Raw genomic sequence first — 57671 nt, 5'->3', positions numbered from 1 at the left:
GAGCGGCACGCGCGGAGGCGGGAATTAGCAGTAGCAAACCGCGTCACGATTTCGCGCGATTGTCTGGGAGTTCATGGCCCGAACGGTCACGGACGCGGTGAACTCGACCAATGCTGTTGTACTTGCCACGAGTCGATTCACGCTCGCCGTTGGTCTGCGGATGCCACCCGCGCCTCGCGCTAAAGCCGATGAGGAACCGGCAGCCAGGCCGCCCGCGCCGGCCGCGGCAGATTGTGCAGCGAGCTCGAGCAGCCGCTGAAAATCTTCCTGGACTGCGGCAGTCCCGCAGTCCGGGAGTACCGACGAACCTGCGCCGGGCATCAAAACCTCGGCCCGTACCCCTTCCCGTGAGGCGCTGAAGTTCCACAGCCCAGTTGCAGTCCATTCGCGTTGCGAAATGGGGGTTTTGCTGTCCCTAGCGTCTGCGGATGCCACCCGCGCGTGCGCTAAGTCTCTCAATTACCGTTGTGGCGCGGGCGGCTAGAGGTTCAACTCCCGTTCCCCGCTCCAAATTTCAATTACTTACAAGCGTTCCACAGTCGTCCGCAGTCCATTCGCAGCGGGTATAGCCATCTTGACCGCCTTGCCGTGTGCCTCGCGGAGTGAATACACCACGCCGCAAGCCGCGCCACATCGGACAGTCTTGGTCTCCAATACAGCCTACTTAGAACGAGTCATCTTGGCTCTCCGTCCCTGCAATCATTCCGTCGAGCCTGGCACCCGACTCGCTGGCTGCAGTTTGGCTATGCGGGTTGCCACTTCTGGTAAACCTGGCGGATATGATCTATAGCAGCCTTCCGTCTTTGCCGAAACTGGGTTGTATATTCCGACCCCTTCTGATAATGCCGTTGCTGGCTCTTCGGGATGACGTCATCTACCGCCACCTCATCGTGATCCGGCAAGCACCGGTGATGCGCAAAGTCCTTGCTGTTCTGGAGTTCATCAGGGAGAGTTGTGAACCAGCGCCACCACTGCCCACTGATCAATTCACCCCGCCAACTCGCGGCTGCTTCTGCTGCGCCTTCCGAACACCCCGGTAGACCCTGGTAACCGCTGAAGTCGTATTCAGGAGACGCCTTCAGGTTCGGTCGGTCCGGATCGTACGGAATCAAGTTGCCAGCCGCGTCTGTGTTGGCGAAGTCGGCATAAAACGAGTGAGCGTAGAAGTCTCCGATGGAGTGGGCGGCCAGAGCGAAATCGCGCAGTTCTCCGGTCTTCAGACGGGATTTCACGAGGTCCCAGCCTTCCTTAATGTAGGCAAAATCGAAATGGTCGCGGGGGTCGTAGCTTAGGACATTGACGTCCACCATCAAGCTTGTTCGCTTGACCGTTCTCAGATCGGAAGCGGACATCCCTACCAGCGCCTCGTCGAAAATCCCTTCATGTACCTTGGCGGCAAACAGCGGTCTGAATTCCTTCCAGAACCTGCGCGTGCCCAGATACTGAGGAAGTTCAAGCCCGGCATGCTTATGTGGGCCCCGTACGCGCCAGAGGTGTTCGCGATTGAAAACGAAGTACGGCGTGTATTCGATCGCGCCCAGCTCCCGTTTAGTCTTTTCCCGCCGGCCTCTCCGGTGTGTCTTACTGCTAATGGCCAGCGGTTCCAGAATCTCCCATGCGCCCGCCTCGTTGAGATAGACGACCCAAGCATGATCAGACCGATTTACCCTGCCGCTGATGTCGTGGTGGGTGACCCGGCCCAAGGCAACTCGAATGCAGTAACTGCTGATGCCGGTGGCTTCCAGCAGAGCAGCAAGCAGGAAAGCCAGGTCCTCGCAATCGCCACCCTGTACTGCCAGGGTTTCATCCGGGAACAGCCACTGGTCAAAGCGCCGCCCTAAGGGCCGGTACTCCAGGCGGCTGGTGTATTCGACCACTGCATCGGCGCGGAAGTCGAACGAGCCGGGCGCCTCCGATAGGAACTTCGCCTGGTCGGACTTGTTGAGCTCGCCGACGATTTCGCGCACCGCTTTCCGTATGACTGCATTTCCCTGCGTTGTCAGGTACTCCCGGATGTCAATTGGATACCACCTCTTGCGTGTCCCGGGCACGGCCCGCGAGGCTGGGATGATGGTGTCGTACGCGATTTGATCGCCCGCCCAGTGCCACTTCTGGTAGGGCCGAACGTCATTTGGCTGCATGCACATAGGACTCTGTCCTCACCCGTTGAAAACAGCACTATGGGGTTACGCCCACTCCGCTTAACGGCACTTTGATTGCCTTGCCATTGCCCGTCGGAGTTACGACCAGTACTCCGTCACGTTTTCCGGCGGCGGTGGGCGTGAATGTGACTTGAATCCGGCATGTGCTGGTCGGGGGAACTGTCGCCCCGCAGTCGTTCGTCTGTGCGAAGTCGCCCTCGGTCGCAATCGCCACCGGCACCGCAGCAGGAGTGTTGTTGGTTAGCTGAACAACTTGAGCTGCACTGGCCGAGTTCAAGCGTTGATTAGCAAACGCAGGCGGCGCCGCCGGCGTGAATGACAGGGCAGCGATTCCGGTGCCAGTCAACACCACGGTCTGCGGGCTTCCCGAACCGGAACGTGCAATGGAAACGTTGCCCGTGCGTATTCCGGCAGCAGTGGGGGTGAACGTGACGCTGATGATACAGGTTGCTTGAGGGGCGACACTGGCCCCACACGTGTGCGAGGCAGCGAAGTCCCCGGTGGCCGCAATGCCCTCAATTGTCAGTGCCGTCGCGCCAGTATTGGCTGCGCTGATCGTCTTCGCTGCGCTAGTTGTGCCTAGTGCCTGTTCGGGGAAATTGAGGTTATTGGCGGACAACGACAAGGGTGACGCCTGGCTTACCTGGACTGAGACCCGATTGATATACGCAATCTGGTCGCCGACCACTACCAACTGGTTAAGAGCTGCTTCGACCTGGCCGATCTCGGCTTGGTCCAGACACTTTTCCCGGCTGCGCCGCAACCAGGCACCAAGGCCTGTTCTTCGCGGGATGGCTGAACAGGCTCCGGTAGCATTAACCGAGGGAGAGGTGATCAGCGAAGACAGCCTGTCCTTGGCGAAGAAAACCACGGTCCGTATCTGGACATTGTTCGGGATAATCATGCCATCGCGGAGCGTCTGGTCATCCAGGCGGTTGAGTTCTCTGATTGTGGTGTCCGGCAGGATCAGCTCCAGCCCCTTTTCGAAGGGATTGCTGAAGATGCCTACACCAGCTTCATAATTCGCTTTGTGCGTCGGCTCGCGAAAGAATGGACCAAAGGCAGTGGCCACGGTACCGGCCGTTTCCACAGTATGAAGGAAGAGTGCCCTTGGCCCGACTTCCTGTCCCTTTTCCAGCGTGCCTCGGGCTATATGGTAGCCGTTCGTCGGAAGCGTACGTCCGGGCAGGTTCTGCAGGTGAAACCCGACCGTCGCGATCTGTAGCGCGTAACCGGAGTTGTTCCCGATCACAACCTCAATGCAGTAGTACTTCGAGCTTATGAAATGCCCGAAGTTATCGCGCACCACTTTCGACGGCAGCACTCCCCACATCGCATCTACCTGGGGCTGCAGTCCGGGCGGCAGAGGACCAATTGTTGCTGCTGGTGCCTCCGGTTGTTGTGCGAATGCCGCGGGCACTAGTCGAGCATTACCGCCGACTAGCAAGACCAACGGCCAACTGAACAGCAGGAGCCGCGCCAGTACCAATCTGCTTGCCAAGAGCACACTCCACCCCCCAGATGAGGCGAGAAGATTTTCCCCAAATAACTGAAAGATTGGTTTCGTGTTTTGAAATCGTAACAACCATTCCGGTTTGAGTCTCTGTCTGCTGGTTCCTGCGCCTCCGCAAGACTCCTCGACTGCCAGCAAGCGCTCGCGATGAACGTTTGCACAGCCTAGCTTAGGACGAGGTGCTGTCTAACAGGCGCGAATAAAGGAATCTGTTACGAATTCAGAACAAGCGATCTGCGGGTCTTTGGGGACGCACCGCTGTTCACTTAAATCAGCCGGTCAAATCATACCTGTGATCCGGAAATGCGGGACGAGATGCTCCTGAATTGCGAAATGGCTTGACACAGGCAGCTCCGTCGTTGTATTTAGTTGAACGATCAATCAAATGCAACAAGCGATTCTAACTCGCGAGCGGCTCCGCACCCCGCCTCCTTCTTCCTCTACCCGCGAGCGGCTCCTCATGGCTGCCATGGAATTATTCACCACCCAGGGTTACGAAGCGACCACCGTGGCCGAGATCCTGAAGCGCGCCGGGGTCAACAGCGGCAGCCTCTACTACTTCTTCGATAACAAGCACGACCTGCTGGTGGAGGGCCTGGAGTTTTTCAAGACCCTGCTGTACCCGATCGTCATGCAGCCGGCCTTTGCGCGCGAGGAAGATCCCATCGAGCGCATTTTCGCCGTGCTGGAGGACTATCGCGGCCGCCTGGTCATGACGGGTCTCGATTACGAGTGTCCGGTAGGGAAGCTGGCGCTGGAGGTGGCGCGCCATTCCCCCCAGGCGCGGGAGAAGATCGCCGCCAACTTCGCCGCCTGGCGCGACCACATCCGCGACTGCCTCGATCAGGCCGGGGAGCGTCTGCCCGCCAGCGTGGACCGCAACAGCTTGGCGACCTTCGTCCTGACCACCATGGAAGGCGCCGTCATGCAGGCGCGGACGCATCGCGATATATCGTTCTACGATGCTTCGATTTCGAATTTGCGGGCCTATGTTGGCTACCTGCTTTCGGATCGACCTGCGTAGGGTCCTTCGGTTCTCGGTTTGCGGTTGTCGGTAAACCAAAAACCGGGAACTAGAAGTTGCCCGCCGGCATGAACAGCCTGGCCGTTCCGGTGGATGGCGTGCTGACGGAGCAGTTCACGCGCTTGAAGAATTACGTCGAAACGGGGAATCCGGACGCGGCGAGTGCGCCGAAGAAATAGTTATCGATTGTCGGTGATCGGTTTTCGGTGGTGGTCGCCTTCCGGTTGTCGGCTGCGCAATGGCCAGGAATCGAGCGCCGTGCCGGCGAACTGAGAAACCGACGACCGCAAACCGATAACCGAGAACCAGAGAGAGGATGTATGACAAAGACAACAACCTTGGTCTGGCTACTACTTGTGGCTGCCTGCGCATGCGCGCAAGAGCAGAAAATTTCCGAGCAGCCCAAGCTCGACGTTGCCAAGATGCACGATGCGCTCCCCGACAAGGACTTCACCGCCAAGACCGCCGACACTTCGTTCGTAGCGACCAATGGCGAGCGCGTGCAGCGGCTGGAAATCGTCATTCCAGGGGTCACGCCGAAGCAGGTTTGGGAGGCGGTGAGCACCTCCGAGGGCTTGCGCAGCTTTGTGGCGCCGGTCACGGAAGTGGAGATGAAGACCGGCGGGCATTACTACACCAACTACAATCCGGCGGCCCGGATCGGCGATCCCGGCACCATCTACAACACGGTGCTGGCGTACATCCCGCTGGAGATGGTCGCCATCCACGTCAAGCTCGGGACGCAGATCTTTCCCGCCTCCGTAGCCAATGCCGATCAGTTATCGGCGATCATGCAGATCAAGGACTTGGGCAACGGCAGTGTGCGCGTTTCCGAGATCATGACCGGCTGGCAGAGCGGCGAGGATTGGGACAAGGTCTACAAATTCTTCCAGACCGGCAACGCCTACGTCCTGGGACAGCTCTACAAGCGTTTTGCGGTGGGCCCGCGGCAGTGGGCGGGGAAGTGAGTAGGATTGCGGAATTGCAGAACTGCGGAATTGCCGGATTGATTGTGCCGAGCTGAACAGTCTTCTCAAATTGGCAATTTTCAATTCCGCAGGCCGGCAATTGCTAGCCGGCCCAGGCTGTCATTTATACTGATACGGTCATGGCCGTGTTCAGAAACATCGGAGCGATCGCCAAAGGGATGAGCGTCACCCTGCGCGAGCTGTTCCAGCCCACCATCGTGGAGAATTATCCCGACGGGCCGGGTCCGCTGCGCGGCGCGCAATTCCAGGAGCGCTATCGCGGCGTGCACGTGCTGCAGCGCGACGAGAACGGCCTGGAAAAATGCGTCGCGTGCTTTCTCTGCGCCGCCGCCTGTCCCTCGAACTGCATTTACATCGAGGCCGCCGAGAACACCGCCGAACACCGGGTCAGCGGCGCCGAGCGCTACGCCCGCGTCTACAACATCGATTACAACCGGTGCATCTTCTGCGGATACTGCGTGGAGGCGTGTCCGACGGATGCGATCACGCACGGGCACGGCTTCGAGATTGCCACGTTTAGCGCCAGCAACCTGGTGTACCGCAAGGAGCAACTGCTGTCGTCCATGCCGGCCCACCTCGGGGCCAACGCGGTGTTCAACCGCGCCGAGGTGGAGAAAAATCCGGAGCGTTACAAGCTGAGCGATACGCCGGCGGCGGGCAAGATATAGTTTCAGTTTCAGTTTCAGTTTCAGAACAAGCCCGGCACAAGTCGGGCGTTTTTATTAGCTATCAGCAATTTGCCATTAGCAATTAGCTACGGCAGGATGACAGCTTTAAACAGTCGTTAGTACACTGGAAATTTGCGAGATATGTCTGACTTTCTAAAAGCCGTGCGGGAGCGTGTGGTCATCTATGACGGCGCGATGGGGACGTCCATCCAGGCGCGGAACCCGTCCGTGGATGACTACTGGGGCAAGGAAGGGTGCAATGAACTGCTGGTGCTGAGCCGGCCGGACATCATCCGCGACATCCATGCCGGTTATTACCGGGCCGGGTGCGACGTGGTGGAGACCAACACGTTTGGGGCGACGCGCATCGTGCTGGGCGAATACCAGCTCGAGGACAAGGTCGGGGAGATCAACCGGGCGGCGGCGCAACTGGCGCGCGAGGTGGCGGCGGAATTTTCCAACGGCCGGAAGCGGTACGTGGCGGGGTCCATCGGCCCGACCACCAAGCTGCCGTCGCTGGGGCATATATCGTACGACGATATGACGGCCGTGTACCTGGAGCAGGTGCTGGCGTTGATCGAAGGCGGCGTGGACATTCTGCTGGTGGAAACCTGTCAGGACCTGCTGCAGGCGAAAGCGGCGCTGGCGGCGGTGTTCGACGGCATGAGGCAGGCCGGCAAGCGCTTGCCGGTGCAGGTGCAGGTGACGCTGGAAGCCACCGGAACCATGCTGCTGGGTACGGAAATCGGGGCGGCGCTGACGTCGCTGGAACCCTTCGATGTGGACGCTATCGGGCTGAACTGCGCCACCGGGCCGAAGGAGATGAACGATGCCGTGCGCTACCTCGGCATCAACTCGCCCAAAGAAATTTCGGTGCTGCCCAACGCCGGGCTGCCGCAGAACGTGGGCGGGCACGCCGTGTATGCGCTCAAGCCGGAGGAACTGGCCGAGTATCACAAGCTGTTCATCACCGAGTACGGGGTGCGGATTGTCGGCGGGTGCTGCGGCACCACGGCGGAGCATTTGAAGAAGGTCGTGGAGGTGTGCTCCCACCTGCAACCGGCGAAACGGGACGTAAAGCCGACGGCGGCGGCCGCGAGCGCCTACTCCATGGTCCCGCTGGATCTGGATCCCAAGCCGCTGATCGTGGCGGAAGAGATGAACGCGACCACGCGCGTGGCGACCTTCCGCAACCTGCTGCAGCAGGGCAAGTACGACGACATTCTCGCGGTGGCGAAAAAATTGGCGGCCGAAGGCTCGCACATGCTCGACCTGTGCTGCGCCATCGTCGGCGAGGACGAGAAGAAGTACATCAGCAGCGTGCTGGAGAAGGTGGCGACGCGCGTCCCGGCGCCCATCCTGGTGGATTCCACCGAAGCCGACGTGGTGGAAGAGGCGCTGAAGCGCATTCCGGGCAAAGCGATCATCAACTCCATCAACCTGGAGGATGGCGAGAAGCGCACCTCGAAAGTGCTGCCCATGGCCAAGCGCTACGGCGCGGCGGTGATCGCGCTGACCATTGACGAAGAGGGCATGGCGCTCACCGCCGACAAGAAGGTCGCGATTGCCAAGCGCATTTGCAAGCTGGCAACGGAAAAATACGGCATGCGGGCCGTGGATTTGATTTTCGACGCGCTCACGCTGCCCATCTCGACCGGGCAGGAGGAGTACCGCAGCGCGGGCATGGAAACGCTGAACGCGGTCAAGCGGATCAAGGAAGAGTTGCCCGAGGTGAAAACCATCCTCGGCGTCAGCAACATTTCCTTCGGCTTGGCGACCTACCCGCGGCGGGTGCTGAACTCGGTGTTCATGCACGAGGCGGTGAATTACGGCCTCGACATGGCGATCGTGAATTACTCGAAAATTTATCCGCTGTACAAGATTCCCGAGGCCGAGGTGGAGATCGCGCGCAAGCTGATCTACCAGGACCGCTCGCAGGGCGATCCGCTGCAGGCGTACATGGCGTTCTTCGCCGGGCGCGAGAAGACGGTGGAGGAAGTGGTCCACGTCGAGTCGCTGTCGGTGGAGGACAAGCTGAAGTTCAGCATCGTGCACGGCGAGAAGACGATCGGCGAGGGCGCGAGCAAGCAGTCGCTGGAACAAGTCCTGGAGGACGCGCTCAAGACGTACACGCCGCTGGACCTGATCAACAACGTGCTGCTGGACGGAATGCGCACGGTGGGCGACCTGTTCGGGGCGCGCAAGATGCAATTGCCGTCGGTGCTGGATTCGGCGTCGGTGATGAAGGCGGCGGTGGCGCATCTCGAGCCGAAGATGGAGAAGGTTGCCGGTCGTGAGAAGGGCATCATGGTGCTGGCCACGGTGAAGGGCGACGTGCACGACATCGGCAAGAACCTGGTGGACATCATCCTGAGCAACAACGGCTACAAGGTGGTGAACCTGGGGATCAAGCAGCCGGCGGACACGATTATCAAAGCGGCGCAGGAACATAAGGCCGACATCATCGGGCTGAGCGGCCTGCTGGTGAAGTCCACCCTGGAGATGAAGTACGTCATCCAGGACTTGCAGCAGCAGGGGCTGAAGTTCCCCGTGGTGTGCGGGGGCGCGGCGCTGACGCGGAAGTACGTCGAAGATGATTTGCGGCGGGAGTACGCGGACGCGGTGTTCTACGCCGGGGATGCGTTCGATGGCCTGCACGTCATGGACGATCTGACGCAGTCGGCGGAGAAGCGCGAGGCGCGTCTGGCGGAAGGCCGCGTCGCGAAGGAATTCACCAAGGCGGCAGCGGCCACGGCGGAAGCGGAAGTTTCCACCGCGCGCAGCACGGCGGTCGGGCCGGCGCCGAACCTTCCACGTCCGCCGTTCTGGGGCGCGCGGGTGAAAAAAGATTTCGATCTGCGCGAGGTGTTTCAGTACATCAACGAGACGGCGCTGTTCAAGAACCAGTGGCAGTTAAAGACGGCGTCGCAGGAAGAATATTTGCGCGTGGTGGAGGAGAAATACCGGCCGATCTTGAATGGTCTCGAGGAAGAGATTATTCGCGAGGGATGGTTTGAGCCCAAGGTGGTGTGGGGGTACTGGCCGGCGCAGAGTGAGGGGAATGATGTCATCGTCTACGAGGTCGATGGTCGATCGTCGATGGTCGATGGCGAAAAAGTCGACGGTCGACGGTCGACGGTCGACGGCGAAGAAGACGTGATTCGGACAGTTCCTGTTCTGGAGGGCGTTGATGTCCGTGGGAACGCGCGCGAACTGCTGCGTTTCACGTTCCCGCGCCAGCGCGAAGGGCGGCGGCTGTGCATTGCCGATTTCTTCGCGCCGAAATCATCCGGGGAGATGGACGTGATCGGGCTGTCGCTGGTGACCATCGGGCACAAGGCGAGCGAGCTGACGCAGAAACTGTTTCACGGCGGCGAGTACACGCGGTATCTCTACCTGCATGGCATCAGCGTGGAAACGGCGGAGGCGCTGGCCGAGCTGCAACACCGGCTGATGCGCCAGGAGTTGGGAATCGCGGGCGAGGACGCGCCGCGAATCAGCGACCTGTTCCACCAGAAGTATCGCGGGTCGCGATTCTCGTTCGGCTATCCGGCGTGTCCTCATATGGAAGACCAGACCAAGCTGTTCAAGCTGCTGCGGCCGGAGGAGGCGATCGGGGTGAAGCTGACGACAGGATTCATGCTCGATCCCGAGCAGAGCACATCGGCGATCGTGGTGCATCATCCGGGGGCGAAGTATTTTGTGGCGTGAGTGAGGTTTGCCACAGAGGACACAGAGGATGTGTTCGCGCCGTCCCTGCGGGACTCCAGGGGTCAACACTTTGCCATTCCCAGGACTGCCGTCCCTTCGGCTTCGCTCAGGGCAGGCCCTGCGCCACCCGGTTGAGCCGCGGATTGAAAACCCGGGATGGTGCTGCTATGCTGCCGCCGCTTTCAGAAGGAGGCAAAGATGCGACAGAGAATAGTGTCATGCTTAGTCGGTCTGATGGCAGTGATGGTGGCGAACATCGTGCTGGCGCAGGCGCCGCCGCCGATGCCGAAGGCAGGTCCGGAGCAGCAGCGCCTGCATTATTTCGTTGGCAATTGGAAGAGTGAGGGCGAGATGAAAGCCTCGCCTTTCGGGCCGGCCGGGAAGTTCAGCAGCATGGATGAGGCCCACATGCTGGGCGACTTCTTCCTGGTCACGAACTCGAAAGGCACCGGCCCGATGGGGGCGATGACCGAGGTGGCGACCATGGGCTACGACGTTAAGCAGAAGGCCTACACCTACGACGCGTTCAACAGCATGGGAGAGCACGAGCGGTCGACGGGCCACGTGTCGGGCAAGACCTGGACGTGGACGTCCGATGAGGACATGGGCGGCAAAGTCGTCAAGGCGAAATTCGTTCTGAACGAAGTATCTCCAACCTCGTACACCTTCAAGCTCGACACGTCCAGCGACAATGGCAAGACCTGGGCGAACATGTTTGAGGGGAAGTCGACCAAGGTGAAGTGAGTCGCGAGTCGCGAGTTGCAGGTTGCGAGTGGCCCGCGCGCGAGCGCGGGCCGTTGTTTTTTGGGTTGAAGATTGGTAAGAGGGCAGGCGGATGCTAGATGCCGATCTGGGTTCGTTCCAAGTAAGGAATGGGAACCAAATGTCCAACCTTGGTTACGTTGCCGGAGGAGGCGGGGGGGAGTAGAATCCGGGCGCTGCAAAACAGGCGGCTAGCTTCAGGCTTCAGGCGTTAGGCGTTGGGCTTTAGGCCGAAGGTGCACGGCGGACGCAACGCGGCTTTTCGCCGTCGCGAACCGGTGGAGTTTGATGGACCCAGCTAGAGCGGGCCGGGCTGAATCTTTTGGCAACAGGCAGCATCAAAACTTGAGTATCATGCACTCAAGGGAGTCATATGGCTAATGAAACGCGCAACTTAGAGCGCCACGGAACTCCCGGCGAAGGGGCGCCAGGCAACACGAATCTGCCCGTGCTGCCGGTAAGGGACACGGTGCTATTCCCGCACGCGGTCCTGCCGTTGACGGTCGGCCGGGAAAGCTCGGTGCAACTGATCAACTCGCTGGGCGAGGACAAGACGATCATCGTGGTCGCGCAGCGCGAGGCGAGGGTCGATTCGCCGCAACCGGTGGACCTGTACGCCATCGGCACACTGGCGGTGGTGCACAAGGTCGTCAAAATGCCCAACCAGAGCCTGTTTGTTTTTGCCGAGGGCCTGGATCGGGTGCATTTGAAAGAATACACGCAACTGGCGCCGTTCATGCGCGCCTCGGTGGAAACCATCCCGGAGATTCCGGCCAAGACCGGGTCGGAACTGGAAGCGATGCAGCGCAACGTGATGACGCTGTTCCAGCAGATCGTGGCCGGGTCGCCGACGCTTTCCGACGAATTGTCCACGGTGGCGATGAACATCGAGGAACCGGGGCGGCTGGTGGATTTCATAGCCAGCTCGCTGCCCACGCTGTCGACGCGCGACAAGCAGGAAATCCTGGAGACCGCCGACGTGCGCTCGCGGCTGGACAAGATCAACCAGCACCTGGCCAAGGAGCTGGAGGTCATGCAGCTGCGCAACAAGATCCAGAGCGAAGTGCAGGACCGGGTGCAGCAGACGCAGCGCGAGTTTTATTTGCGCGAGCAGATGAAGGCGATCCAGAAAGAACTGGGCGAGAGCGACGAAACCACGCGCGACTCGGAAGATCTGAAACAGAAAATCGAGCAGGCCGGCATGCCGGATGAGGTCAAGAAGGAAGCCCTGAAGGAATTGGGGCGGCTTTCGCGGATGTCGCCCATGGCGGCCGACTACAGCGTGACCCGCAACTACATCGAGTGGCTGGCGGTGCTGCCGTGGAACAAGTCTTCGGGCGGGGAAGTGGACATTCTGAAGGCAAAGGAAATCCTGGACACCGATCACTACGACCTGCAGAAGGTGAAAGACCGCATTCTGGATCACCTCTCGGTGCGGCGGCTGAAGCCGAGCATGAAGGGGCCGATCCTGTGCTTTGTCGGACCGCCGGGCGTGGGCAAGACCTCGCTGGGCAAGAGCATCGCGCGGGCGTTGGGACGCAAGTTCGTGCGCCTGTCGCTGGGCGGCGTGCACGACGAGGCGGAAATCCGCGGCCACCGGCGCACCTACATCGGCGCGCTGCCGGGGCAGATCATCCAGGGAATCCGCCGGGCAGAGACCAACGACCCGGTCTTCATGCTGGATGAGGTGGACAAGCTGGGACGCGACTTCCGCGGCGATCCGGCCTCGGCGCTGCTGGAGACGCTGGATCCCGAGCAGAACAACACCTTCCGCGATAACTTCCTGGACGTGCCCTTCGACTTGTCGAAGGTGCTGTTCATCACCACCGCGAACCAGCTCGATCCGGTGCCCGATCCGCTGCGCGACCGCATGGAGATCATCGAACTCCAGGGTTACACCGAAGACGAAAAGGTCCACATCGCGGTGCGCTATCTGATCCAGCGGCAGACGGATGAGAACGGCATCACGCCGGAGCAGATCGAATTTCCGGAAGAAACGATCCGGCACATCATCCGGCACTACACGCGCGAAGCCGGCGTGCGCAACCTGGAGCGGAACATCGGCACCATCTGCCGCAAGAAGGCGCGGCGCATCGCCGAAGGCAAGCACGACAAGCTGGTGGTGACGACGCCGGTGGTGCGCGAGTTCCTGGGCGGAGAAAAAATCCGCGTGGAAGGCGAAATCGCCGAGCGCACCAAGCGTCCCGGCGTGGCGGTGGGACTGGCATGGACGCCGACCGGCGGCGACATCCTGTTCGTCGAAGCCAACAAGATGAAGGGCAAAGCCGGATTCACCATGACCGGACAGCTCGGCCAGGTGATGCAGGAGTCGATGCAGGCGGCGCTGACCTGGGTACGGTCGAACGCCAGCAAGCTGGGCATCAGCGAAGACTGGTTCAAGGACCACGACATCCATATCCACGTGCCGGCGGGCGCGATTCCGAAGGACGGGCCGTCGGCGGGTGTCACCATGGCAACCGCGCTGGTCTCGCTGCTCACCGACCGCCCGGGGCGGCCGCTGACGGCCATGACCGGCGAGATCACGCTGAGCGGAAACGTGCTGCCGATTGGCGGCATCAAGGAGAAATTCCTGGCCGCCAAGCGCGCCGGCGTGCAAACCGTGATCATCCCGGCGGACAACAAGACCAACGTCGAGGAAGACCTGACGCCGGAGCAGTTGCAGAACGTGGACGTGAGGTACGTCAGCACGATTGACCAGGTGCTCGAGGTCGCCCTGCCGGCCAGCAAGGCGGAAGAGAAGCAGGACGCGGTCACGCGCGCCGAGGTGCTGAGCGGCGCCGCCGTGCCGGTGGCGTAAAGAGTGGCCAGTGGTCAGTGGCTAGTGGTCAGTGAGGGCTGCGTTGCGAGACGCGGCCCTTGTTATTTGTGATGGCGGTCAGCGACAGAACTGCTGAACGTCGAGTGGCGGTGGACTGGAGATGCGGTCAAACTCGCCATCCCATCCGGTGCAGCCGTGGGCGATGACGGTGCGGGAAGATTCCCGCTCGCGTTGGCGGGCTGTCGTCTTGGCCTCCTGGGCGCGCGCCCGGCCCAGTTCAGTCTCCAGCGACTGCAGATCGGGATACTGCGCGTAGTTCGCGTCGCCGGCCATCAACAGCAACACGTAAGCCTCGAACTTATCCTGCTTGATCGTTCCCGGGCCCTTGAGCAGCAGTTTGCCGAGTTCGTATTGCGCTTGCGGAAGGCCATACTGGGACGCTGTTCGGAACAACTCTGCCGCTTTCGCGTAATCGTTTTTCTCCAGCTTGATAAGGCCGAGCAGATGTTGCGCGAATGGATTATTGGCGTCCGCGGCGCGCTGCAGCCAGATGATGGCGTCGTTAACGTCGAGCGGAGGAACCGCTCCCAGATAGATGACGCGGCCCAGCAGCCACGGCGCCAGCGAATCTCCCTGCTGGGCGGCTTTCTTGTACCACTCCGCCGCCTGCCTCGGCTCCTTCGCGACCCTGAAGCCTGTGTCGTACATGTATCCCAGCGCAACCTGCGCCGGGGCATACCCCAGTTCTGCGGAGCGGCGGAAGAATTCGATGGTTTCCCGGTCGTTGCGATTGACCCCGCTGCCTCGAATCCCATTCATGCCTTGTTCGAACAGACCCGGGCCGTCGGCAGCGTTCGACGTATTTTGCGAATGAACTGGTATCGGGCCGAGTAGCGAAAACACAACCACGCAAGCAGCAAAGTGCGTGAACACGTCTGCCCCTCCATCCAACTGCAATTAGAGCGACTCCAATTGTAGCGCGCGGCCCGGAGGGTAATGCCGCAAGCTCCTCGCATTTGGTCGCCCCGCTTCCCGTTTCCGTCTTGTGACGATCGGGTAGGTACCCTAGGCTTTGACCTGTGCTAGTGTTTGGGCAAATGGTACCCACCAAGGCCCCTGATCAAGCTCAGGCCGAGGCAGTCCCGCGCAGCGCGAAGCCCCGCATCGCGTGGCAACGGATCGTGCTCGTCGCTTGCGAATTGCTGGTGTTGGGGTGGGTGGTGCGCGATCTCCTGACACATGCCGCGGCCATTCGGCGCCACGTCGGCCTGCCCTTCCAGGTGGACTACGAAGAGGGCAACATCCTCAACGCGCTGGCGCGGATCACGCACGGGCTGACGCCGTATCCCGATCCGCATGCCATGCCCAACATCCTCAATCCTTATGGCCCGGTAGCGTATTACCTGCTGGCCATACCGGGGAAGCTGTTCGGCGTGTCGTTCCTGTGGCCGCGGCTGGTGATTGTGGCGTGCGTGATGGCGATCTGCGTTTTTGTCGCGCTTACCATCACGCGCCTGACCGGTTCGGCGCTCACCGGCGTCGTCTTTGGCGCGATCTATGGGACACTGCCGGTGGTGGAATCGTGGAGCGCCGTGCTGCGCGTGGACTTTCTGGCGCTCGCGCTGAGCACGGCCGGAGTGTATGTCTTCTGTCGTGAAGTAACCAAAGAGGACTCAGAGGAGGACGGAGCCAAAGGATTGCCGATTGCCAGGCCTGGTTCTGACCAAATCGACAATCGAAAATCGGCAATCGAAAATTCCTATCGTGTTTCTTCCTCCGTGTCCTCTGTGGTTAATGTTTCGTTGTTTGCGCCGGCGCTGTTCGTGGCCGCACTGTTTGTGAAGTGCACATACATCGCGGCGCCCTTGGCTTGCGCGCTGTGGCTGATCACGCGCAAGCAAGGGCAGCAGGCGGTGCGCTTCGCCGCAACCATGGCGGCGATGTGCGTGGTTGCGCTCGCCATCGCGACCGGCGCCACCCGCGGCACGATCCTCACCCACCTCTTCCTGACCCATTCCGACCCGTTTTCCTGGAGCGTGTACCTGCTGCGGCTCACCGACGTCATCGCACGACACCGCGTGCTGGTAGCGCTGGCGGCGGTGTTGCTGATCCCCGGCCTCCTCCGCCGGCGGATTTCACTGCCCGCGCTCTGGCTTGTTGTGGCGACTCTGACGGCGGTGAGCGCAGGCAAGCTGGGATCGAACTGGAACCATTTCCTGGAGTGGCCGGCCGCCTTGTGCCTGTGCGCCGGGCTCGGCTGGGAGAAAATGTCGCGCATCCGCCCGCGCGCGCTGGCGCTGGTGATGGCCGTGGTCGTCACCGCGTGGCTGTGCATTTTCCTCTGGCGCGACCGCACGCTTCCGTTCGATCCCTATGCCACGGTGCAGGATTGCGACCGGGTGTACGCGTTGGTGAAGCAATATCCCGGCGACCGCGTGCTGTCGGAAAATGTCGGCGCGCTGGTGCTGGCGGGGAAGACCGTCTGGGTGTCAAACCCGTTCGTGTACAGCCAACTGGTGATGCGCGGCGGCTGGCCCGACACCGGCCTGGAGCGTATGGTGCGCAGCCGCGAGTTCGACCTCATCGTGGCGCAGTGGAATTACCCGATGTATCCCAACTTCATGAGCGACGGCGCGGAGCGCTTCTCCTCCGGCGTGGTGAAGGCGATCGTGGAAAATTACCGGGCGGTGCAGATGTACCAGTGCACCGACGCCAACGTCATCTTTGAACCTCTTCCATTACAATCGAAGTAGATGCTGGTGCCGGGCACTGGCAACTGGCCACTGATCGCTGACCACTTTCTTTATGCAGGTTCGCGTACTGTTCTTCGGAATCTTGAAAGACATTGCCGGCAAGGCCAGCGACGAGGTGTCGCTGCCGGAGGGCGCCACGGTCCGCGATCTGCTCTCGCATTACGCGCAAGACGCGAAACTCAAGGGCATGCTGGGCTCGATTGCGGTGGCTTTGAACCAGGAGTACGCGGCGCGGACGGCGGGCCTGCACGAGCAGGACGAGGTGGGCTTGCTGCCGCCGGTCAGCGGCGGGGCGGACAGCACGCAACCCGCAACCCAATCGCGGGTTCAACTCAGCAGCGAGCGCATTGACACCGCCGGGCTCGCCGAGCGCATGAAGCGCGCCGAAGATGGCGCGGTGGTGGTGTTCGAAGGCATCGTGCGCGACAACAGCCGCGGCCGGCGCACGCTGTACCTCGACTATGAAGCCTACGAAGAGATGGCGCGGAAGCAGCTCGAGGAGTTGGCGGCGCAGGCGCTCTCGAAATTCAAGGTGCGGGAGGTTGCCGTCGCGCACCGGCTGGGCAGGCTGCAGATCGGAGAGACCAGCGTGGCCATCGTGGTCAGCTCGGCGCATCGCGCGGCGGCCTTCGACGCATGCCGGTGGATGATTGACACGCTGAAGCAGACGGTGCCCATCTGGAAGAAAGAACACTTCGAAGACGGCGCGGTCTGGGCCGACGGCGAGCCGTTCCCGCCGGAAGTACGAAGGGCTTAACCACAGAGGACACAGAGGACGCAGAGGAAAGTAGAACAACCTATCGTGCCTATCGAGTCCCGCCGCATCTCATCAACCAGGTCCGCGATGAAGCTTGTGCGCTTGCCGGCTGTCGCGCTGCTGCTCGCGCTCACGCTGCTGACACCGTTCGCCGTGGGCGCGGAAGATCCGCAGAAGGACACGCAGGAACCGGCGATCAGCGTTGACGTCAAGCTGGTCAACGTGTTCGTTACCGTCAACGACGCCAGCGGCGCACCCGCCCGCACCCTGACCAAGGATAATTTCGCGCTCTTCGAAGACGGCGTGCCGCAGGCGATTTCCGTGTTCAGCCGCGAGTCGCAATTGCCGCTTTCCATCGTGATGGCGGTGGATGCCAGCCTGAGCACGAAAAAAGACTTGAAGCTGGAGCTGCTATCGGCGCGCAAGTTCGCGCACGAAATCATGCGCCCGCAGGATGCGCTGGCGCTGTACCAGTTCAGCGAAACGGTGGAAGAACTGGTGCCGTTCACTTCCGACTTGAAGCGGATTGATGCCGGCATCGAGCGGGTCCACGTGCGTTCGGCGACGGCGATGTACGACGCGATTTATCTTGGCGCTGAGGCGCTGTACAAGCGGCCGGGACGCAAGGTCATGGTGATCATCACCGACGGTGGAGACACCATGAGCAGCACTTCGTACCAGGAGGCGCTGCGGGCGGCGCAGCAGTCGGAGGCGACGGTCTATTCGATGATCGTGGTGCCCATCGAGGCCAGCGCCGGACGCGACCTGGGCGGTGAGCACGCGCTTATCCAACTCTCCCACGATACCGGCGGGAAATATTATTACGCCGACACGCTGCCGCGGCTGGAGCAGGCGTTCCAGCAAATCAGCGAAGAGCTGCGGGCGCAGTATCTGCTCGCCTACTACCCCGTGCGCCGGATCGCCGAAAGCGATTTCCGCAAGATCAAAGTCGAGCTGAAAGGCCCGGCCACCGAGGGCCTGAAAGCGCGGCATCGGACGGGATACTTCACGTCGAAATTCAAGTAGCCGACGGTCGACGGTCGACGGTCTACCGTCTACGGTCTACCGTCTACGGCAAGAGCAAATTGCTTCCAGCTCCCGGATCGCAAGGTTGTCTCTGGCCGTCGACTGCCGGCCGTCGACCGTCGACTTCGCGTGTACAATGTCCGCATGGCATTTCGCACTCCGGGCAACTCGAATCCGCTGAAAAAGGCGAAGACGCCGCCGCCGGAGGAGACCTTTGAAGAGGCGGCTTACCTGAAAGCGCTGGGCGAGAAGCAGAAGCCGGTGCAGGTGAAGCTCCGCGATGGGGAAGTGGTGCGGGGCTGGATCGAGTATTACGACAAGAACATGATCCGGCTGACCCGCGAGGACGCGCCGAATCTGTTTATCTTCAAGCACGAGATCATGTATATCGCCGAGGACGGCGGGCCGCAGAAACGGGTGAAAGCGCCTGAGGGGCGTTAGGCTTTGGGCTTTAGGCGACTGGATCGCGGTACTGCGTTCCGTATTGTCGCCTAAAACCTAACGCCTAAAGCCTGCTTGCATTCCTCCGACCAATTCGTTCCTGCCATGAGCGAGATCGCACGGGAGGCGGGCGCGTTGCTGATGACCCACTTCCGGCGGCGCATCGGCTTCGAGTACAAGGGCGATGTCGACCTGGTCACCGAGGCCGACCGGAGCAGCGAGGCTCTGATCACCGATCGCATTCGCGCCCGCTGGCCGCGCCACGACCTGATCGGCGAAGAAGGCGCGCGCGTCGAGACCGGCAGCGACTACCGCTGGTACATCGATCCGCTGGACGGCACCACGAATTTTGCCCACGCCTTCCCGGTGTTCTGCGTTTCGCTCGCGCTGGAACACAAGGGCAAGCGCGTGGCGGGTGTCATCTACGATCCCACCCGCGATGAACTGTTCGCGGCGGAGAAGGGAAGCGGCGCTTACCTGAACCAGCGCCGCATGCACGTTTCCAAGGTCAACAACATGGCCGAATGCCTGTGCGGCACCGGCTTTCCCAGCCACAAGCGCCACAAGAATCCCAACATCCACTTCTATCACCAGATCACGCTCCGGACGCACGGCGTGCGGCGGGCGGGATCGGCGGCGCTGGACCTGGCGTCGGTGGCGAGCGGACGCCTGGACGCATTCTGGGAATTCAACCTCAACCCGTGGGACACCGCGGCGGGCGCCCTGCTGGTGGAAGAAGCCGGCGGCGCCATTACCGACATGACCGGCGGCCCGTGGCGCCTCGACAGCCGCGAAACCCTGGCCACCAACAGCCTGGTGCACGCCGACTTCGTCAGGATTATGGAAGACATTCTTGCCGGACGCGGGCTGGAAGAATTGCCCAGCCCGGCGGAGTACGCCGCCGCGCGCAAGCCGGAATAGAAAAAATTAGCCAATCGGCCACAGATTAACGCTGATGAACGCGGATTTTAGCTCGCTCAGCGAGCGACAGAATCTGTAGCCCACGGCGTAAGCCGTGGGTACGCTGAAGCTACGATGGCGAGCCCGCTTCAGCGGGCGACAGAATCGCAAGCGCCGCAATTCTGATTCGCAGGTTGTATGCTGATGTCGCATGCCCACATTGATTCCCCAACCCACCCGCATCACGGCCGCCGGAAACAAGCCCAAGCTGATTGATGAATACATTGGCCGCGTGAATTCGAAGACCTCGCCGGTCAGCGTTGCTCACATGCGCAGTCCGGCGGGCTGGCAGGAACCGGGCCAGACGCCGGAGTTCGACGAATACACCATCGTGCTGCGCGGTCTGCTGCGGGTCGAGCACCAGGGCGGTCACCTCGACGTGCGCGCCGGCCAGGCGGTGATCGCTCATAAGGGCGAGTGGATCAGGTATTCAACGCCGGAAGCGGACGGTGCGGAGTACATCGCCGTGTGCTTGCCGGCATTCGCCATCGAAACCGTGCACCGGGACGAATAGGCCGACAGGCTAGTGCAAGCGATAGTTCTTGTACAGGTCGAGGCGGTTGATGATTCCTTCGATCACCTGCGTGTAAGCAAAATACTCGTACATTGTCTCATCGGACAGACCGTGCACCGACTTGCGGCGCGCTTCGCGCAGTTCAGGCAAGTCTTGCTCACCTAGAGTCAGCACCGCGCTCTGCAGAAATTTCTTCGCTCCTGCGATTCCGAAATAGGGCTCGTCTTCTTCCACGTGGCGGTTTACGCTTGCCGCTAGCGCCTTAGTGTCGTGCGGATCCATCTTTGGTTCGGACTTCTCGCGCTCCTCCAGAATCTTCGAGTACTGAGTCGATACGGCTTCGAATTCTTCCTCGGTGTGCGGAACGCGACGAATCACTTTCAAGACCTGCTCTCGCGAGAACGTCGGCCTCTCGCCAGCGAATTTCAGTGGCGTGTACGTACGATAAAGCACCAACTGCTTCCGGACCTGCTCCGGAATTTGCCCCAATTGAAATGCTTGCAGCGCTTTGAAACTGTTTTCCGTCATATTGATCGCGACCGCAATCGCCACTGCAGCGCGCACATTCGTGTCCGGATCAGTGAGCGCAGGGATGGCATAACGGTCTACCATCTCGGGTCGCATGCTGCCGAACAGCAGAATCGCAGCCATGTTGCGGTCGAAGCTCATGGCGTGCGCCGGGGCATTGGCGACAGGATTTTCCTGGCGTAGATAGCGTAGTACCAGTGGGCCGGTGTCGGCGCCCCGGGACGCAAGTTGCAGCGTCAATCGCATATAACCCGCAAAATCTACTTCAGCCATGTCGGTGCGCTGAACGGCGTCAGTGACTGTCGTCAGGCTGGCTTCGGAACCATCCAACGAAAGCAGAAGAGACGCGCCATCGAAGAGGAAAAACTGGTCCTTGGTTTCCGTGGTGAGCAGTTGCTTTAGGCACTCTTGGCCGCCGCGTCCTTTGCTCTTCACCAGCAACCAGAACGAATCCATCGCTTTAGACTTGGCTTCTCTGGTTTTCTGGTCGACCTGTGTCGGGTGAAAGCCGTACGTCTTCGCTTTCGCCGCATTGATTTCGCTGCAGGCACTATCCTGCCCGCTGGCAGAAAGGGCAGTGAGCACAACGGCCACTAACAGTGCACTTCTCAAGGTCGTACCCCGCTCGCGTGCGGATGACAGTTGTGCATTGTGGCACGATCGCTAGCGGAACGCGCGCGCCAAAATGCCTTGTCACACACTTCCGTGAGCCACAAACCTTGGTGCAGCGTAAAATGTTTATCAGCGGTTTTTGAGGATGGCCACGTGATCAAGTCACTCCTGGAACGCAAGATTGAAAAGCGTCCGCAGCAGGTACGGTTGCAGGGACGAATCCTGTTTCTGACCGAAGATCCTGAGCTCATCCGCAAACAGCTTGCGGGGTGGGACCTGCCGTGGGACACGGCGCATCCGGAAAAAAATCCCAAGCTGCGCGACGACATCTCCACCGACGAGATCACGCCCGCGCACATCTGCTTCTTTTTCGATGAGACGCTCGGCGAATTTCCCTACACCGGCCTGAAGTGCGGCAGCGAAACGCCGATCAAGCGCAGCGACGTCAAGCAGGGCGGATTCGTCGCGGCGGTGAGCGGAAAGCGGCGTGGCAAGGGTTCCAGCCGCGAGCAATCGCCCTACGCCGAGCGGTCGGCGGGAATTCAGTTGGTGATCGCGGAAAACATCGAGCGCATCTACAAGCAGAACTGCCAGAACCTGGGCGTGCTAACCTCCACCGATTTTTCGCTGATTGACTGCATCCGCCGCGGCGAAGAAATTCCGCTCTCCGTGTTTACCCAGGGCGAGGACGAGATTACGCGCCAGGTCATCGAGTACGGCGGGTTGTTTCCGTTCAACGTCGCGCGCATGCAGTCCAAAGTTTCCGTGCCGCCGATTACAACCAAGGCGCGTCCGATGACGATATCGGAGAAGATTCTCGCGCGGCACATGGTGAACAGGCCGTCGACGGTCGACGGTCGACAGTCGACAGGTTCCGGGCCATCGACCGTCGACAATCGACCGCCGGCCGTCAAGCCTGGCGATACCGGTTTCACCCGCGTGGACCTGCGCTTCTCGCACGAGTACGTCACCCCGATGGCGGCGATCTTCTACGAGCACTTCGTCGGCAAGGGCGTGCCGGTGAACGATCGCGACTCCATCAAATTTTTCCGCGATCATCTGACGTTTCTTGACGAGGTGATGTCGGAAGAAAAGCGCAAGATGGGCCTGCTGGACCTGGCGACGCAGCTCAAATTCAAGCAGCAGGACTTTGCCAAGGACCAGGGCATCCAGCTTCACGGCGAGCTCAAGGACCGCAAGGGCAGCGAGGGCATCTGCCACTCGGTGATGCTGGAAACCTACGCACTGCCGGGCCAGGTGAACGTCGGCTCGGACTCGCACACGCCGCACGTCGGCGCCATGGGCTGCATCGCCTTCGGCATCGGCACCACCGATGTCTTCAATTCCTGGATCACGAAAGATGTGCGGGTCAAGGTGCCGGAATCGGTGAAAGTGGTGATCCGCGGCAGGCGCAAGCCGAACGTCACCGCCAAGGACTTCATCCTCGCCATCCTCGCCATGGATTACGTGCGCAGCGGCAAGGCGCTGGCCAAGGTGATCGAGTATGCCGGCGAAGCGGTGGAAGAGTTGAGCGTGGATGAGCGCGCGACGCTGACCAACATGGCGGCGGAAATCGGCGGGTTTACCGGCATCGTCGCGCCCGATGAGAAGGTGGTGGACTTCCTGGTGGAGCGGCGCGGCATGGACGGTGCCCAAGCACAGAAGCTGGTTGCCGGCTTGCAAAGCGATTCCGATGCCGAGTACGCCCACGTCATCGCAATGAACGCCAAAGAAATCTATCCCATGGTTGCCACCCCCGGCGATCCCGGCAACGGCAAGTTCGTGCGCGACCTGAACACGCCGGTGCCGATCGAGATCGCCTACGGCGGTACCTGCACCGCCGGCAAGAACGAAGACATGGACATGTACGCGCGTGTGCTCGCGCAGGCGCTCAAGCAGGGCAGGCGCGTGGCCGGCTCGGTGAAGTTCTACATCCAGTTCGGGTCGCAGGAGACGCGCGATTACTGCGTGCGGCAGGGCTACCTGGAGGTGTTCAAGCAGGCGGGCGCCATCGTGATCGAGCCTAGTTGCGGGGCCTGCATCAACGCCGGACCGGGAGTTTCCACCCGTCCCGACCAGGTGGTGATAAGCGCGCAGAACCGCAATTTTCCGGGACGCAGCGGCCCGGGGCAGATGTATCTTGCCAGCCCGCTGACCGTGGCCGCGAGCGCCGTGGCGGGGTATATCACGGAGTACGAAGCGGCGGCGGAGAGAGAAGCGGTCTCAGCATGATTCCGGGCGTGACTTAAGTCACGGACGAGAACGGGAGTAGCGGCGGACAATATTAGGTTCGCCAGAGCGGGTGGGGCTTGGCTAAAATCACCCGTTCAGATAAATTCTTTCTAATACCCAGGACCGAGGGGAGAGACAGAAATGGCATACGTAATCGCGGAACCCTGCATCGGCACCAAGGACACGGCCTGCGTCGATGCTTGCCCGGTGGACTGCATCCACCCCAAGAAAGATGAACCGGCGCATGCCGGCGAGGAAATGCTGTACATCGATCCGGTGGAATGCATTGACTGCGGCGCCTGCGTGCCGGTGTGCCCGGTGTCGGCGATCTTCGCGCTCGATGACCTGCCGGACAAGTGGAAAGCGTTTGCCGAGCGCAATGCGGCGTACTACGGCCGCACCCCGGCGTAAGCAGATTTTCAAGTTCACGGCGGCGCGCACCTCACGCCGAGGGCGCGCCGTTCTTTTTTCGTAGCTGGTAGCTGAGGTTCGGCCATAGAGCCGAGCTGCGAGCGACCAGCTACCAGCCACCCTCAGCCCGCTTTCCCTCCCTGCGCGCGTCAGTTAGAATCATCGTTTGTCCTCGCTCGAACAGGCGCGTTAGCCGGTCGAAGCCCTATGCCGCTCAAGGATTCCGAGGCGGTGGTGTTGCGCAGCTATCCGCTGCGCGAGGCCGACCTGCTGGTGACGTTTTTCACGCGCGCCGAAGGCAAGGTGCGCGGGGTGGCGCGTTCGGCGAAGAAGTCGAAGCGGCGGTTCGGCGGCGCGCTGGAGCCGCTGACGTTGGTCAAGCTGTATTACGAGGACCGGGAGCGGCAGGAACTGGCGCGCATTGATTCCTGCGAGATCCTGGAGTCGCCGCTGACCAGCGCGGTGGATTATCCGCGGGCGGTGGCGCTGGGACACATTGCGGAATTGCTGGATGAATTGCTGCCCGACCGCGAGGCCAATGACGCGATCTTCCGGCTCACGGTCTCGGTGCTGCGGTCGCTGCGCGCGGACGCCATCTGGATGCCGCTGACCTATTTCGAACTGTGGTTGACGCGGCTGGTCGGATTTTTGCCGGAGCTTGGTGAATGCGTGGTTTGCGGCGCGGCTCTGGACGGAAACCGCGCCTTCTACCACGCGCTGGTGGACGGCCTGATGTGCCAGAGTGACAAGCGCCTGGCGTCGAGCGAAATGACGCCGGAATCGCGGGCGCTGGCGGCGGAGATGTTTCGCTCGCCGGTGGAAACGATGGCGCAGCAGGTGTGGCCGAAGTCGAAGGGCACCGATTTGCGGAAGTTCGTGATCCAGATTTTGGAGCGGCATCTGGAGAAGAAGCTGGTGACGGCGACAATGCTGGAAAAACTTCAGTAGCTAAGAGCTAAATGCCACAGCAGAAACAAAACGCGCCCACGTTTCAGGAGCTCATCCTGCGGCTGTCGAATTTCTTTGCCGACTACGGATGCGTGCTGCAGCAGCCGCATGATTTGGAAGTCGGCGCGGGCACCATGGCGCCGGAGACTTTCCTGCGCGTGCTGGGGCCGCAGCCGTACCGGGTGGCGTACGTGCAGCCGTCGCGCCGCCCGGCCGACGGGCGCTACGGCGAGAATCCTAATCGCCTCTATAAACACACGCAGTTACAGGTAATCCTTAAACCTCCACCTGAAGACGTGCAGGAGCTCTACCTGAAGTCGCTGGAGGCGATCGGAATTGATCTGCGCCAGCACGACATCAAGTTTGAAGAAGACAACTGGGAGTCGCCGACGCTGGGCGCGTGGGGAATCGGCTGGCAGGTGATGCTCGATGGCCTGGAAATCACGCAGTTCACCTACTTTCAGCAGTGCGGCCAGATTGATCTCGACCCGATTTCGGCGGAGTTGACCTACGGGCTGGAGCGCATCGCGGCCTTCCTGCAGGACGTGAATTCCATTTACGAGATTGTTTGGGCACGCGATCCCAAGACGGGTGAAGAGGTCACCTACGGCGACGTGCGCCTGGCCGACGAGTTGCAGTTCTCGGTGTACAACTTCGAGCTGGCGGATGTGGACCGCGCGTGGAAGCACTTGGAGCTTTTCGAGGACGAGTGCAAAGAGCTGCTGAGCGAGTTCGCCAAACTCACGTCGGAGAAGAAAGAAGCAGGGAAGAAAGAGCGCACCGTGGATGAGGATTTTCCGGCGCACCTGCGGGAACAGATTCGCCGGTTCCCGGTGCTCCCGGCCTTGGACCTGTGCCTGAAGTGCTCGCACCTGTTCAACATTCTCGATGCGCGCGGGGCGATCTCGGTGACGGAGCGCGTGGGGGTGATCGCGCGCATACGTCAGTTAGCGGTCGGGGTGGCAAAAGCGTGGGTGGCGCAACAAGAAGCTGTCGGCCGTCAGCTTTCAGCTATCAGCCAGGAGAAACCGGCAGCGGTCGAGAAGGCGTAAACGATTTGACGTGTCCGGGGCTACACCTCGATGTGACCTGCATCACGCGCGGTCTGGCAAGCAGGTGGGACAATAAGCGGTTCGCATAATGCCTGATTTCCTTCTTGAGATCGGACTGGAAGAGATCCCGGCACGCATGATTGACGGCGCCGAGGCGGAGCTGCGCAAACGCGTCGCCGACGTGCTGGAGCGCGAGTCGCTGGCGCAGAGTCCGGAGGTGGAGCCGTATTCCACGCCGCGCCGTGTGGCGGTGCTGGCGCGCGGGATCGCCGAGAAACAAGCGGATGCGGAAGAGCAGGTGCTGGGGCCGTCGGTCAAGGTCGCCTACAAGGACGGCCAGCCAACCGCGGCGGCGCAGGCGTTTGCGCGCAAAGTGAATGTCGATGTGGCGCAACTGAAGTCCGTCACCACGCCGAAGGGCGAATACCTGGCAGCCACGGTAACGCGCAAGGGGCGCACCGCACAGGAGATCCTGGCGGAGGCGCTGCCCAAGGAAATCAACGCGCTCTACTGGGCGAAGAACATGTACTGGCGCGAGGGCAAGCCGGAGCGGTTCGTGCGCCCGGTGCGCTGGATGGTGTCTCTGCTGGGAGAGCAGGTAGTGCCGCTGGAATACGCGGGAATCAGGGCGGCTCGAAAATCGTGCGGGCACCGTTTGCTGGGACACGATGTTGAGGTCAAGGCGCCCACGTCGTACGCGGCGGATCTCAAAGCAGCAGGCGTGTTCGCAAAACGCGAGGATCGGCTGGCGCTGATCCGCAAAGAGCTGGACCGGGCGTGCCGCACGGTTGCGGGCGCGCGCTGGCGAGAAGACAAAGAACTGCTGGATACGGTGGTCAACCTCACCGAGTTTCCGTCCGTCATCCTGGGAAATTTCGAGGGCGAGTTCCTGTCGTTGCCGGAAGAGGTGCTGGTCACGGTGATGCGCGACCACCAGAAATATTTCGCGGTCGAAGATGCGACCGGAAAGCTGGCGGCGCATTTTCTGGCAGTGCTCAACACCGACGGCGATCCCACGGGAATTATCCAGCACGGGCACGAGCGCGTGCTGCGGGCGCGCTTCAACGACGCGCGCTTCTTCTGGGACACCGACCAGAAGCAGCCGCTGCGCGAGCGGGTGGAGCGGCTGAAGAATGTCACCTTCCAGAAAGATCTTGGCAGCTATTTCGACAAGACCATGCGGGTCCAGAAGCTCGCCAGCCAGATTTCGCAGACGCTGGAAGATGCGGGCGTCAAGGTGCGTGCCGGGATCGTGCACAAGGCGGCGCTGCTGGCCAAGACCGACCTGACCACCGAGCTGGTGAAGGAATTTACCGAGCTGCAGGGAATCGTGGGCGGATTGTACGCCAAGGCGCAGGGGCTGGATCCGGCGATCGGCGACGCGATCTACGATCAGTACAGGCCGGAGTCCATGGAAGACACGGTGCCGCGGACCGTTGAGGGCGCGGTACTCTCGATTGCGGACAAAGCGGATTCAATCGCCGGAATGTTCGCGCTGGGACTGATTCCGAGCGGCTCGAAGGATCCGTTTGCGCTGAGAAGGCAGGCGAACGGGATCATTAAGATCATTGCAGAGCACAAGCTGCCACTCACTTTCCGTGATGTTTTCGCGGGAACGCACGCGTTCAGCAAGGCAACGACGGAGCAGAGGATCGGCACCACCGAGGACAAGGCGGTTACTACAGTTCGAGTTGGCACAGTAGTTCAGACATCGTTGTTCTTCCGGGAGCGGCTGGAGTTCTACCTGCGCGACGCGCTTGGTTTCGCATACGACGTGGTGAACGCGGTGCTCGCGGCGGGCGCTGATGATGTGGTGGACGTGGTCGCGCGGGCGCAGGCAGTCGCGAAAGTGCGGCCGTCGGAAGATTTCGAAGCCATTTCGGCGGCGTTTAAGCGGATTAAGAATATTCTGCGGCAGGCGCAAGAGACGGGGAAGAAGGTTGGCGACGCGCTTGATGTTACCGCGCTCAGCGATCCGCCGGAGAAGGCGTTGGCGCAGGAGATGCAGCGGGTGGCGCCGCGGGTGCGCGAATTGTCGCAGAACCGGGATTACGCGAGTGCGCTGGCAGAGATTGCGACCATTCGGCCGGCGGTGGACACGTTCTTCGACAAGGTGATGGTGATGGTCGAAGATGAGCGGGTGCGGGCGAACCGGCTGGCGCTGCTGCAATCGCTGCTCAACGAGTTTTCGACGATCGCGGATTTTTCCGAGATCGTGACGGAGAAGAAGTAACCACAGAGGGCACGGAGGATCACGGAGGAAACGCAAGGTCCTTCGACTCGGCATCGGCAAAAGCGGCCGATGCCTCGCTCAGGATGACAAGGGTTTTTGGTTTTCGTGAACAGCGGGATCTGAAATTTATACGGCTTAATAGAAAAGGATGGAATATGAGCACTCCCACGATGGAAGTTGAGACTGAAAAAATGGCGACGACTCCGCAAACAGGCGCGACCAAGTACGTTTACTTCTTCGGCGAAGGCAAGGCCGACGGCAACGGGAAGATGAAAGACGAGCTGGGCGGCAAGGGTGCCGGTCTGGCCGAGATGACCAATGCCGCACTGCCGGTTCCGCCGGGATTCACCATTCAAACCGATGCCTGCCGCGAGTACATGCGCGGGCAGGTTGCGCCGGAGATGGACCGGCAGACCAACGAGGCGCTGGCGCGTCTGGAGAAGATCCAGGGCCAAAAACTGGGCGAGGGAAAAAATCCGCTGCTGGTGAGCGTGCGCTCGGGCGCCAAGTTCTCCATGCCCGGCATGATGGACACCATTCTCAACCTCGGCCTGAACGACACGTCGGTGGAAGCGCTGGCCAAGCGCAGCAACAACCCGCGTTTCGCCTACGACAGCTATCGCCGCTTGATCCAGATGTTCGGCAACGTGGTGCTGGAAGTCCCGAAACCCGCATTTGACGAGGTCTTCGAGAGCATCAAGAAAAAGAAGAAAGCCAAGCTGGACACCGACCTCGATGCCGCGGCGCTGAAGGACGTGATCGCCGAGTACAAGAAGGTGGTGAAGAAGCACACCAAGCGCGACTTCCCGCAGGAGCCGAAAGAGCAGCTCGTGATGGCGCGCGACGCCGTGTTCCGCTCGTGGATGAACCAGCGCGCCAAGCACTATCGCCGGATTAACAACATCGACGACAACCTGGGCACCGCGGTCAACGTGCAGGCCATGGTCTTCGGCAACCTGGGCGAAACCAGCGGCACCGGTGTGGGCTTCACGCGCAATCCCGCCACCGGCGACAAGGAGTTTTACGGCGAGTTCCTGATGAACGCGCAGGGCGAGGACGTGGTGTCCGGCGTGCGCACCCCGGTGCACATCGGCGAGCTGAAGAAGATCATGCCCAAGGTGTACGACCAGCTCCGCAACATCACCACGCGGCTGGAAACGCACTACAAGGACATGCAGGACTTCGAGTTCACCATCCAGGACGGCAAGCTCTACATGCTGCAGACGCGCAACGGCAAGCGGACCGGGCGCGCCGCGGTACGGGTGGCGCTCCAGATGGTGAACGAAGGGCTGATCACCAAGGAAGAGGGGTTCATGCGCGTCGAGCCGAACCAGTTGTACGACTTCCTGGTTCCGCGGCTGGACGAGAAGGGCGTGAACGTCGTAGTGCTGGCCACGGGGCTGCCGGCGTCGCCGGGCGCGGCCGTGGGCCAGATCGTGTTCACCGCCGACGAAGCGGTGGTGAAGGCGGGCACGGGCAAGAAAAAGAACCCGGTGATCCTGGTGCGCGGCGAGACCACGCCGGAAGACATCCACGGCATGGAAGTAGCGGTGGGCATTCTGACCTCGCGCGGCGGCATGACCAGCCACGCGGCCGTGGTCACGCGCGGCATGGGCAAGTGCGGCATCGTGGGCGCGGGCGAAATCCAGGTTCACGAGAGCAAGAAGGAGATGCACGTCGATGGGCAGGTGTTCCACGAAGGCGACTGGATCTCGCTGGATGGCACCACCGGGCGCGTGATCAAAGGCCGGCTGAACACGGTGGCGGCGTCGGTGGACGATCCCGAGCTGCAAACCCTGCTGAGCTGGAGCGAGCCGTACCGCAAGCTGGGGGTGCGCGCCAATGCCGATATTCCGCGCGACGCCATCCAGGCGCGTGCCTTCGGGGCGGAGGGAATCGGGCTGTGCCGCACCGAGCACATGTTCTTCGCCGAAGACCGCATTCCGCACATGCGCGCCATGATTCTCGCCAACAACGAGAAAGACCGGCGCGCCGCGCTGAAGAAGCTGCTGCCCATGCAGCGCGCGGACTTCGCCGGGCTGTTCCGGGCGATGGAAGGGCTGCCGGTGACCATCCGCCTGCTCGATCCGCCGCTGCACGAGTTCCTGCCCAAGCGCGAAGAGCTGATGGTGGAGATCGCGGTGCTGGAAGCGACCAAGCCGAAATCTCCCAAGCTGAAAGAGCTGCGCAAGATCCTGGCGCGCGTGGAAGAACTGCACGAGTTCAACCCGATGCTGGGCTTCCGCGGCTGCCGGTTGGGCATTGCTCTGCCGGAGGTCACGGAGATGCAGGCGCGCGCCATCATCGAGGCGGCGGTGCAGGTGGAGAAGGAAGGCGTGAAGACGCACGCCGAAATCATGATCCCGCTCACCAGCACGCTGAAGGAGATGGAGCACCAGGCTGCCATCTGCCGCCGCGTCGCCGAGGAAGTGTTCGCGGAGAAAGAACGCAAGGTGCACTACCTGGTTGGCACGATGATCGAGTTGCCGCGCGCGTGCGTGGTGGCGGACAAGATCGCGCAGGAAGCCGAGTTCTTCAGCTTCGGCACCAACGACCTGACGCAGACCACGTATGGCTTCTCGCGCGATGACATCAACAAGTTCCTGCCCAAGTACGTGTCGGAGGGGATCCTGAAGCAGGACCCGTTCCAGGTTATCGATCGCGAGGGCGTGGGCGATTTGGTGCGGATGGGCATCGAGCGCGGGCGCAAGACACGGCCCAACCTGGAAGTCGGAATCTGCGGCGAGCACGGCGGCGAGCCGGCCTCGGTGGAGTTCTGCTACCTGGTCGGGATGGACTACGTTTCCTGCTCTCCGTACCGCGTGCTCACGGCGCGTCTGGCGGCGGCCCAGGCCGCGGCCGGCGAAAAGCTGGGAGCGGAGGCGGGTAGAACGAAATAGGCTGCAGGCTGCAGGCTTCAGGAAGAGAGGCTCGGTCATCGACCGGGCCTTTTTTCCAGAATGGAATTGCACCGTGCGGCGAGATGAATTCAGCGCGGCGGAATTCTGTTGTAGGATTCAGGGAAGAGGATTCGGAGGGCCTGAATGAAGGCGAGAGTCGTGCTATGTGTGACGGCCGTTCTTTTGGCGGTGGTGATGATGTCGGCGCAAATGACGCAGAAGGATTTCCTGCTGCTGGACAACGGCGACAAAATCCTGGTGAATTTCCCCAAGGGATCGAGTGGAACCATCCAGGTGAAGAGCCTGAGCGCGCGATCGCGCGTGGACATTGAAAACACGGCCCAGCGCGGCTTCGATAAGTTCATGGTGACGGCCAAGGAAGGCTGGAAGACCTATCCCGGCAAGGTGGACGGCGCCAACATCGCGATCACCTTGCGCGAGGCGCAGGACAACAAGAAAGACCTGGCCACACCGGACCTTCCGTTCGATTCCGATGCGGTGGTGCGCATCGTGAACAGCGCGCCGCCGCGCATCGCCGGCGGCGACAACCGCAAGCGGGGCACCCGGTGTCCGGTGGACAACGCGCTGCTGGACTGGTAGCGAGTTTTGAGTTGTGAGTTCGGAGTTGTGAGTGAAATTAGTGGAAAGCTGCAGGCCCCGAGCAGCGGCGCTTGAAAAGAGATGCCTCGTTGCGTTCGGAATGACATTTCCTGTTTGTTTGCGCTACGTGCCGATCCCCTGATCCGATCGGCTCCCAACTCACAACTCACAACTGGTTAGTGCGTTTTCTGCAGGCGGGCGATGAGTTTTTGCGCCAGGTTTTCCTCGGATTCGGACCACAGCACGCGGCCGGTGACGCCGCAGTTCTTCTCCACGGCGTTGCTGAAGTTGATCAGCTTCTGAACGTTGGCGCGAATGCGCGGCTCTGAGACTTCGGTGAGGTCAACGCCCTCGAAGAGGAAGGGCGTGTCGAGTCCGAAGTCCACCTGAATGTGACCGCTCTCCTGGTAGGTCCCTTCGTCGAATTCCAGTCCGTGGGCGATGAACTTCACCTGGCGCGGTTCGACGATCCACTCGGCGCTGCCTTCCGGCTGCACCCACAGGTCCCAGTAGCCTTCCAGCAGATAGGCGTGATCGTCGTGCAGCATGTCGGCGACGATGGCGATGGCCTGCTCGGGGTCGATCCCGGGGTGAAAACGGCGTTCCAGGATGGTCGGCTCGCTCCAGGAGACGGGGTGCACGGCGACCTCAGTCACCCCGGGCCGCGAGGCCGAAAACAAGAACTGGCGCACCACCGAGAGCAGGCGCGGCATGATGTCGGATTCACGGAAGCGCGGGAACCAGAGGCTGAGATAGAGCGGGTCGGCCATGCCGACTATTTTAGATGGCGCTGAGCGACTTGCGCCACGGACGACCGGCTGCGCGGACCGGTGAAGCTTTGACAGTGGAAGAAATGGACTGCTACGATGAATGGTTCGGCAGGAATTTCCCGCCCAGCAAGCGTCCCCGTCGTCTAGCCCGGCCTAGGACATCGCCCTTTCACGGCGGTAACGCGGGTTCGAATCCCGCCGGGGACGCCAAGATTAGCCGATCGCTGACGTGCCGTTGACGCGCCGCCGGACACACCGCTACACTCGGTGGAACTGTGGGGTGACGCGTGAAACGATTTACTTGGTTCCTTCTGCTCATTTGCCTGGTTTGCCTGCCTGGTGCTTTCGCCGATGACGAACATCACGGCCACCACGACGCGGCCGAGCAACTGGGCACGGTTTCCTTCCCAATTTCCTGTACACCCGCAGCGCAGAAGCCGTTCGAACGCGCTGTGGCGCTGATGCACTCCTTCTGGTACGAGGAGGCGGAGAAGCAGTTCACCGCCATCGCGCAGCAGGACCCCCGGTGTGCCATGGCGCACTGGGGTGTCGCGCTCAGCCTCTACCACCAGCTTTGGGACCGCCCACAGGAACCGGTGCTGAAACACGGCTGGGAGGAGATCCAGAAAGCGCAGTCAATCGGCGCCAAAACCGATCGCGAGCGCGGCTACATCAATGCCCTTGCCGTGTTCTACCGCGACTATGCCACCCGGAACCACCAGGCACGCGCCACGGCGTACGCCGAGGCGATGGAGAAGCTGTACGCCCGCTATCCGAGTGATCATGAAGCGGGCGCGTTCTACGCCTTATCGCTGTTGGCAGCCGCGCCTCTCGACGACACCAAGTTCGTCGAACGGAAGAAAGCGGTTGCCGTGCTCATGCCCCTCTTCCGCGAGAATCCCACGCATCCGGGGCTGGCGCACTACATCATTCATGCGTGCGACTCGCCGCAGATGGCCCCCATGGGCCTGGAGGCGGCGCGCCGGTATGCGCACATCGCCTCGTCTTCGCCGCACGCGGTCCACATGCCGTCGCATATCTTCGCCCGGCTGGGCCTGTGGCAGGAGGACATCCAGTCCAACCTCACCTCCGTCGCTCTGACTCGCCAGTCCGCCGCCATGCACATGGGCGGCGCTTCCCATCAGTTGCACGCCATGGATTTCCTGATCTACGCCTACTTGCAGGTGGGTGAAGATCAGTCGGCCAGGCAGATCGTGGATGACTTGGCGAACACCGTTGCGGAAATCAAGGCCGGGCACGCGCACGACACGATGGCGGACCATACCGGTTACGCGATGACCGAATTCCCGGCCCTGTATGCGCTCGAGATGCACCACTGGGCGGACGCAGCGGCCCTGCAACCCCCGGCGGATGCCAAACCCCTCGACCAGCTCACCAGTTTTTGGGCGCGCGGCATCGGCGCCGGCCACCGGCACGACGCCGACGGCGCACGGAAGGCCCTGGAGCAATACGATTTGCTTCTCGAATCGGTGCGCAAGTCGAACCAGGCCTACTTGGCCGAACTGCTTGCCGGCGTGCCGCGCGACGAAATCAGTGCCTGGGCCGCCTTCGCGGACAAGAAGAATGACGAAGCGGTTCGCCTGATGCGTCGCGCTGCCGACCGGCAGGACGCCCAGGGCAAGGACGAGACCGACATCCCCGCGCGCGAGATGCTCGCCAACATGCTTCTGGAATTGAACCGCCCCCAGGAGGCGCTGGCGGAGTACGAACAATCCATGAAGGTCGACCCCAACCGCTTCAACGGGCTCTACGGCGCCGCGCGGGCCGCCGAACTGGCAGGGCAACCGGCAACGGCGAATTCTTATTACGCAACCCTGCTGAAAAACTGCGCTAATGCGCACTCCGACCGGCCGGAGCTTGCGCGTGCCCGCACCGTGCTGGCAAGCAACTCGGCGAGCGCGATCGCAGCCGGCAACAGGCAGGAGGCGAGTGGTTCGCAGCGATAACCAAGCAATCTCGATATGTTGCGGCCAGTTTGCCTTGCGAAGATACTGTAAGCATGAGAAATTTCAGGTTCGCCGTGCTGCCGGGAGACGGAATCGGCGCCGAGGTCATTCCCGCCGGACTACAGGTGCTGCGCGCCGTGGCAGAAAGGCAAGCGTCGTTCAATTTCGAGACGCAGGTGTTTGAGTGGGGAACGGCGCGCTACCTGCGCGAGGGCGCGATGATGCCGCGCGACGGCATGCAGCAATTGGAGCGCGGCGGCTTCGACGCCATCCTGCTGGGGCCGGTGGGCGACCCGCGCGTGCCCGACCACATTACGCTGTGGGGACTGCTGTTGCCCATCCGGCAGGGATTCGATCAGTACATCAACCTGCGCCCCATGCGGCTGCTGGCAGGGATCAGGACGCCGCTCGCGGGCAAGTCTCCCCAGGACATCGACATGGTCTGCGTGCGCGAGAACGCCGAGGGCGAATACGCCGGGGTTGGCGGGCGGGTGCATCGCGGGACGGCCGACGAGGTCGCCATCCAAAGCAGCGTGCACACCCGCCACGGCACCGAGCGCGTGATCCGCTATGCATTCGAATATGCGCGTGCCAACGGGCGCAAGAAGGTGACCAGCGCCACCAAATCGAATGCCATGCAGTACAACATGGTGTTCTGGGACGAAGTCTTCGCCGGCGTGGCGGCGCAGTACGCCGACATTGCCCATGAACAGCAGTTGGTGGACTCGCTGTGCGCGCGCTTCGTGTCCAAGCCGGAAAGCCTGGACATGGTGGTTGCGTCGAACCTGTTCGGAGACATTCTGACCGACCTGGGCGCGGCCATCTCGGGCAGCATGGGCATTGCTCCGAGCGCGAATCTGAATCCCGAGCGGAAATATCCCAGCCTGTTCCAGGCGATCCATGGGTCGGCCCCCGACATTGCGGGCAAGGGGCTGGCAAATCCTTTGGGGACGGTGTGGTCCGTCCAGATGATGCTGGAGCACCTGGGCGAGGCGGATGCGGCCAAGGCGCTGATGCGTGCCATCGAGGAATTTGCGGCCAACGCAACCGCCAAGACGCCCGACCTGGGTGGCCGTGCCAGCACGCGCGAAGCTACAGACGCGTTGTGCAAGTTGATTCGCGCCGAACATTGAACGACAGGGGTCAGCGACTCATCCCACATTGTCCGCGCGCTGCGGCTATGGTTTTGAAGCTTGCCGGCGCGGCGAGCAATCCAATCCAAGCTGGTAGCAGCCGAAAACCGAACATGGAGGCCTGACCATGAATCCGTACGCATCATTCCTGAAAGATCAAGAAGCAGCCGAGGTGATTACCGGCACGCCGACACGCCTGGAAGCGTTGGCGAACCTGCTGGGTCCGGAGCGGATCAACTACTCGCCGGCGCCGGGGAAGTGGAGCGCGCGCGAGATTTTCTGCCACCTTGCCGATTGCGAAATAGCGTTCGCCTTCCGCTTGCGGCAGACGCTGTCCGAGGACCATCACGTGATCCAGCCGTTCGATCAGGATCAATGGTCACAGATGTACGCCGGCCACGATGCGCACGCGGCGTTGGCGGTCTTTTCGGCAGTGCGCCACTGGAACATGCAACTGATCGAACAGGCTGGTCCAGCGGCGCGGTCGAAGAAAAATACCCACCCGGAACGCGGCGAGGGAAGCTTCGGCGAGCTCGTCGAGACCATGGCAGGTCACGACCTGAACCATGTCAAGCAGGTCGAGGCGATCACGAAAAAAGTCGCCGCGTAAAGAAACTTAGCCACAGATTCACGCGGATTCACACGGATAAAGCAAAAAAGAAAACGCGCCTTGTCTTGAGGCGTGCCTTGCTTTTGATCCGCGGAAATCCGTGGGAATCCGTGGTTAGGTTTTCTATTTGCCAATGCCGAGAAGGTCCACGTCAAAGATGAGGGTGGCATTGGGCGGGATAAGGCCGCCGCCGGCGCCGCGGCTGCCGTAACCCAGCTCAGGCGGAATGCGCAACTGGCGCTTGCCGCCAACCTTCATGCCGGCGACGCCCTCGTCCCATCCCTTAATGACCTGGCCGGCGCCAAGCGTGAAGATAAACGGATCGTTGCGGTCCACCGAGCTGTCGAATTTCTTGCCATCCGTCAGCCAGCCGGTGTAGTGGACCTTGACCTTGTCGCCTTTTTTGGCGGCCGGGCCGGTACCTTCCTTGATGTCCCAATACTCCAGGCCGTCGGGCAGCTTGGTCGGTTTGCCTGTAACCTTGGTGGGCCCGCCGGAGTTCTGCGCGGGCGCGGAGGCGAGCAGGAACGCAAGTGCAAGGGTCGCGAAAGCGAGCTTCAGCATGAGGCTTGTTCTCCTGTACGACGAACCACCAAGCTACCACCGGCGCAGGAATTTCGCCAAGTGGGGAGGGCTTGGTAGTGGGTCAATTTCCGGGTCGGCGTGACTCGTGCGGAACCGCGCAACGTGTAGTGCTGGAGATGCGCGGAGTAATCGCTCCGAATCCGAACGGGACAGTCGTCGGAGGTCTGCTCAACTCACGCCCTTCATCTCGTTCTTGTATTGCAGCAGGAAATCCAACATTAACTTATGTCGACGTCGTCCCATGCCTTTTCCTGACGCGGTCAAGAGTAACCGATTCAGCAGGAGAAGTTTGGCTGCGAAGTGCTGTATCGGAGTCGTATCAGGCGCCATAATATTGTGATGTGTGAATGGTGGAGAGTAAGGATCGTAATCAACATCTCCCAGTTCGGCGCAATGTTTGCCGGCGAAGGCAAATGCCCGTGCTATTCCCCTTGCTCCCATTGACTCCAAGAAGTCTGCATCGCGTACAACTCTTGCTTCTATGGTCCTAGGTTCGATTCCCAACAGGTAAGAACTGAACTCAGACGCTACAATGCAGTGCACGATTGCAGTGATTTCGTCAGCGTCAAACCCATTCTCGTTAAGGAATGTAGCGGCTGCATCCGCTGATTCGTCCGTGTGGAAATGAAATGCCTCGTGCTGCCGTGGTGCAAAATCGTGAAAATATGCAGCAGGGACGACAATCCTCTTGTTTGCCTTCTCCTGTGTCGCGATTGTTTTCGCCAATTGGACAACAGCCTCGACGTGGTCGAAACGGTGTGCGATGTCTGAGAAACTGTGCTTCATATATTCGCGAACATGGCTGGCCATTCGGACCTCTAGCTCGGGATCAAGGCTGCTCCGCTCGAAACTTGCCTTTGGTCTTCCAGCCATTAGTTTCCTTCGCACCTGTAAGGGAAGCGAGAGAAGTTTCTCGTCGCGTCCTTGGGCGTTCTGAGCAGTTCTCTTGCACAATAGCGCCGGTATCGAAGTCTCTTTCATCGCGAACGATTCTGCGAAACATCCACCATGGCACTCCTGCTTGGCGGGGCACTCCACACACTCGGGCGTGGAGCAAATCAGTTGATGCATGTTCTGCGTGAGAAAACCTCGGAACCGCTCTAAACTGCGTCTGATGACATCCGCTGGATTCTCGGCAACATTGCCAACAGCGAAGCTTGAACTCCGCTGGTACAGAAACGGGCATCCAACAACATCTCCGTTCGGAACTATTGAGAAGATGCTTGCTGCAGCAGGACAGTCCTGCAGGGGCAAAGCAATTGACGAGAAATTAATGAAGCGGAGATCAATTGACGAAGTCGCAAGTGAACGAACTTGGCCAACGAACTCCTCAACATCGCTGGGTTTTACAGAAAGATCAGGGCGCGCGTATCCAATGTGATATGGGTTTGTAATGAAGAGGGTCCGCAGTGTTGGTGCCTTGGCCGCCAAGGTGCGAAGCATATCCACATAGGCGGGCACGTTTTGGAGGTTTTCTTTTGTGATGAGAGAAGTACCCTTGATGGGAATTCTTTTCGAGGATATTGCCTGTAGAGTGGCAAGGAGTGTCTCAAACTTGGTCTTGCGATACTCGTACTGGTTCCCCTCCATGCCTGCAGGGTCGATGCTAATGTTGATCCCGCCGGGCCCGAATTCGAGCATTCTCAGAAATACCTCTTGAGGAAACCCTGTCGTGGACACGGAAAAGTCAGCGCCCATTTCTTTGATGGATTCAATTAGCTTGAAAAGATCTTCGCCCAGCGTTAGTGGCTCTCCACCAGATAAAAGCACACTCCTCGGCTGCATGAACTGAAGGAATCGTAAGGCACCTTCTCGGACCGAGTGCATATCTGCTCGCGAAATATCATTTCTATGGCCGGTACGTTCCTGGAAACAATAGGGACATTTAAGCGGACACGCGAACGTGACTTCCCAAACAGCTTTAGAAAAAGGGAGATTGTCTGTGCGAAAACAACATTCCCTGGAAATCACTTCTGCCATTAGGATATCCTCCGCTCGTCTCACGACTGACATCAGGCCCACATTGACGTAGCTCCCTCGTGCTCACCTGAAACGTTCCTGCCGATATTCGAGGCGACCACGAACACTCTGCCACAGTTAGCGCTTCGTCCATCGTATGTCAAGGCTATGTTGCGGATGCAGTCGATTTTGTTGCCGAGATTCGGCACAGGACGCCCACAATTCGTAGAGCGTGACTCGCGGACCACGCGAGAAAACGCGGCTGTCGTGTCGGCAATGGTCCGAGTCCCCGTCCCCGGGGTACTTTTCTGGATGAATTATCGGCAAACCAAAAATTGACCCACTACCAGCATCAGCGCACACGGCGCGGAGATTTCGCGGAGGCGTACAATCGTCGCTTCGCGATAGATCGCACGGGGTGAAAACAATGGGGCGTTTGCGCTGGCTGTTGGTGATGTTGTGCGTCGGGGCGCCGCTTGTCGGGCAACAGTTTAGTCCCTCGCTCTATCAGGAGATGCGGTGGCGAATGATTGGCCCGTTTCGCGGCGGGCGAACGGTGGCGGCGACGGGAATTCCCGGAAAGCAGAACGTCTTTTACATCGGGGTCAACAACGGCGGCGCCTGGAAGAGCACCGACTTCGGGCACACCTGGCATCCCATCTTCGACGGCCAGCCGACCGGCTCCATCGGAGCGCTGGCGGTGGCGCCCTCCAATCCCGACATCACTTACATCGGCAGCGGCGAAGGCCTGCAGCGCCCGGACCTCTCGACTGGCGACGGAATTTACAAGTCCACCGACGCGGGCAAGACCTGGCAGCACCTTGGCCTGCGCGATGGCTGGCAAATTCCGGTGGTGCTGGTAGACCCGCGCGATCCCAACCGCGTCTTCGCCGCGGTGCTCGGACATCCCTACGGGCCGAACCAGGAGCGCGGCATATTCCGCTCCACCGACGGCGGAGAATCCTGGGAAAAGATTCTCTACAAAGACGAGAACACGGGTGCGATTGATTTGGCATTCGACCCGAAGAACTCGCAGACTCTGTATGCCGTGCTGTGGTCGGCGCGCCGGCCACCATGGACCACCGGGGGCGCCATTCTCGGGCCGGGCAGCGGACTGTTCAAATCCACCGACGGCGGAAAAACCTGGCAGCCGCTAACGCAGGGGCTGCCGACGTGGGCGGAAGGGCTAGGGCGAATCGGGCTCGGCATCGCGCCCAGCAATCCCAATCGCATCTACGCGACGGTGCAGGCGGACGCGGAGCACGGCGGCCTCTATCGCTCCGACAATGCCGGCCAGACGTGGAATCGGGTCAACAATGAAACGCGGGTCTACGGTCGCGCCGACGATTTCGCCGAGGTCAAGGTGGACCCACGCAATCCGGACGTTGTGTACTCCGCCAATACCACGACGTACCGCTCCACCGACGGCGGAACCAGCTTCACCGCCATCAAAGGCGCGCCCGGCGGCGATGATTACCACCGCATCTGGATCAACCCGGAGAATCCCGACATCATCCTGATGGGCGCCGACCAGGGCGCGACCCTGACCGTGAACGGTGGCGCCACCTGGAGTTCGTGGTACAACCAGCCGACGGCGCAGTTCTATCACGTGATCACCGACGACCGCTTTCCCTACTGGGTGTACGGCGGGCAACAGGAGAGCGGGTCGGCCGGCACCGCCAGCCGCAGCGATTACGGCGCCATCACCTTTCGCGACTGGCACACCGTGGGCACGGAGGAGTATGGCTACGTCGCGCCCGATCCGCTGCATCCGAACTTCATTTACGGCGGCAAAGTCTCGCGCTACGACCAGACGACCACGCAGTCCCAGGATGTTTCACCGGTCGTGCTGCGGACAGGGAAGTACCGCTTCAATCGCACCGCGCCGCTCATCTTCTCCCCGGTGGACAAGCACGCGCTTTACCTCGGATCGAACGTGCTGTTCAAGACGACCAACGGCGGGCAGAGCTGGGAGGTTGTCAGTCCCGACCTGACGCGCGAGCATCCCGGTGTGCCGCCAAACCTGGGAAATTTCGCGGCCAACGACAAGACCGAACATCGCGGCGTGATCTACAGCATCGGGCCTTCATTCCAGGATGCGAACGTCATTTGGGTGGGCAGCGATGATGGGCTCATCCACGTCACCCGCGACGGCGGTAAGACCTGGCAGAACGTCACGCCTGCGGAGTTGACGCCATGGAGCAAGGTCGCGCAGATCGAGGCCGGGCACTTCGACACCAACACTTGCTATGCCGCGGTGAATCGCTTCCGGCTTGACGACCTGCATGCCTACATCTACCGTACGCACGACGGCGGCGAGACCTGGCAGAAGATCACCAACGGCTTGCCCGACGATGCCGCGGTGAACGCGGTGCGCGAAGATCCGGAGCGCAAGGGCCTGCTGTTTGCCGGAACGGAGACTAGCATCTGGGTCTCCTTCGATGATGGCGACCACTGGCAAGCGCTGCAATTGAACCTGCCGCACACCTCCATGCGCGACCTGGTGGTGCATGGCGACGACATCGTGGTGGGCACGCACGGGCGGTCGTTCTGGATTCTGGATGACATTACGCCCTTGCGGCAGATGTCGGTCGAAATGGCGCGGGCGCAGGCGCATCTGTTCCAACCACAGGTCGCATATCGCGTGCGGCGCAGCACCAATACCGACACGCCGCTGCCGCCGGAAGAGCCGGCGGGTCAGAATCCGCCGGATGGTGCAATCATCAACTACTACTTGAAGGATGAAAGCCAACAGGCTGTTTTAGAGGTATTTGATGCTGCGGAGAAATTGGTGCGGCGCTTCGCCAGCACGGATAAACCGGAAGAGATCAACCCCAAAGACTTGACCGTGATGACGTCCTGGGCAAGGCCGCCGCGGGTTTTGGCAGCGTCGTCGGGGATGCATCGTTGGGTTTGGGACCTGCACTATCCTCCGCCTGCCGTGCTGAGGCGGAACTTGCCGATTTCGGCGATTCCCCACGACACTCCGCTGGCGCCGCAAGGGCCTCGCGCGCTGCCGGGCGAGTACACGGTGAAGCTCACGGCGGACGGGAAGACCTTGTCGCAAAAACTCACGGTGAAGATGGACCCGCGCGTCACCACGCCGGCGGAGGGCCTGGCGCAGCAATTCGACATCGCAACCAAGATCGCCGATGTGCTGCAGCAGGACTACGACGCCCTGCAGCAGGTGCGCTCGGTGCGGACGCAGTTAAGGAATCTGCTGATGCCCGCGAAGTCGCTGCCGGGCGATGTTGCCGAAGCGATCAACGAACTGGACAAGACCTTGCGAACACTGGAGGGCGCGCCCGGCGAATACGGACAGCGCGCTGCCAGCGACAATCTTACGGGCCTGAGCAGCAGCCTCGGGACGGTGTATGAGATGGTGGACAGCGCCGACACGGCGCCGACATCGCAGGTGGTGGCGACCTTCCGCGACTTGCAGCGATCGCTCCCGCTGCTGCTCACAAAATGGGAGCAGGTGAAGTCGCGTGACCTCGCGGCACTCAACCAGAAATTGCGGTCGGCAAGCTTGCCGGAAGTTCAGATTTCCAGCGGCGCAAAGTAAACGCCAGCCGAGGGCGCGGAGAAGCGGGGAAGCGCAGCGTATGGCCGGGTTTTGGTCGGCGCGGCGCTGTCGCCGCTGTCTCCGGCCACTGCTGCACGATCGCCCATCCTGACGGTGAATTCCAGATGACCGAACCACGCTGCCACTTGCCGCCGGGAGCAATCACCTCGACCACTGTGCTGACTAGGGGCGGATGACCCGCGGACAAGGCCGCTGCTGCCCGGCGCGCATCGTTGTCGCCAGCGCGGGGTTCCGAGGCCGGCAGGGGAGTCAAGAGGGTTCGTCGCCAGGTTGCGTAGGGCGCCCATTCATCGGTGTTCAGCACGATCGTGTCGGCCGGGGTGTGCTGCTGAATCCAGGCGTAGGCACGCCAGCAATCTGGATCGCGGTCCGGAGCGAAGCTCTCGCGCCACAGCGGGATATTGGAGAGCGCCAGCAGCAGCGCGATCGCGAATGTTGTACCAAGCTCCAGCCGATAGCGCGAAGCTAGGCGGTACATGGCGTAACCGGCGAATACGCTGACCAGGTAAACCAGGTCGGTAATGAAGCGTGAAGGCTCCAGCGCGGTGCGCTCCTCTCCCCAGTGGTGCAAAGCGTAGGCGCGATAAACCGGGCCGCACAGCAGGTACGCGGCAAGCAGCGCGAGTGACATCGCGAGCAGCATGCCGGCGCGCGCTCCTGCCTCGCGCACACATGACAGGACGATGCCGCAAATGGCAAAGGCCACGAAAACCACACCCATGCCGGCGATCAGCGACAAGAATGAATGGGAGCTTTGGAAGCGGAGCGCATCGGTGTCGCCAATCCGAGCGGCCTTCATGGCTTGTGGCACAAGATAGGCAGAAGCCAACCCAATAGCGCCGGCCACACCGAGCGTCAAAGTGCGCAGCTTGCCCCACTTTTCAGGTTCGGCGGTTTCGGAGGAGAGCAGTAAATACGCGGCAGCAACGGCCAGCGTAATGCCCGCTACCAGGGCCACATGATGGTGCGTCACGAACATGGCGGCGAGGAACACGGCAATGGCAGCGGCGCTGCGTAGATTGCACGCCGACCGGGCCATGATGGCGATCACCGGAATCAGAAAAACCATGCCCAGTTGGTTGGGCATTCCTCCCCAGGTGTAATAGCCGATGCTGCCGAGGACCGCCCACATGCCATAGGCGAACGCGGAATACAGCGCGACCTCCGAGGAGCGGAAAATATTTCTCGCGAGGCCATACACCTGGGCGGTCGTGATCACACCCAGCGCCGGAACCAGCAGTTGGAAGACGCGGTGCAGCGGAATTAAGGTCAGACGGGAGAGCACCACAATCAGGAGATGACTGCCCAGAGGATAGTTCAGCGCGACGGTTTCAAAAGGGGTCCAGTCGTAAAAGAGCTTGTCGGTGATCAGCAGTTTCTTCGCCAGCAGGAGATGGAAGCTGGGGTCCCATCCGAGGGGGATGTCACGAAAGAACGTGGGCGCGAACCGGGAGACGGCGACCACGGCGAGCAGCAACGCCAGCCAAAACCGGGTGCGATCTGGCGCAGGCGATTGCCGGCGAGGCGACCGAAGCCAGGCGAGCAGCAGGCTCAGCGCAACCACGCCCATCCACAGCGGCCAGAACAGTGACAGACGGAACAGGGAAACGTAAAACGCGATCAGGACAGCGAGCGCAAGCCCGGCGGTAGCGCCCCAGGTCAGGCGGTCCACCAGGTCATGATCGGGAAACGCGGCGCGCCACAGGAAAATGCCGGGGATGGCGAGGACCGCGAAGCCGGCCACGAGGGCTGCTATATCCAGCATGAAGCGGTGTACCCGGGAAAGCTATATCACATTACGCGCCGCGCTTCTTCCGAGCGCCTGACCGTGAGCTGTTCACGTGGAATGTCGCGCCCGCAGGTTACCGGAGATACATCCAACGCTGGATACCGGTGGTACTGCGCCCAGCGGTAAAGAGAAATTTCTGCTGCACCCGGCGAATCCCCAGGATCTTGTAGCTGACAGTGACCTCGGATTTCATGCCGCCCGATTGCGGCACGGAACCACTCAGGCAGGAGATCGGCGCATGGCGTTTGAACTCGAGACGATCCGCAACATTGACGTGAGCGTCCTCAATATGGACACCGGCAGGCGCGAACTCGAGATTGCAGTCGGCCACGACATGCGTGATCGCGAACGGGCTTCCGTTGGAAAAAACAAAGGACGCTGCATAGGTCCGGGAGGAATCAGGCAACTCCTCGACGGATAGCGAGGGCAACAGGGACAATGCACCCCCCACGACCATAAGCAATGCGACCGACAAACACGCCAGGATTAGCGCCTTGCGCTTTCGCCGCGAGTCTGCCGAGGAAGGTGAACCTTTCGAGCGCTTCGCCGAGCCGGCCGCATGGCGGGGCCTTTTGCGTTGCGGCTTGCGTCGTCTGCTGATTCGGGCCGGCGGGTATTCGATTAATACGCCGCCATCATCGGGAGCCTGGCCGGCTTTCGACCTGCGGAGCGACAAGTCTGCCAGGAGAACACGGTCGAGCGCATTGCCCTCCAGGGCGCGGTAGACGCAGCGGCACTCGGAGAGCAAGGCGTTCGCGGGCAAACCGGAGGCAGCGACACGAGCTGAGGCCAAGTCATCAAAGGGCCCGTGCCAGACTTCCTGAGCAGAAGGCGGATCGGTTTTATCCAACGCCTTGCACTTGCGGCACGGGGCGAGATGGATTTCGACCCGGCGCAGCCCGGCTCCCCATTGCTCGTGAATGAAGTATTCCTGCAAAAAGTCCACCCTATTGCGGCCAGGTCACCCAGGACAGCCGTTGTGGCTGCGCCGGGGAAACCAGCGGCGCGGCGGCATTGATAATGTCCATTTGGGGGAGAGTCGTCGAAGGGAACCATGGAGGCGCAAAACCTGCCCGGGAAGTGAACCGGCGGTCGAAATAGGTGTTTTGCGTCGCCATGCTGGCGGAGAAGATGTTGCTTTGGATCTGGCCGCCAACGTTGTTGAACGTGTTGATGGAGCCGCTCACGGTGAAGCCGCAGGAACTCGACGAGCAACTCTGGCCGATGGCGGCCAGGCTCCCGTCCACCTGGAGATTATGATTGGAATAGGGGCTACTCAGGTTGATGTTGCCGGTCGACGTGAAAATCCCCAGCACCTGGTTGTAATCGTTGCCGGAAATGAGCGTGTCGCTGGTGTTCATGGTGACCGGTTCGTGCGCGTAGACCAGGTCCCCTGTGATGCTGATGTTACCGTCGGCCGCAATGGTGATTTGGGAATAGTCCTGGATTGCGGGCTGGCCCTGGCCGGGCCCTTTCAGACCGGTGATGTCCCCATCCACGTACAGCACCGTGGCGGGTGAAGGAGACACGCCGGTCAGGTTCTGCGGAACGCCGGTCAAGGTGGTGGTTCCCGAGCCTGAGGTGACCGTCGTGGTATTGGCCTGAATATTGGTGGTGACGGTGGTAGTCGTGCTGCCTTGCGTAATCGTGTAGATCTGCGTCGGATGACTCGAGCCATCCGTCCCGACGTTCATCTGGACCGATGCGTTACCGGCGACGTAGATGCCACCGCCGTTGATGGTGTACGGATTGGTACAGCCGGGGCCTCCCGTGCAATACGGCAGGTAGACACCACTGGACGCACCACCGATCGGATAGGAATTGCCCCAGCGGTCCTTGAGATTAGCGTTCAAGTTCGCGTTGGTGGGAGCCGGTGGCGGGCCGGAGCCACAAGTCGTACCGCCTTCGCCACAGCCTTTGCCGTCCAACACCGCCCATTTCTGACTGAAATCGTTGGGCGGGAGCGCCACCGAAGGTTGATTCAGGTTTAGGCCTCCCTGGAAGGTGGGCTTGATGGTCTGACCGTTCGCGGTGTAGCTGGAGGTCGGCGACTGATAGCAATGTCCGTTAATGAAGTAGTCGGCCTTGGTATTGGCTTGGCCGACCGGGTCAGTGAAGATATACGAGCCTCCGGTCGCGAACTGCCATGCGCCGTTAGTGAACATGGGGCCGGTCATCGTGCCGGGAACCAAGGCACCGAGGCAGGGTGGATAGTTATTGATAAAGGCGCCGAAGGCGGCAAAGCTCACCGTCACTTGCTGTGTAGTCGTAGTCTGCGCCTGGATGGTCAGGACGATGCTGCCGGTCTCTTTCGTGTACACCTGCTGCAATGCCTGCGCTCGGCCGCTGGAGCAAAGGGTGTAGTTGTACCGGTACGTATAGGAGTTGTTCTGTCCCTGCGCGTTCTGGGTTGTCGTCGGATATCCGGCAGCAAGTGCGAAGCTGTTGGCGCAACCGGTGACGTTGGCGATGGCGAAACTTGCGGGCCAGGAGTTGGCCGCCTCTCCGGAATTCAACGAAGTGAAGCTGCCATAGGTCGTGGTGACGTAACTCAACGCGTTGGTGGGCGAGGCGGTGGCCAGGGGGGGCGAAGTGCACCCGGTGCCGGCAGTGGTCCCCCAACCGGTGCAGGGAGTCATGTTGACGGCCAATACGAGCTGGTTCGTCAGTTCCGCCCGCGCAATGTTAATGCCGGAGTCGGCCGCATAAAACGAGCTGCGGGTGTTCCCGTAATATCCGTTGATCACCATGTCGGCATTGACGGTCAACACCATTGCCAGCGCCAGGATACTCATGAGAATCAAGAGCAGCATGGTGGTCAGCAGCGCCATGCCGCTTTCGGTGTCGGCGGTCAACACGCGATACGTCAGCCTGCCCGTCCTCCTTCGCGCGTTGAGTGATCCTAATGTGCGTTTCATACAACCTTCAATCGTTCATGCTCATGTTGCGCGGATTGACTACGATGGCGATGCCCTGAACCTGGTAGCTTCCCCCGTCGAATGAATTCCTGAACGTATAGGTTGCATTTTGGTTGGGCGCGGTCCGCCCAATTAATGAAATCCGTACCGCACGGACAAGCGAAAAGTTGTACGCCATATCCCCGGAATTCAGGTTCGTGTAAGTCGAAGCTCGATAGTTGTATTGGGTGGTGTCCGTGGGTGTCGCCGCAGTTTGGTTCCAGATCGCCGCACCGACCTTGAAGCCAATCACCTGTTCCATGACCGTGGATGTGGTGCCGTTCTGCGTGCGGATCAGTTTGGGGTTCTTGGGATCCGTCGTGGTATCGACCTGGAAAGTGATCGGATTGAGCTTGAGCATCCAATCCCCGCCGCAAAACTGTTCTCCCAGTTTGCCGGGGAGCTGCGGCGCCGCGGGGTTCTGAGCAGCCGCCGAACATGGCGTGACGCCGTCGCAGGCTGTGATATCGAGCGGATCGTGGGCCAAGGTGTTGTAGCCCTTGTAGTCGACTCCGCTGACGGTCTGATCCAGCGTAGGATTGAAGGTGAATTTGACCGCCGATCCCGCCACGACCGCATCCGCCGTCAGCACGACCGACGTAAGCTTGCTTCCTGTGCTGTTCAGCAACAGGATTTGATCGTTGCGCTTGAATTTGGCGGCCGTCTGGGACAGGGTCAATCCGCTGGCAGCCCGCCCATAGGCGATGCCGGTATTGGTATTGCTGCAGTTTCCCAGGCCGTTCCCCCCCGTGCTGTCGGTGGCATTGATGGGGGGATAAGTCGTGGGATCGGCCGCCGTGATGACGTTGAGCTGATCGAAACAATTGACGCCGTACCTGGCGGTGGTGGAGTTGTAGCAGGAAGTACCGGTCGGAGGGACGTTGTTCACAATCGTGACGCCAACCGGCCAGGTGGGGATGTTCACGCCCTGGAAATAGCCGGAGCCGGCATTCGCGATGTCGAGCTGCAACTGGTTGGCAGCATTGCGAAGGGCCAGGTTGAGCCCCACCTGGTTTTGCAGCCCCACCTGGTTTTGCAGAAGCGTGGCGGAGGACTGCTGCTTGCTGAAGAGGCTGAAGGCAGCGCCTCCGATCAGCATGAAGATAGCCAGGGAGACGAGAAGTTCAAGCACCGAGAAGCCACGTGCAGCGGTCCCGCGCCGCTGGCTGCCGGTGGTCGTCGTAGAGTAGGTCTCCATTTTCATGGCCGCACCATGCTCATGCGAAAATTGGCCATCGGTTTGACCGTGGGAGCTACCACGTGCACCTGAACCGTGACGCGCCGCACGCCGTTGGCAGGGGAGTTCGCTTCGATAATCCAGCGTCGATGAAAACTGACGCTGGAAGGCGCCGTGGTGGAAGTAATCGGGGCGCCGCTGGGGCCGGGGATGGTGCCGTCGGGCGAGTGATACGTCGTCGTGTACTGCGTGGTGCCGCCACTCTGGCTGGAGACCGTGTCGGCAAAGCAGCCCGCGGTGGCACCGGGGCAGTCGGTGCCGCTGACCAGGGTGATGCTGACGTCGTCGTAGTAACTGACGCTGGCCGAAGCGCCGGTTGGACACGTGGTCGTCTGTAATACGTCCGCAGTCAGGCTACCGACTGAGGCATTTCCGCTCGGAACACAAATCTGCGGGGCCTCGTCATTCCACCGGTTGAGGTCTTCCAGCTTTTCCGAGGCAAGGCTAGCGGCCAAGGTCATGTACTTGGACTGTTGTCCGGAAGCCAGCATTCCTCCCGCCAGGGCCGCCACCGAGACGACGCCCACGGTCAAGATGAATACGGCAGCCATCACCTCAATGAGGGTGAACCCGGCCTCCGCACCTCTCTTACGGGCTGGCAACCTGGACATTTCCGACTCCTGAAACGTTGACCGTCTTGGTCGAAAGACCATTCGAAAGGGTGAAGGAGAGCGATCCTGTTGTTGGCGTTACCATGCCGCTCGGACTGAACTGCAAGGTGGTCGACGGGCTCATGGTCACATCGCCGGCGGTCCCCCACGGAATCGCGCTGCCGAGATTGGAAAAGCTGGTCGCGCAGGCTGGAGGCGAGCCGGACACCGGCTCGGTGGCGATCTGGTAGGTGGTCGAGGTCTGGGTAAAGGTAACGGTATATGGACAACCCACCATGATGGCCTGGTAGCGAGTGCCTTGGATAGCGCCGGAGACCGCGGAGGCGGCAGCGGTGAGCCGGTAACTCCGAATCATGTTGCGGGCCATCGGAATGCAGATGCCGGCAATTACACAGATCATGGCAACCGCGACGAGGAGCTCGATGAGCGTGAAGCCGCCACACCTCGGCGCCTGAGCTCTCCCCCGGTGTGTAGCCCGCCGTCCCGGAATCGAAACGTGGCAACTAGCAATCATGGATTACCGACGCCCCCATAGTTGCAGCGCAGCTGTGGTGACCTTCACAGGTAACTTTATCTACATGGAGGTAATGGCAGAAGATTACTTTAGTAAGGAGTGCCTTCTATGGTCACCACCCCTCAAGCGGGCCGTAGTTCCACGTACACGTTGTCCTTGCTCCACAGCCAGGGAATGCGGGCCAGCCAGTACTTGCGGCGGATCGCCCGGCGGGCGGCGGCCTGGTCAGAGGCGATGCGCGCGGTGGCGCGAACGTGCGGGCCAAGCGGCCGGCCGCGGAGGGTGGAGGGCGCAACCTCCACGCGTGGATTGTTCCGAATCCGTTTCATCTTGCCGGCGTCGGGACGGGTGAAGATGTACAGGCGGCCATCGGTCTCGGCGAACCACACCGGCGTATGCACCCCCACACCGGTCTTGCGGAAGGTGACCAGGTCAATGTAATGGCGGCCGCGCAGGTGAGTGAAATCGCCGGGCATCCGCGATCAGTTTATCTGATTAGAATGGGGCCGGTGAACGAACACCCAGACTTCCCGTATCGCGCCTGGTTGCGCGAGTGGTTCACGCGGCGCGGCGTGCTGCGCACCTCGGCGGAACTGGTGAAGGGTGCATTCGAGATTGCGTGCGACCATCTGCCGTGGCGCCGCCGTCTGCGCTTCGGCGACATTGATTTCGACTGGGACTATCGCGTGGATACAACGTGGTCGAACCTGCGGCTGTCCACGCGCATGCGCGAAGTGCTTGCCGGCAGGGGCTACCAGCCTAGCGACCCGCTGACCTTCCACGAAATCATGGCCCAGCTTCCCATCGATTTCCGCGACTATGCGTTGCTTGATCTGGGCTCGGGCAAAGGACGCGCGCTGCTGATGGCTTCCGACTATCCGTTTCGCAGAATCATTGGCGTCGAGCTGCTGCCGGAATTGCACGCCATTGCCGAGGAGAACGTCCGCAAGTATTCCAGCCAGCGGCAACAGTGCCGCAGTTTCGAATTGCACTGCGGCGACGCGCGCCGGTTTCAGCTTCCGCCGGAGCCGCTGGTGGTGTTCATCTTTGATCCCTTCCCGGAAGATATTCTGCGGGAGGTGATCGCCGGGGTGGAGCGGTCGGTGAGGGAAGCGCCGAGAAAGGTATATCTGGCGTATCAGAATCCGATTTCCGAGCGTGCGGTGGCGGAGATTTCGGGATTGCGGAAGATTGCGGGAACGATCCAATACGCGATCTTTGAATCGCGATAGAAACCCTCATTCGTAGCGCAGCGCTTCGACCGGCTCCATTTGCGCGGCCTTCAGCGCCGGCCAGAAGCCGGAAATTACGCCCACCGCGGCCAAGATCAGGAACGAAACGCTGAGCACAACCGGCGAGGTGCGCAGGAAGATGTCGCCTTCGTGGTTGGCCATGTGGAAGTCCTCAGCGTAGAGCGGCATGGGCGGCACGGCGTGAGCGATCGCGGTGGCGATGATCATGCCCAGCGCGCCCCCGATAAAGGTCAGGACCAGGGCTTCGACGAGGAACTGTCCGAGGATGTCGAGCTTACGGGCGCCCACCGCTTTGCGCAGGCCGATCTCGCGGGTGCGTTCGGTGACCGAAACCAGCATGATATTCATCACGCCAACGCCGCCGACCCCCAACGTGAGCGCGCCAATCAGCCCGAGGATGACCTGCAGCGCAATCGAGAACTGCTGGATTTCTTCCGCGTCTTCGACCGTGTCCCATTCCGGCGTAGCCTTGTCGTCCTTGGGATCGAAGTGATGACGGCGCGCCAGCACGCCGCGGACCGCCTGCAGCGCCTTGCGGTGCAGCTCGGGCGTGAGGGGAGCGAAGACGATCATGCCGGGATCGCGGACGTCCATGATGTCGCGATAGGTCTCGAACGGAATGAAGACGTTCTCATTGTCGGGGCCGTTATTGGATGAGTCCTGAATTTTCATCCGCAGCAAGCCGATGATCCGAAAATCCTGGCCGCGGATGGTGACGCTTTGGCCCACCGGATTGAGACCGTAGAAAATTTTCTTGGCGGCGCGCTGGCCGAAAATCACCACCCGGCGGTGCTCGAGGCAGTCGCCTTCCTCGAAATACCGGCCGTCTTCCACTTCGAGGCGCCGCATGGCGCCGTAGGGAAACTGGACGGCCTTGCTGGAGATGGAGATGACCTTGTTGCCGTACTTGAACGGCAGGTTGGTATCGTCTTCGGCGCTGACTCCTTTGATGAGCGGCACTTCTTCGCGAATCGCCTCGATGTCTTCGTACTTGTAGCGAATGCGGCGGCCGGCGCGCTCGCCGCCGGCCTGCATGCTGGTCTGGCCTCCCCAAAGCATGATGACGTTGTTGCCGATGCCGAGGAACGCGTTGAGCACGCTCTCGCCCACGCCCTGGCCGTAGCCGAGCAGCAGCACCACCGTGACCAGGCCCCAGGTGATTCCCAGCATGGTGAGAACGCTGCGCAGACGGTGGCGCGCCAGCGACTCCCAGCTTTCGACGATGATTTCCTTCAGCCCCATGCGGATTTACTCGTAGCGCAAACACTCGATCGGGGACAACGCCGCGGCCCGGCGCGCGGGATACATGCCGGCGGTGATGGTGATCAGCGATAGCGTCGCTATGGATGCGAGCAACGCTCCGGGAACGATGTCGGGCGGAGGAATGAACTCGGGCAGCGTGATCCTTTGCAGGATGACGCAGATTCCAAGTCCGAGCACCAGGCCGATAGCGCCGCTCAAGATGGTGAGGGTGGCGGATTCGGCGAAGAACTGCCTTTGAATGTCGCCCGCCGTAGCGCCCAGTGCCTTGCGCACGCCGATTTCGCGGGTGCGCTCGGTCACCGACACCAGCATGATGTTCATCACCCCGATGCCGCCCAGCGACAGCGTCATCAGGGCAACCGCACCGAAGAACAGCGTCATCACGTCGAAGATCCGCTCTGTGAGCTTGGCGCCGTGCATGGTGTCCCAGACAAACAGCGCGTACCTGTCTTGCGGATCGAAATGGTGAAGGCGTCCCAGCGTGCGGTACACCTGGGCGATGGCTTCTTCGTGCTGCCCGGGATCGGCAACCTCGACCACCAGATTGCTGATGTAGCCCCGGCTGATCCAGGGACGCTCAGGCGGCGGGAAATCGCGCGCCATGGAGGAGTACGGAACAAAGAGCTGCGTATTGTCGGGCCCGGAACCGTAACTGCCGTTCTGCTTCTTCTTTTCCAGGACGCCGATGACCTGGTAGGGATAGCCGGCGATCACCAGCGTGGCGCCAACCGCGGGCTGGCCGCGGAATAACTGCTGGCGCGCTTCGACGCCGAGCACGACCACGCGCCGGGCCTCGGTCTCGTCTTCGGCAACCATCAGGCGGCCTTCGCTTGCCGTCAGCGAGCGGAAGCTCTGATACTGGGGCCACACGCCGCGGATGGGGCGGTTGGCGGCGTTGAAAGCGCTCACCTCGGGGACGGGCCGGATCAGTTCCGGGCTGACAGTCTTGATGAGATAACACTCGCGCTGGATGGCGCGTGCGTCTTCCACGTTGAGCCGGATGGGACGCCCGCCGGCGTAGCCTCCCGCTTCCGTGCTGGTGCGCCCGCCCCAGATGATCGCCAGGTCCACGCCGATGCTGCGCATGCGGCGCTTCTGGTCGCGGTTGAAGCCGCGCCCCAACCCGACCAGCAGCACCACCGAAGTGATGCCCCAGATGATCCCGAACATCGTCAGGAAGCTGCGCATCTTGTGCGCGCGCATCGAGCTGAACGTCTGGCGGGCTATTTCACGCAGGTTCAAGGAAACTCCGGATTGTGGTCAGGCTGCGCTCTCGGTGGTAGTTACGCAGCACAGCCATTCCTGGTTCCTTGGACTGATGGACGGCGCGAACGTGAGCAAAATGGATTCCCAGCCAACCTGGGGAAGACGAGATTACAGAGCGGTGTCGTACAATGCCGGTTCACCGTGATACCCGTAAGGAGCTGAGATGCGCAAGTTTGCCGTTCTGGTATTGCTTTCAATCGTTTCCTTGGCAGTGGTAGCGCAGGAACGAGGGGCGGAGCGCCGCGGCGCCATGCCTGCCGAACATCCCGCCGAAGCCAAAGGTGACGAAGCCCCCAAGCCTCCCGTGGCCGAGAAGGAAGCGCCGGAAGAAAAGCCGGTGGTCACACATCACCAGATGACGGTCGGCGGCAAGCCGCTGCATTACACCGCGACCGTGGGCATGATGCCGATCAAGAACGAGCAAACCAACAAGGTGGAAGCGCACATGTTCTACGTGGCGTACACCCTGGACAATCCGCCGGCGGGACGTCCGCTCACCTTTGCCTTCAATGGCGGGCCGGGATCGTCGTCGGTGTGGCTGCACATGGGCGCCATCGGGCCGAAACGCGTCAAGATGCTGCCCGAAGGCGGCATGCCGGCGCCGCCCTACCAGATCGAGGACAACCAGTACACCTGGCTCGACGCCACCGACCTGGTTTTCATTGACCCGGTCGGCACCGGCTATAGCCGCGCGCTCACCCCGGAACTGGGCAAGAAATTCTGGGGCTTGCAGGGCGACATCGCGTCGGTGGGCGAATTCATTCGCATGTACCTGACACGCTCGAAGCGCTGGACTTCTCCGCTATTCCTCGCCGGCGAAAGTTATGGCACCACGCGCGCCGCGGGCTTGTCCGGTTACCTGATCGATCGCGGCATTCCGCTGAATGGCATCACGCTCATTTCCTCGGTGTTGCACTTCGAAACCCTGAGCTTCGCGCGCGGCAACGATCTGCCCTATATCGCCTACCTTCCCACCTACGCCATGACCGCGCAATACCACAAGCGGCTGCCGCCGGATGTACAGCAAATGGATCCGGCAAAGCTGCTGGCCGAAGTAATGCAGTGGGCGAACACCGGCTATACGGAAGCGTTGCAGAAAGGCGACCGCCTGACGCCTGACGAGCGCCAAGCTGTCATCGAGCGGCTGTCGCGCTACACCGGGTTGAGTAACACCATTCTTGACGAGCACGACCTGCGCATTGATCAGACCACGTTCAGCCGCGAATTATTGCGCGACCGCAAGCTCCAGGTCGGGCGTCTCGACAGCCGTTTCCTGGGACCGGCGTCGCCCGAGATGGGCCCCTATGGCTACGATCCCAGCGAAGCCGCCATCCGCCCGCCGTTTACCACCGTTCTGAACGAGTACATCCGCTCCGAACTCGGCTACCAGACCGACCTGATTTATTACATTCTGGGCGGCGGCATCGGCGCGCAGTGGGACATGGGGACGGGAGCCCGCGGAGGATTTCCCGAAACCGCCGAAGCCCTGCGCCGCGCCTTCGTGAAGAATCCTTACATGCGCGTGCTGGTGGCGGAAGGCTGGTACGACACCGCCACGCCCATCCTCGGCATCGAATACACCCTCAGCCACATGGGGCTGGACGCCTCCATGCGCAAGAACATCTCGACCGCGCAGTATCCCGCCGGCCACATGGTGTACATCCAGGTGACTTCGCTGGCCAAAATGAAGAAGGACGTGGTCGAGATGATGCAGCAGGCGCTGAAGGGCGGAGGCAACGACCTGAGCCCGGCGAAATAAGTGTGTGGCACGCGCGCCCTCCCGTGTGCACACCTCCTCCTGGAGCGCGTAACTTACGATAAGGGCTGTTCACAACAATAATTCCGGATCGGCTCGGGACCTGGCGCTGCTTAGCGCTGCAGGAAGCTTAGGGGAAGGCGGATCACTTCAGCTTCCCAACGCGGGAACGAGCGCAAAATATTTCATGCAACTCCTCATCCATCTCCGTTAGCAAGCCGATAATTCACCTAGGTGACCAGAGCGCACGCGAGCCGAGCCGAAATCTTGGTTCTCCTTTGCGTAAGGAGGTGGTCATGAGGAAACCTTGGCCCATTCTAATCGTCATGGCTTTTGTCGCGCTCGGCGCCATTGCTGCCGAGCAGCTGCAGTGCATAAGAGCGAACGACCAAGGCGAGATCGTTCTTGACCGCCAGGCCACGGTGGGAGATGCCACGCTGGCTGCCGGCGTGTATTTAGTCCACTCGGAAGTCGTCGATGGCAAACATTACATTCACTTCGTCGAGGAATCCAAAAAGTATGAGGTGCACGCTGCGGAGTGGTTCGAACAGGCTCCGCTGACCGGTATGGGGGAAGCAAAATGTGGTACGGAGCAACTGACGAAGAAGGCTTCTGCGACCGCAATCTATTTCGCCGAAGAACCCACGGGAGTGCGCATCAAGAAAATAGAGATTAGGGGCGAAGACCACGCCCACATTTTTTGAACGAGGAGCGTCGGTTTGTCGAGCCGCTGCCGCAGGGCAACACGAACGTAGCAACCTAACTTGATTAAGGCCCTGTACGCGCCTCATAGAGCAGACTGTCGAGTCGCTGATTCACTGAACCAACCGAGCGCCTCCACCGAGGGACGCATGATCTCACGGCATTCCGAGGGCAACACTTCAGGGAGGACCACAATGCTGGAACACAAAATTCGTCGCACCGGGGATGTTACTATCCTCGATCTAAAAGGGCGCATCAGTCTGACCGACGCGCTTTGGTCTGCAAGTGGCACGGTAATCGGCCAAGTCATTCGTGAGCTGGTCAAGAATGGCGAACGGAAGATCCTGCTCAACCTCAAGGACGTAAGCTACATAGACAGCTCCGGAGTCGGCGAGCTAACCGGTGCGTTAACCGCGGTGCAGAGGCAGGGCGGTGAACTTAAGCTGGTGAACCCGAGCCCAAAGGTAATTGACCTGCTGCGGATCACTCGACTGGATACCCTGTTTGACGTAAGGGACCACGAAGACTCTGCCATTCAGTCTTTCTCCAGTCGTATCGCGGCCGCTGGGTAGCCCGAGCCCTGCCTTTCGCATTGATGGAGACGGGCCTGCGGCGTTCCGGGTGCCGTTGTGTGCAGGTACGGGACCGCCAAGAAATCGCCTCACAACTGACCGGATTACTTGTTGTAAAGCAGGTCCGCCGCCATGTTTTCAGCGCCGCCCCGCGATAGAAAAGCGAAAGGGTGCTAATACGTGCCAGGCGATTCCTCAGTAGTCGCTCGTGGAGGACTGTTGGCACCCACTGGTGACTGATAGTTGTTGAGAAATCCCCTTCACGTAAGTTACGACTCGGAGAAAATTCGCTTCCCGTTCGGGAGCCCGGCTGGGAATTGCAGCAGAATATTTCTCTTGAAATCACATACAAGCTCACGGCTCAAGATTTTGCGGACCAATTCTCGTAAAAATTTGATTTCCAAAGGACCGACCAGGGGGAGCGGGGTACCCAAAGGTCAAGAATTTACCTCATTTCCACACGTTCTCTTCTCCCGGCTCGTATCCCGGAATTTTCTTGCCTTGCAGGTAGATCTCGAACCAGTTGACGATGTGTTCCAGGCGCTCGATGCGGTGCCACGGCTGGCCGGAGCGCGACAATTCGTGCGACTCAGCGGGGAAGCGCACCATCGCGGTCGGCACCTTGCGATATTTCAGCGCGCGGAACATCTCCTCGCCGCCGGCCCCTTCGGGCGTGCGCCAGTCGGCATCGCCCAGGATCAGCATCAGCGGCGTTTTCACCTCGTTGATGTAGGTGATCGGGGAGCGTTCGACATAATCCTGAGGGTCTTCGAACGGAGGCTTGCGAAACCAGTTTGGCTGGAACAGCGTGAAGTCCGCCGAGTACCACCACGCCGCCCAGCTCGCGATATCGCGTTGCGCCACCGCGGCGGCAAAGCGCGTGGTGTGCCCAACGACCCAGTCGGTCAACAGGCCACCGCCGCTGCCGCCGGTGACGCCCAGCCGCTTTTCGTCGATGTAGCCGCGCCGGATCAGTTCATCCACGCCCGCCATCAAGTCTTTGAAATCGTCGCCGGGATAGCGGTACTGGATGATGTTGCCGAACTCCTGTCCGTAGGTCGTGCTGCCGCGCGGATTGGGATAGAGCACCACGTAGCCCTTGGCCGCCATCCACTGGAATTCGTGGTCGAAGACGTAGCCGTACGCGCCGTGCGGCCCACCGTGAATGTTCAGGATGAGCGGGTACTTCTTTTTCGGATCGAAGTCCGGCGGCCTCTGCGCCCATGCCTGGATCTTCTTGCCGTCGAAGCTGGTGTAGGTGATCTCCTCCGGCTCCGTCAGGTTCAGTTGCGAAAACAGCTTGTGATTGACGTCGGTGAGGCGCTGCAGCGAGCCGTTTGGCAGCACGACAAACAGGTCTCCGATGTTGGTCGGCGTCGAAACGCGCACCACCAGCATGCCGCCGTCGGGCTTCTCGACATACGAGCCGACGGCCTGGTCACCGCGAGTTACCGCCGAGTTCTTCCCGGTGGCGACATCGAAGCGCTCCAGGTTGCCGCGCCCTTCACGCCCGACTAGGACCACCAGGGAGTTCCCGTCGGCGCTCCACAGCGGACGCGATCCGCC

The 57671-nt window shown here is 61.1% G+C and carries 44 protein-coding genes and 1 tRNA gene (1 of these 45 cut by a window edge); 28 read left to right on the top strand and 17 right to left on the bottom strand.

Translation table 11 applies throughout. The features are described 5' to 3' along the window. Window positions 1-743 precede the first annotated feature (743 nt). Both LAN70_16335 and LAN70_16330 read right to left on the bottom strand, forming a co-directional pair. Complete coding sequence (locus tag LAN70_16335) at window positions 744-2141, bottom strand: hypothetical protein (protein MBZ5512717.1); 1398 nt, start codon at window positions 2139-2141, stop codon at window positions 744-746. A gap of 37 nt (window positions 2142-2178) precedes the next feature. Beyond that, window positions 2179-3663 carry a choice-of-anchor D domain-containing protein gene (locus LAN70_16330; GenBank protein ID MBZ5512716.1) on the bottom strand — a complete coding sequence of 495 codons (1485 nt, stop codon included), beginning with the start codon at window positions 3661-3663 and terminating at the stop codon, window positions 2179-2181. Between the two features lie 397 nt (window positions 3664-4060). Here LAN70_16330 and LAN70_16325 point away from each other — a divergent pair, with 397 nt between their 5' ends. The 6 genes from LAN70_16325 to lon all read left to right on the top strand — a co-directional run bounded on the left by LAN70_16325 (window position 4061) and on the right by lon (window position 13647). Further along, the gene (locus LAN70_16325; protein ID MBZ5512715.1) at window positions 4061-4699 is read left to right on the top strand and encodes a TetR/AcrR family transcriptional regulator; all 639 of its coding nucleotides are present in this window, start codon (window positions 4061-4063) and stop codon (window positions 4697-4699) included. Between the two features lie 320 nt (window positions 4700-5019). Then, a complete protein-coding gene (locus LAN70_16320; GenBank protein ID MBZ5512714.1) occupies window positions 5020-5667 on the top strand; it encodes an SRPBCC domain-containing protein in 648 nt (215 codons plus the stop codon). A 140-nt stretch (window positions 5668-5807) separates the two neighbouring features. Continuing rightward, window positions 5808-6356: an NADH-quinone oxidoreductase subunit NuoI gene (gene nuoI / locus LAN70_16315; protein ID MBZ5512713.1), complete on the top strand. Its 549-nt coding sequence runs from the start codon at window positions 5808-5810 to the stop codon at window positions 6354-6356. 141 nt (window positions 6357-6497) lie between these two features. Continuing rightward, on the top strand, window positions 6498-10067 hold the full coding sequence (gene metH, locus LAN70_16310; GenBank protein MBZ5512712.1) for a methionine synthase: 3570 nt from the start codon (window positions 6498-6500) through the stop codon (window positions 10065-10067). 198 nt (window positions 10068-10265) lie between these two features. Next, on the top strand, window positions 10266-10811 hold the full coding sequence (locus LAN70_16305) for a DUF1579 domain-containing protein (protein MBZ5512711.1): 546 nt from the start codon (window positions 10266-10268) through the stop codon (window positions 10809-10811). A 391-nt stretch (window positions 10812-11202) separates the two neighbouring features. Then, window positions 11203-13647, top strand: a complete 2445-nt coding sequence (lon, locus tag LAN70_16300) for an endopeptidase La (protein MBZ5512710.1) — start codon at window positions 11203-11205, stop codon at window positions 13645-13647. A gap of 78 nt (window positions 13648-13725) precedes the next feature. Here lon and LAN70_16295 read toward each other — a convergent pair whose 3' ends face one another. Continuing rightward, window positions 13726-14427, bottom strand: coding sequence for a sel1 repeat family protein (locus tag LAN70_16295; protein MBZ5512709.1), 702 nt, complete (start codon window positions 14425-14427; stop codon window positions 13726-13728). 278 nt (window positions 14428-14705) lie between these two features. Between LAN70_16295 and LAN70_16290 the strand changes: the two genes are divergently transcribed. From LAN70_16290 to LAN70_16265, 6 genes are all read left to right on the top strand, one after another. Continuing rightward, on the top strand, window positions 14706-16361 hold the full coding sequence (locus LAN70_16290) for a hypothetical protein (GenBank protein MBZ5512708.1): 1656 nt from the start codon (window positions 14706-14708) through the stop codon (window positions 16359-16361). 52 nt (window positions 16362-16413) lie between these two features. Next, on the top strand, window positions 16414-17118 hold the full coding sequence (locus tag LAN70_16285; GenBank protein ID MBZ5512707.1) for a molybdenum cofactor biosynthesis protein MoaE: 705 nt from the start codon (window positions 16414-16416) through the stop codon (window positions 17116-17118). A gap of 87 nt (window positions 17119-17205) precedes the next feature. Then, a complete protein-coding gene (locus LAN70_16280; protein MBZ5512706.1) occupies window positions 17206-18144 on the top strand; it encodes a VWA domain-containing protein in 939 nt (312 codons plus the stop codon). Between the two features lie 144 nt (window positions 18145-18288). Next, window positions 18289-18585, top strand: a complete 297-nt coding sequence (locus LAN70_16275; protein MBZ5512705.1) for an RNA chaperone Hfq — start codon at window positions 18289-18291, stop codon at window positions 18583-18585. Between the two features lie 105 nt (window positions 18586-18690). Next, window positions 18691-19506, top strand: a complete 816-nt coding sequence (locus tag LAN70_16270) for an inositol monophosphatase (protein ID MBZ5512704.1) — start codon at window positions 18691-18693, stop codon at window positions 19504-19506. A 190-nt stretch (window positions 19507-19696) separates the two neighbouring features. Then, window positions 19697-20059: a cupin gene (locus LAN70_16265; GenBank protein ID MBZ5512703.1), complete on the top strand. Its 363-nt coding sequence runs from the start codon at window positions 19697-19699 to the stop codon at window positions 20057-20059. A 9-nt stretch (window positions 20060-20068) separates the two neighbouring features. Here the strand turns inward: LAN70_16265 and LAN70_16260 are convergent, their stop codons facing one another. After that, window positions 20069-21181, bottom strand: a complete 1113-nt coding sequence (locus LAN70_16260) for a hypothetical protein (GenBank protein MBZ5512702.1) — start codon at window positions 21179-21181, stop codon at window positions 20069-20071. A gap of 186 nt (window positions 21182-21367) precedes the next feature. Between LAN70_16260 and LAN70_16255 the strand changes: the two genes are divergently transcribed. The 7 genes from LAN70_16255 (at window position 21368) to LAN70_16225 (ending at window position 31575) form a co-directional block, all read left to right on the top strand. Then, window positions 21368-23431 (top strand): 3-isopropylmalate dehydratase, encoded by a 2064-nt coding sequence (locus tag LAN70_16255; protein ID MBZ5512701.1) that lies wholly within the window; start codon window positions 21368-21370, stop codon window positions 23429-23431. 141 nt (window positions 23432-23572) lie between these two features. Further along, on the top strand, window positions 23573-23842 hold the full coding sequence (locus LAN70_16250) for a ferredoxin family protein (GenBank protein MBZ5512700.1): 270 nt from the start codon (window positions 23573-23575) through the stop codon (window positions 23840-23842). Between the two features lie 207 nt (window positions 23843-24049). Next, window positions 24050-24790, top strand: a complete 741-nt coding sequence (recO, locus tag LAN70_16245) for a DNA repair protein RecO (GenBank protein MBZ5512699.1) — start codon at window positions 24050-24052, stop codon at window positions 24788-24790. 11 nt (window positions 24791-24801) lie between these two features. After that, a complete protein-coding gene (locus tag LAN70_16240) occupies window positions 24802-25842 on the top strand; it encodes a glycine--tRNA ligase subunit alpha (protein MBZ5512698.1) in 1041 nt (346 codons plus the stop codon). 88 nt (window positions 25843-25930) lie between these two features. After that, window positions 25931-28075: a glycine--tRNA ligase subunit beta gene (gene glyS, locus LAN70_16235; GenBank protein ID MBZ5512697.1), complete on the top strand. Its 2145-nt coding sequence runs from the start codon at window positions 25931-25933 to the stop codon at window positions 28073-28075. A gap of 155 nt (window positions 28076-28230) precedes the next feature. Continuing rightward, window positions 28231-30975, top strand: coding sequence for a pyruvate, phosphate dikinase (ppdK, locus tag LAN70_16230; GenBank protein ID MBZ5512696.1), 2745 nt, complete (start codon window positions 28231-28233; stop codon window positions 30973-30975). Between the two features lie 144 nt (window positions 30976-31119). Further along, window positions 31120-31575, top strand: coding sequence for a hypothetical protein (locus LAN70_16225; GenBank protein MBZ5512695.1), 456 nt, complete (start codon window positions 31120-31122; stop codon window positions 31573-31575). A gap of 176 nt (window positions 31576-31751) precedes the next feature. Here LAN70_16225 and LAN70_16220 read toward each other — a convergent pair whose 3' ends face one another. Then, complete coding sequence (locus tag LAN70_16220) at window positions 31752-32345, bottom strand: hypothetical protein (GenBank protein ID MBZ5512694.1); 594 nt, start codon at window positions 32343-32345, stop codon at window positions 31752-31754. 132 nt (window positions 32346-32477) lie between these two features. On the opposite strand from LAN70_16220, the gene LAN70_16215 reads away from it, so the two are divergent. The 4 genes from LAN70_16215 to LAN70_16200 all read left to right on the top strand — a co-directional run bounded on the left by LAN70_16215 (window position 32478) and on the right by LAN70_16200 (window position 36055). Beyond that, window positions 32478-32555: transfer RNA gene (locus tag LAN70_16215), tRNA-Glu, on the top strand. A gap of 122 nt (window positions 32556-32677) precedes the next feature. Then, complete coding sequence (locus LAN70_16210; GenBank protein MBZ5512693.1) at window positions 32678-34312, top strand: hypothetical protein; 1635 nt, start codon at window positions 32678-32680, stop codon at window positions 34310-34312. 53 nt (window positions 34313-34365) lie between these two features. Then, window positions 34366-35445: a tartrate dehydrogenase gene (locus tag LAN70_16205; GenBank protein MBZ5512692.1), complete on the top strand. Its 1080-nt coding sequence runs from the start codon at window positions 34366-34368 to the stop codon at window positions 35443-35445. Window positions 35446-35572: 127 nt separating this feature from the next. Then, a complete protein-coding gene (locus tag LAN70_16200) occupies window positions 35573-36055 on the top strand; it encodes a DinB family protein (GenBank protein MBZ5512691.1) in 483 nt (160 codons plus the stop codon). Window positions 36056-36178: 123 nt separating this feature from the next. Here the strand turns inward: LAN70_16200 and LAN70_16195 are convergent, their stop codons facing one another. Together LAN70_16195 and LAN70_16190 are read right to left on the bottom strand one after the other, a co-directional pair. After that, the gene (locus tag LAN70_16195; GenBank protein ID MBZ5512690.1) at window positions 36179-36619 is read right to left on the bottom strand and encodes an FKBP-type peptidyl-prolyl cis-trans isomerase; all 441 of its coding nucleotides are present in this window, start codon (window positions 36617-36619) and stop codon (window positions 36179-36181) included. A 189-nt stretch (window positions 36620-36808) separates the two neighbouring features. Next, on the bottom strand, window positions 36809-38620 hold the full coding sequence (locus tag LAN70_16190; protein ID MBZ5512689.1) for a radical SAM protein: 1812 nt from the start codon (window positions 38618-38620) through the stop codon (window positions 36809-36811). Between the two features lie 406 nt (window positions 38621-39026). Here LAN70_16190 and LAN70_16185 point away from each other — a divergent pair, with 406 nt between their 5' ends. Further along, on the top strand, window positions 39027-42164 hold the full coding sequence (locus LAN70_16185; protein MBZ5512688.1) for a glycoside hydrolase: 3138 nt from the start codon (window positions 39027-39029) through the stop codon (window positions 42162-42164). On the opposite strand, the gene LAN70_16180 is transcribed toward LAN70_16185, so the two are convergent. The 7 genes from LAN70_16180 to LAN70_16150 all read right to left on the bottom strand — a co-directional run bounded on the left by LAN70_16180 (window position 42103) and on the right by LAN70_16150 (window position 49769). Continuing rightward, complete coding sequence (locus tag LAN70_16180) at window positions 42103-43950, bottom strand: hypothetical protein (protein MBZ5512687.1); 1848 nt, start codon at window positions 43948-43950, stop codon at window positions 42103-42105. The two genes, LAN70_16185 and LAN70_16180, sit on opposite strands and share 62 nt — an antisense overlap. Window positions 43951-44047: 97 nt before the next feature. Next, complete coding sequence (locus LAN70_16175; GenBank protein MBZ5512686.1) at window positions 44048-44911, bottom strand: hypothetical protein; 864 nt, start codon at window positions 44909-44911, stop codon at window positions 44048-44050. A gap of 10 nt (window positions 44912-44921) precedes the next feature. Then, window positions 44922-46892: a hypothetical protein gene (locus LAN70_16170; GenBank protein MBZ5512685.1), complete on the bottom strand. Its 1971-nt coding sequence runs from the start codon at window positions 46890-46892 to the stop codon at window positions 44922-44924. Between the two features lie 7 nt (window positions 46893-46899). After that, complete coding sequence (locus LAN70_16165) at window positions 46900-48135, bottom strand: hypothetical protein (GenBank protein MBZ5512684.1); 1236 nt, start codon at window positions 48133-48135, stop codon at window positions 46900-46902. Next, window positions 48132-48779: a prepilin-type N-terminal cleavage/methylation domain-containing protein gene (locus LAN70_16160; GenBank protein ID MBZ5512683.1), complete on the bottom strand. Its 648-nt coding sequence runs from the start codon at window positions 48777-48779 to the stop codon at window positions 48132-48134. The genes LAN70_16165 and LAN70_16160 overlap by 4 nt, the downstream gene beginning before the upstream one ends. Beyond that, on the bottom strand, window positions 48757-49293 hold the full coding sequence (locus LAN70_16155; GenBank protein MBZ5512682.1) for a GspH/FimT family pseudopilin: 537 nt from the start codon (window positions 49291-49293) through the stop codon (window positions 48757-48759). The genes LAN70_16160 and LAN70_16155 overlap by 23 nt, the downstream gene beginning before the upstream one ends. Window positions 49294-49415: 122 nt before the next feature. Continuing rightward, window positions 49416-49769 carry a PPOX class F420-dependent oxidoreductase gene (locus LAN70_16150; GenBank protein MBZ5512681.1) on the bottom strand — a complete coding sequence of 118 codons (354 nt, stop codon included), beginning with the start codon at window positions 49767-49769 and terminating at the stop codon, window positions 49416-49418. A gap of 33 nt (window positions 49770-49802) precedes the next feature. Here LAN70_16150 and LAN70_16145 point away from each other — a divergent pair, with 33 nt between their 5' ends. Continuing rightward, complete coding sequence (locus LAN70_16145) at window positions 49803-50525, top strand: class I SAM-dependent methyltransferase (protein ID MBZ5512680.1); 723 nt, start codon at window positions 49803-49805, stop codon at window positions 50523-50525. A 6-nt stretch (window positions 50526-50531) separates the two neighbouring features. Here LAN70_16145 and LAN70_16140 read toward each other — a convergent pair whose 3' ends face one another. Together LAN70_16140 and LAN70_16135 are read right to left on the bottom strand one after the other, a co-directional pair. Then, a complete protein-coding gene (locus tag LAN70_16140; GenBank protein ID MBZ5512679.1) occupies window positions 50532-51788 on the bottom strand; it encodes an ABC transporter permease in 1257 nt (418 codons plus the stop codon). A 6-nt stretch (window positions 51789-51794) separates the two neighbouring features. Next, window positions 51795-53051, bottom strand: a complete 1257-nt coding sequence (locus tag LAN70_16135; GenBank protein MBZ5512678.1) for an ABC transporter permease — start codon at window positions 53049-53051, stop codon at window positions 51795-51797. A gap of 187 nt (window positions 53052-53238) precedes the next feature. Here LAN70_16135 and LAN70_16130 point away from each other — a divergent pair, with 187 nt between their 5' ends. The 3 genes from LAN70_16130 (at window position 53239) to LAN70_16120 (ending at window position 56105) form a co-directional block, all read left to right on the top strand. Continuing rightward, the gene (locus LAN70_16130; GenBank protein MBZ5512677.1) at window positions 53239-54834 is read left to right on the top strand and encodes a peptidase S10; all 1596 of its coding nucleotides are present in this window, start codon (window positions 53239-53241) and stop codon (window positions 54832-54834) included. 293 nt (window positions 54835-55127) lie between these two features. After that, complete coding sequence (locus LAN70_16125; protein ID MBZ5512676.1) at window positions 55128-55535, top strand: hypothetical protein; 408 nt, start codon at window positions 55128-55130, stop codon at window positions 55533-55535. Window positions 55536-55727: 192 nt separating this feature from the next. Next, window positions 55728-56105: an STAS domain-containing protein gene (locus tag LAN70_16120; GenBank protein ID MBZ5512675.1), complete on the top strand. Its 378-nt coding sequence runs from the start codon at window positions 55728-55730 to the stop codon at window positions 56103-56105. A gap of 450 nt (window positions 56106-56555) precedes the next feature. On the opposite strand, the gene LAN70_16115 is transcribed toward LAN70_16120, so the two are convergent. Next, window positions 56556-57671, bottom strand: partial view of a S9 family peptidase gene (locus LAN70_16115; protein ID MBZ5512674.1) — the 3' portion only. 1077 nt of this gene lie beyond the right edge of the window; the window shows 1116 of its 2193 coding nt (coding positions 1078-2193); the start codon falls outside the window, past its right edge; the stop codon is at window positions 56556-56558.

It is taken from the genome of Terriglobia bacterium (genome assembly GCA_020072845.1).
Classification (GTDB): Bacteria; Acidobacteriota; Terriglobia; order Terriglobales; family Acidobacteriaceae; genus JAIQGF01.
Note: the sequence above shows the minus strand (reverse complement) of the source record. Positions and strands in the feature narration are given on the sequence as shown.

Bases quoted from the DNA above. Each gene is read 5' to 3' on its own strand.
- LAN70_16335 (MBZ5512717.1), bottom strand. From the start codon at position 2,141: ATGCAGCCAAATGACGTTCGGCCCTACCAGAAGTGGCACTGGGCGGGC.
- LAN70_16325 (MBZ5512715.1), top strand. From the start codon at position 4,061: ATGCAACAAGCGATTCTAACTCGCGAGCGGCTCCGCACCCCGCCTCCT.
- LAN70_16320 (MBZ5512714.1), top strand. From the start codon at position 5,020: ATGACAAAGACAACAACCTTGGTCTGGCTACTACTTGTGGCTGCCTGC.
- nuoI (MBZ5512713.1), top strand. From the start codon at position 5,808: ATGGCCGTGTTCAGAAACATCGGAGCGATCGCCAAAGGGATGAGCGTC.
- metH (MBZ5512712.1), top strand. From the start codon at position 6,498: ATGTCTGACTTTCTAAAAGCCGTGCGGGAGCGTGTGGTCATCTATGAC.
- LAN70_16305 (MBZ5512711.1), top strand. From the start codon at position 10,266: ATGCGACAGAGAATAGTGTCATGCTTAGTCGGTCTGATGGCAGTGATG.
- lon (MBZ5512710.1), top strand. From the start codon at position 11,203: ATGGCTAATGAAACGCGCAACTTAGAGCGCCACGGAACTCCCGGCGAA.
- LAN70_16295 (MBZ5512709.1), bottom strand. From the start codon at position 14,427: ATGAATGGGATTCGAGGCAGCGGGGTCAATCGCAACGACCGGGAAACC.
- LAN70_16290 (MBZ5512708.1), top strand. From the start codon at position 14,706: ATGGTACCCACCAAGGCCCCTGATCAAGCTCAGGCCGAGGCAGTCCCG.
- LAN70_16285 (MBZ5512707.1), top strand. From the start codon at position 16,414: ATGCAGGTTCGCGTACTGTTCTTCGGAATCTTGAAAGACATTGCCGGC.
- LAN70_16280 (MBZ5512706.1), top strand. From the start codon at position 17,206: ATGAAGCTTGTGCGCTTGCCGGCTGTCGCGCTGCTGCTCGCGCTCACG.
- LAN70_16275 (MBZ5512705.1), top strand. From the start codon at position 18,289: ATGGCATTTCGCACTCCGGGCAACTCGAATCCGCTGAAAAAGGCGAAG.
- LAN70_16270 (MBZ5512704.1), top strand. From the start codon at position 18,691: ATGAGCGAGATCGCACGGGAGGCGGGCGCGTTGCTGATGACCCACTTC.
- LAN70_16265 (MBZ5512703.1), top strand. From the start codon at position 19,697: ATGCCCACATTGATTCCCCAACCCACCCGCATCACGGCCGCCGGAAAC.
- LAN70_16250 (MBZ5512700.1), top strand. From the start codon at position 23,573: ATGGCATACGTAATCGCGGAACCCTGCATCGGCACCAAGGACACGGCC.
- recO (MBZ5512699.1), top strand. From the start codon at position 24,050: ATGCCGCTCAAGGATTCCGAGGCGGTGGTGTTGCGCAGCTATCCGCTG.
- LAN70_16240 (MBZ5512698.1), top strand. From the start codon at position 24,802: ATGCCACAGCAGAAACAAAACGCGCCCACGTTTCAGGAGCTCATCCTG.
- glyS (MBZ5512697.1), top strand. From the start codon at position 25,931: ATGCCTGATTTCCTTCTTGAGATCGGACTGGAAGAGATCCCGGCACGC.
- ppdK (MBZ5512696.1), top strand. From the start codon at position 28,231: ATGAGCACTCCCACGATGGAAGTTGAGACTGAAAAAATGGCGACGACT.
- LAN70_16225 (MBZ5512695.1), top strand. From the start codon at position 31,120: ATGAAGGCGAGAGTCGTGCTATGTGTGACGGCCGTTCTTTTGGCGGTG.
- LAN70_16220 (MBZ5512694.1), bottom strand. From the start codon at position 32,345: ATGGCCGACCCGCTCTATCTCAGCCTCTGGTTCCCGCGCTTCCGTGAA.
- LAN70_16205 (MBZ5512692.1), top strand. From the start codon at position 34,366: ATGAGAAATTTCAGGTTCGCCGTGCTGCCGGGAGACGGAATCGGCGCC.
- LAN70_16200 (MBZ5512691.1), top strand. From the start codon at position 35,573: ATGAATCCGTACGCATCATTCCTGAAAGATCAAGAAGCAGCCGAGGTG.
- LAN70_16195 (MBZ5512690.1), bottom strand. From the start codon at position 36,619: ATGCTGAAGCTCGCTTTCGCGACCCTTGCACTTGCGTTCCTGCTCGCC.
- LAN70_16190 (MBZ5512689.1), bottom strand. From the start codon at position 38,620: ATGGCAGAAGTGATTTCCAGGGAATGTTGTTTTCGCACAGACAATCTC.
- LAN70_16185 (MBZ5512688.1), top strand. From the start codon at position 39,027: ATGGGGCGTTTGCGCTGGCTGTTGGTGATGTTGTGCGTCGGGGCGCCG.
- LAN70_16180 (MBZ5512687.1), bottom strand. From the start codon at position 43,950: ATGCTGGATATAGCAGCCCTCGTGGCCGGCTTCGCGGTCCTCGCCATC.
- LAN70_16170 (MBZ5512685.1), bottom strand. From the start codon at position 46,892: ATGAAACGCACATTAGGATCACTCAACGCGCGAAGGAGGACGGGCAGG.
- LAN70_16165 (MBZ5512684.1), bottom strand. From the start codon at position 48,135: ATGAAAATGGAGACCTACTCTACGACGACCACCGGCAGCCAGCGGCGC.
- LAN70_16160 (MBZ5512683.1), bottom strand. From the start codon at position 48,779: ATGTCCAGGTTGCCAGCCCGTAAGAGAGGTGCGGAGGCCGGGTTCACC.
- LAN70_16155 (MBZ5512682.1), bottom strand. From the start codon at position 49,293: ATGATTGCTAGTTGCCACGTTTCGATTCCGGGACGGCGGGCTACACAC.
- LAN70_16150 (MBZ5512681.1), bottom strand. From the start codon at position 49,769: ATGCCCGGCGATTTCACTCACCTGCGCGGCCGCCATTACATTGACCTG.
- LAN70_16140 (MBZ5512679.1), bottom strand. From the start codon at position 51,788: ATGGGGCTGAAGGAAATCATCGTCGAAAGCTGGGAGTCGCTGGCGCGC.
- LAN70_16130 (MBZ5512677.1), top strand. From the start codon at position 53,239: ATGCGCAAGTTTGCCGTTCTGGTATTGCTTTCAATCGTTTCCTTGGCA.
- LAN70_16125 (MBZ5512676.1), top strand. From the start codon at position 55,128: ATGAGGAAACCTTGGCCCATTCTAATCGTCATGGCTTTTGTCGCGCTC.
- LAN70_16120 (MBZ5512675.1), top strand. From the start codon at position 55,728: ATGCTGGAACACAAAATTCGTCGCACCGGGGATGTTACTATCCTCGAT.